Here is a 57671-nt window from a genome sequence, read left to right on the forward strand (position 1 = left end):
AGCGGAAGACGACGCCGACTCCGGCGCAGTTGGCGGCGACCCAGCGGTCCTCGTCGTGGTGGGCGCGGATGAAGTCGAGGATCCGCGGGTCGCGGGAGGCGGCGCCGCCGCCGATGCCGCCGGGGATGTAGAGGAGGTCGTAGCGGTCCTGGGGCGAGACCTTCTCGGTCTGCAGCTGGGCGCCCATGTGGGTGGTCACGGTGCCTCCCTCGAAGCTGCCGAGGGTGACCTCCAGGGTCTCCCCCTGCCGGCTGAGGTCGTAGGCGAGGGCCTTGAACAGTTCCCAGGGGGCGAGGAGGTCCTGCTCTCCGGCGTCGGGGAAGGCGAGGAAGAGAACCTTCTTGATGTCGCTCACGGTGTGCTCCTTGTACGGGCTGGTTCGGGTGAGTCACCCCGTACAACATGCTCATGGTTCATGACTATTCCAGTTGGAAGGAAAAAGTTCTGGGGACGGTGGCTGCAGGATCGTGAGGGTGGGGTGGTCGGGCCGGACCGAGGCGGCGAGGACGGCCCGGGCGCGCGCCTCCAGGGTGTGGGCGTCGTCCATGCGGCCGAGGGCGCGGTGGAGGTCGGCGAGGTTGGCCAGGACGGGGGCGAGATCGGGATGGTCCGGGCCGAGTTCCTCCTCCATCGTGTGCAGCGTCTGCCGGTAGAGGGTCTCGGCGGCCTGGTGGCGGCCGAGCCGGTGGGTGACGGCGGCGAGGTTTCCGAGCGCGATCACGTAGTCGACGTGCCTGGTGCCGTAGGCGCGCTCGAAGACGGCCAGCGCGTCCTGGAGGAGGGCTTCGGCTTCCTCGAGGCGGCCGAGTCCGAGCAGGATGGGAGCGAGCGCGGCCCGGTCGGCGGCCGTCTCCGGATGCGAGGGTCCCCGTGCGTGCTCGCGGAGGGCGACCGCCCGGCGGGCCGGTTCCTCGGCGGCCGCGTAGTCGCCGCGGGCGTGGGCCAGGCCGCCGAGGTTGTGGTAGAGATCCGCCAAGTCGCCCTGGTCGACGGGCACCGCGGCTTCGACGAGCGTCAGGGCGATGCCGTACGAGGTCGCCGCCTGGTCGAAGTTGCCGCTGTACTTGCAGACCATGCCGAACTCGTTGTGGAGCACGGCCAGATCCGCGGGGTCCGGCTCGGCGGCCTGCGATGCGGCCAGGGCGTCCCGCAGGATCTGCTCCGCCCGGCCGTAGCGGCCCTGGAACCGGTACAGGGCCGCGAGTTCGCGTGTGGCGTGCAGGAAGAGCTGGATGCCGTCCGGCTCACCCAGATGCCTTTCCGCGAGCTCGGCGGCGGCGGTGTAGCGGCCCGCGGCCGCTTCGGTGTCGCCCTCCGCCTGCTCGACCATGCCGACCAGGAGAAGCGTGTTGGCCCGCGCCAGTGTCCCGCGGTCCGCCGCCAGTCCTCGCGCTCGGTCCGCCTGGTGCCGCGCGGCCCGGTGGTCGCCGTCGTCCAGCGCGCGCAGGCAGGCCGTGAGCGCCTGCCGCAGCGGTGCCGGATCGTCCTGAAGGGCCATGTGTCCGCCTCCTGTCGGCAGGCCGCCGCCGAGGGCGCGGGCCTGTGCCGCGGCGGCCTGTGACGGCGGGTCGATGACACCGGCCCGGCCGACGGCCGACCCGGTGGTACGGGTGGTACGGGTGGACGCACAGGCGTACTGCGCGGGCCGGGCCGGCACGTCATGCGCCGGCCCGGCCCGCTTCCAGGGAAAGGGGTGTGCGTGGCGCCCTCCCCCGGCTCAGCAGGTCAGCGGGCGACCACCGCCTGGCTGTGGTTGGGGTTCAGGACCCGGCGCACCACGGCCTGGTTGTGGTTGGGGTTCAGGACCCGGCGCACCACGGCCTGGTTGTGCTGCATGCCCATGCCCCGGCGGGCCACGGCCTGGCCGGGGTTGGGGTTCAGGATCCGGCGCACCACGATCTGGTTGTGCTGCGGGCCCTGACCTCGGCGCACCACGTTGTTCTGAGACACGAGCTTCCTCCTGTTGCGGGTGGGGGCTGTTCCCGTGAAGTCTCAGAGGCCGGCGTCCGCCCCGGATCGGTATCCGTTACTCAAGGTGAGCCGGGGTGCGATGCCGGCGGGTCGTCTCGGGGCGCCCGGACCGGACTTCGCCGTCGTCGCGCCGCGAGCGGGCGGACGCCGGCACGGGCCTGGTCACCGGACTTCTCCATCCCGGCGGACTTCCGGCGCGCCCCTACGATGGACCGGATGGTCCATTCGCAGGAGGTGCGGAACGTGCGCGGTGAGCTGACGGCCAAGGGGAAGGCGACGCGCGGGCGGATCGTCGAGGGGGCCGCGGCGGTACTGCGGGAGAAGGGCGTCGCCTCGGCCACCCTGGACGACATCATGGTGCGGACCCGCAGCAGCAAGAGCCAGCTCTTCCACTACTTCCCGGCGGGCAAGGACGAACTCCTCGTCGCGGTGGCCCGGTTCGAGGCGGAGCAGGTCCTGCAGGACCAGCAGCCCTATCTGGGCCGCCTGGACTCGTGGGAGGCCTGGAACCAGTGGCGGGACGTGGTCGTCAAGCGCTACGAGGACCAGGGGGACCAGTGTCCGCTCGGGTCCCTGTTCCTCCAGATCGGACGTTCGACCCCCGGGACACGGGCGATCGCGGTCGAGCTGATGCGGCGCTGGCAGGAGAGCCTCGCGGCGGGCATCAGAGCGCTCCAGGCGGCCGGCGGCCTGCCCGCCGACCTCGATGTCGACCGGCGGGCCGCGGCGCTGCTGGCCGCGATCCAGGGAGGTGTGTCGATCCTGCTGTCCACGGGATGCTCCACCCACCTGCGCGCCGCTCTCGACCAGGGGATCGATGATCTGAGGCGTGCGGCACGAGCCACGGGGTGACCCGCGTCCCGTGGACTCTTCCGCGCGGGTGCCGGGTCGATAGGGGCGAGGGGTGTCAGGCGGCGACGACCGCGACGGTGGTGCGGCCGCCGTCGACGTCGAGCACGATGCCGTGGACGAAGGCGGACTCGTCGGCCGCCAGGTACACGGCGGCGTTCGCGATCTCCTCGGGCCTGCCCATCCGATGCGCCGGGGTGCCCTTCATCATGACCTCGGCGGGGTGTTCCTCCTGCGGGTCCGGCGTCAGCACCACGCCCGGGGAGATGGCGTTCACGCGGACGCCCTGCGGACCGAACTCCGCCGCCCAGGCCCGGGTCAGTGTCTCCATGGCCCCCTTGGTGGAGCTGTAGAGGGCGCCGACCGGGATCCCGAGGCGCGCGATCCAGGAACCCAGGTTGATGATCGTCCCGCCGCCGGCCTCGACCATGGCGGGGGCGACGGCCGCCGTCAGGAAGAACGGGGCCTTGACGTTCACCGAGTAGACCTGGTCGAAGGTCTTCTCGTCGGTCGCCGCCGTGGAGTCGGCGGGGTAGATGCCGGCGTTGTTGACCAGGATGTCGATCCGGCCGCCGAGGACACGGGTCGCGTTCTCGGCGAGGGTCTGCGAGGCCGCGGCCGTGCCGTCCAGGTCGGCCCGCACGAAGTCGGCCCGTCCGCCGCGCACCCTGATCCCGTCGACGACCTCCTCGCCCCGTTCGGCGCTCCGGCCCGAGACGGCGACGTGCGCCCCCTGGGCGGCGAAGGCCTCCGCGATGGCCCGCCCGATGTTGCTGGTCGCTCCGGTCACCAGGGCGGTCCTGCCCTCAAGCCGCATCGACATGATCCACTCCGTTGCGTTCGTCGTTCACCGTGGACCCGACGGCCGGACGGCGGTGCCGTCGACCGAACGGGGCCCTGCCCCTGAGGGCATGTGCGCCAACGTACGACCGAGAAAATGGACCAGCAAGTCCAGAAAGAAGGGGTGCCGGTCACCGGTCCTGGGCGGCCGCCTCGGCGAAGACCTCCGCGGCGATCCGGTACCCCTCGAAGGCCCGCGCGGCTCCCGCGTACGCGGCGATCTGGATGAACACCTCGGCGATCTCCTCGGGCGTGGCACCGTTGTTCAGCGCGATGCGGAGCTGTCCGCGCAGGGGTTCCAGGGTGCCGAGGACGGCGGCGATCGTGACGGAGACCAGGGCGCGGGTGCGGGTGTCGAGGGCCTCGTCGCGGGGCCAGGCGGCGCCGAAGGTCTGCACGGTGGCGAGCCGTTTGAAGTCCGCCCCGTTGGCGGGCTCGCCCGGGGTGGGTTCGAGGAACCGCTCCAGCGGGATGCCGAGCAGGCGTTCCGCGTGGGCGAGCGCCTCGGCGTAGCCGCCTTCCTCCTGAGGGGTCGGCATGGTTCCTCACCTTCCGGGGCCGGAGCCGGGGGCCGTGGCCGGAGCCGGGGCCGTGCGGGGCCGTCGTCGTCGGTGTCCGGTCGTCCGACGGCTCTTGGGGACGGGTGCGTCAGTAGCCGGTGCCGCGCTTGACCTGGGCCCGCTCGGTCCCGTGGGTCGCGCCCTTGGCGTCCAGCGTGCGGCACGCGTCGGCGATGTCCTGGCCCAGGCGGTCGATCTGCTCGCGGCTCATGGTCTCCTTGACCAGGGCGCGCATGATCTTCACCCGCTCCGCGTTGGGCGGGAGCGTGTACGCCGGCACCATCCAGCCCCGCTCGGCCGAGAGCTGCCAGGCGATGTCGGACTCGTCGTAGGCGTGCTCGCCGGCGAGGCGGAAGGCGACCAGCGGCAGTTGTTCGAGGTCGGCGCCGATCACTTCGAAGCGGCCGCTGTCGCGCAGGTTGTCCGCGAGTGCGCGGGCGTTCTGCTGCATCATCTTCATGACGTAGGTGTAGCCCTGACGGCCCAGGCGTACGAAGTTGTAGTACTGCGCGAGGACCATCGAGGCGCCGGTGGAGAAGTTCAGCGTGAACGTCGCGTCGGTCTTGCCCAGGTAGTTCTCGTAGAACACGAGGTCCTTGGCCAGGTCGGACTCCTCGCGGAAGACCAGCCATCCGATGCCGGGGTAGACCAGGCCGTACTTGTGCCCCGAGACGTTGATGGACCGGACCTGTTCGAGCCGGAAGTCCCATTTCGAGTCCGGGTAGAGGAAGGGCCACACGAAGGCGCCGCTGGCGCCGTCGACGTGGATCGGGATGTCGAGGTCCCGCTTTTCGCGGACCTCCCGCAGGAGTTTGTCGATCCCGACGACGTCGTCCTTGTGGCCGGTGAACGTGGTGCCGAGGACGGCGACGACACCGATCGTGTTCTCGTCGAGGTGGGGTTCCACGTCCTCCGGGCCGATCGTGTACTTGCCCTCGGCGAGCGGCACGATCCGCGGCTCGACGTCGAAGTAGCGGCAGAACTTCTCCCATACGACGTGGACGTCTCCCCCGAAGATCAGGTTGGGCCGGTCGGTGGACAGGCCGGCCGCCTGGCGGCGCTCGCGCCACTTCCACTTCAGCGACAGCGCGCCGAGCATGATCGCCTCGGACGATCCCTGGGTCCGGCACCCGGCCGTCGGGCCCGGCGCGTGGAAGAGGTCGGCGAGCATGCGCACGCACCGCTGCTCGATCTCGGCGGAGATGGGGTACTCCGCGTGGTCGATGAAGTTGCGGTGGAGGTTCTCGGCGATCAGCCGTTGCGCCTCCGGTTCCATCCAGGTGGTGACGAACGTGGCGAGGTTGCGCTGCGGGTCGCCCTCCATGGCGAGATCCACGTCCACGAGCCTCATCGCGTCCGTCGCGGACATGCCTTCCTCGGGGAAGGTCTCCGCGGGGGCGGGCTTGGTCAGGAACCGGTTGCCGAAAAGACCCTCATCGTCACGTTTAGTCATAAAATGATTCAAGCAGCGCCAGGGCCGCTACGGGCTAGGGACACACCCAAAGGGGCTACGGCCCGGGCCCCGGTCCGGCCCGCCGGCACCGGCTCGGTCACGGGCCCCGTTCCAGCCCGCCGGCACCGGCTCGGTCGCGGGCCACTCCTCGGTTCGGCCGTCGCGTCGTCCTCGAACGGTGACTCAGGAGTGTTGCCGTTCGCGGTCAGTCGTCGATCGCCTGGTAGACGGCGGTCCAGAGGTCCTGCCACATCGGCAGGCTCTGGTCCCCCGCGTGGGCCCGCTGCATGACGAAGATCGCCGTCATGTCCTCGGCGGGGTCGTTGTACCAGGCGGTGCCGTACAGACCCGGCCAGCCGTAGCTCCCGGCCGAGGGGCCCAGGTGCGTGCGGTGGGTGCGTACCGACATCCCGAAGCCCCAGCCCATCGTGGCGAAGTACCCGGGCCAGAACCCGGAGACCGCCTTCTGCGCCGGTGTCAGGTGGTCGCTCGTCATCAGGGTGACCGACGGCCGCGAGAGCACCCGCTCGCCGTTGCGGGCGCCGCCCGCGAGCAAGGCCGAGGCGAAGGCGAGGTAGTCCTCGGCGGTCGAGACGAGCCCGCCGCCGCCTCCTTCGAACACCGGCGGCCGGCTCCACCGCCCGTCGGGGCCGTCCTCGACCACCGGCTCACCGTCGGCGTCGTCGTCGCGCTCGTACGCCGTCGCCAGCCGGCCGGTGCTCTCGCCGGCCACGCTGAAGGCGGTGTCCTTCATGCCGAGCGGACCGCAGATCCGCTCGCGTACGGCGTCCCCGAAGGACATGCCTGTCGCCCGGGCGATGAGCACGCCGGTCACGTCGGCTGCCGTGTCGTACATCCAGCGCTCGCCCGGCTGATGGACGAGCGGGAGCGTGCCGAGCCGGCGCAGCCACTCGTCCGCCGGCGGCCTGCCGAGTGCGTCCAGCGCGTCCGCGATCGGGACCGTTCCCGGTTCGGCCGGGACCATGCCGGTGCCGAGGGTGTAGGTCAGCAGATCCCGCAGCGTGATCGGGCGTTCCGCCGCGACGGTGTCGTCCAGTGGTCCGCCGGGATCGGCGAGCACGGTCATGTCCGCCAGCTCCGGCAGGAGATCGTCGACCGGGTCGTCGAGGCGCAGGGTGCAGTCCTCGACGAGGGTCATGGCGCACGCGGCGACGACCGGTTTCGTCATCGAGGCCATGCGGCAGATCGTGTCGCCCGCCATCGGCGTCCTCGAGCCCGCGCCCTGGAACGCGAGCGTGCCCGTCGCCTCGACGTGCACCTGGCCGTGCCGGGCGAGGACGGCCACCATCCCGGGGACGAAGCCGGCGTCGACGTGACGCTCGGCCAGTTCCCGCACCCGGACCAGCCGTTTCGACGAGAAGCCTCCTGCGGTCATACGTCTCCTCCTCGGCCTCGGCCCGTCGGCAACGTACACGTCGCGCCCCGGCCTCCGCTCCGGGAGATGAGGGGCCGCGCCGCTTCGTCCACGGACTACTTGCTGACGGCGAAGCGCATCAGGGCGTGCTCGTCCCCCTGCTTGATCTTCCCCGTCGTATTGATCACTTCGAGCTTCCAGCCGGTGTCGACCCGCAGCGCCTTCGCCACGGCGCAGCCGTTGTCCTGGGTGAGCAGGCTGGGCCAGATGTCGGCGACCTGCTGCGAGCTCCCGCCGGTCGCGTCGTACACCTTGAAACTGATGTTGCGCGCCTTCTCGAAGGCGCTGCCCTTCTTGTACGCGGCGGCGACGAACACGATCGACGTGATGTGCGGCGGGATCCCGGCGAACTCGACGGTCACCGTCTCGTCGTCGCCGCTCCCGTGCCCGGTCTGGTTGTCGCCGCTGTGGACCAACGAGCCGTTGCCCATGGGGTCGAGGGAGTCGAGGCCGGCGAGGCGCACCGGGTCGCGGCCCTGCATGGCGATGGCGATCAGGTCCAGGTCGGTGCCCGACTTGCGGCGCAGTTTGCCCAGCATCCCGCCACTGCTGCCGGCCGTGGGGTCCCAGGACACGCCGATGGACAGATGGGTCACTCCGGCCAGGTCCGCGGGGCCGTCTTCCTTGGTGAGCGTGATCATGTCTGGGCCGTTCCTCTCGATCAGGGCTACAACAGCAGAGTTTGCCCGGGCCCTGGTTGGTTCCACAGACGCGGGGTCTTCTTCGCCGGCGTGAGCGGTGCGCGTTCCTCACCGGCGTGGTGTCCTCCCGGCCGGTGCGGCCCTCCGGGCGGCTCAGCCGGTGGGTGGCCGTATTCGATCGGTGCACGGTCCGAAGTCACCACCCCTTTCCGGAGGCATATGCGGCAGGGTGTGCTGCTCTCAGCCTTGCGCGGGCCATGTCATGCCCCCTATAACCGTCCGTGCAGGCATCGGTGGGGATGGCCGGAAATGGCAGGTGCCGTCGGCCAGGGGGATCCTCAGCTCCGCCGGGATCAGCAGCAGCGTCCGCAGACCCACGGAGACCGAGGACATGACCGACAACGCCTTTCGCGACGCCATGACCCGCCTCGCCGTCGACCCGGCCTTCAGGGCCGAACTCGACGGTGACACCGAGGAGGTGGCCCGAAGACTGGGCCTGACACCCGCCCAGGTCGGCGAACTCCGCGCCCTGCGCGTCGAGTCCGGCACCGCCGGGGGACCGGCCGCGCTCGACCCGCGCCTGTCCAAGTCGTCCCTGTTCTTCGGGAGCGCGGCACACGCGCTGGCACACCATGACGTTCCCGATGTCCCCACCGACCACGTGTCAGGCGATCCCGTCACCGTCGATCACACGCCTGACCAGCCGCCTTTCCCCGCTGACGGCCACGAGGGCGCCGGGGGCTTCGACACCGACGGCCACGTGGGCGCCGGCAGCCTCGACACCGACGGCCACGTGGGCGCCGGCAGCCTCGACACCGACGGCCATGTTGGCGCCGGCGGCCTCGACGTCTCCGCCACGGGTTCCCAGAGCCTGCTCGGCGGAGGGCTGGGCCAGGGCGCAGCGGCCGATGTCGGCGGCGGATTCGGTGAGTTCGGGGACGGCGGCCTCGGTGGCGGCGGCGACTTCGGCAGCTTCGGTGACGGCGGCCTCGGTGGCGGCTTCGGTGACGGCGGTGCCGGATCCGGTGGTGGCTTCGGCGACGGCGCGTTCGGGGACGGCGGCCTTGGTGGCGGCGGCGACTTCGGCGGATTCGGGGGCGGCGGGGCCGATGGCGGATTCGGCGGCGGGTTCGGTGACGGCGGCTTGGGCGGCGGTGGTGCCGACGGCGGGTTCGGTGGCCTCGGTGACGGCGGCTTCGGCGGCGGGGACAGCGGCGGCGGGGACAGCGGCGGCGGGTTCGGCGACGGTGGCCTCGGTGGCGGTGGCGGGTTCGGCGACGGTGGGTTCGGTGACGGTGGTGCCGGGTCCGGTGGCGGACTCGGCGGGTTCGGTGGGCTCGGGGGTCACGGCGGTGGTTTCGGTGGCGAAGGCGGCGGCGACGCCGGGCACTTCGGGCACGGCGGCATCTACGACCGCGGCGAGGACGGCGGTGGCGGCGGGGACAGCGGTGGCGAGGGCGGCGGCGGAGACAGCGGCGGCAGTGGCGGCGGCGACCAGGAGAACACCGGACGCCGTCCCGGCGGCGGAGAAGGCGGCGGAAGCGGCGGCGGAGAGGGTGGCGGGGGCGGCGGTGAAGGCGGCGGCGGAAGCGGCGGCGGAGAGGGTGGCGGGGGCGGCGGTGAAGGCGGCGGCGGCTCCGGTGGCGGTGAGGGCGGCGGCCACGGCGGCTCCGGGGGCGGCGACGGCGGGGGTTCCGGCGGCGACGGCGGGGGCGGCGAAGAGGGTGGCGGGCACGGTCACGGCGGCGGCTCGGGCGGTGGCGGTGAAGGCGGCAGCGGTGGCGGTGGCGGTGACCAGGAGAACACCGGGCGGCGGCCCGGCGGCGGCGGTGAACCCGGCGGAGGCGACGGCGGGGGCGGCGAAGGCGGCGGCGGTGGCCGCGCGGGCGTTCTCGGCGGTGCCGAGCGCGTGCGCGGCGGCGTGAGCGCCCCCGGCCTCGACGGCCTCTCCACCCACCTCTCCCCCGCCGCGCCCGACACCGACGGCGGCTTCTCCGGCGGAACGTCCCTCAGCGGCTCCGGCGCGGGCTGAACCGGCGCATGCTCTGCCACGCCTGCCGCGTCCACGTGCGGCGCGACTTCCCGTACTGCCTGCACTGCGGCACCCTGCGCCGCGGCGCGGCACCGACGTCGTACGCCGCGCCGCACCTGCGCGGCCTCGACGACCCCGCCCTGCTCGTCCCGCTCACCGGCCCGGTCACCACACTGGGCCGGGGCGCGGACAGCGACGTCGTCCTGGCCGACGCCAGCGTGTCGCGCCGCCACGCCCGGATCGTCCGTACGGAGTCGGGTTTCCGGATCGAGGACCTGGACTCGTTCAACGGCACGGCCGTCGCGGGCGTCGACCTGCACGGCGGCGCGGCCCACCTCGCCGACGGCACCGAGCTGTCCGTCGGCGACGTACGGCTGGTGTTCGAGCAGCCCCGCGAGGCCCACATCGGCCAGCGCACCCAGGTCGTGGGCACCCAGCTCACCCAACTCCCCACCGCCGCACAGGAGGAGGCGGCGCCGGAGGCGAACGGGCCGCTCACCGCGCGCCCGCGCCGCCGCTCCGGGTGGGCGCTCAAGCAGGTGCCCGCCGACCGCGGCGAGGCCCGCTGGGTGCTCAACAACACCCGTACCGGCAGGTACTTGGAGCTGGACGAGCGCCAGGTCTTCCTCTGGAACGCCGTCGACGGCGAGAACACCGTACGGGACCTGCTGTTCGCCTACGCCGACCGCTACGGCGAACTCGCCCTGCCGCGCATCGAGTCGGCGCTCGCCGCGTTCGCGGACGCGGGACTGCTGCGCGGCCTGCCCGGCCGCCCCGAGGACGCGCAGCGCAGGGGCTGGCGGCGGGTGGGGCACGCCGTGTACCGGGCGCTGCTGAAGCTGGAGATCTCCGTCCCCGGCCTCGACAAGGCCGTCACCCGCCTCTACCAGGCCTTCGGGTGGCGGCTGTTCACCCGCACCGGCGTGACGCTGGTGTGGCTGTCGGTGGCCGGCGGGCCGGTCGCGTTCTTCGTCGCGCAGGGCCGGCAGCATCTGCTGGACTTCGGCGGGGCGGGCGTCTGGGGCCCGGTGCTCCTGGCCGCCGGGTACATCTCCGCGCTGGTCGTCCACGAGCTGACGCACGCGCTGGCCGTGAAGTCGTACGGCCGCAAGGTCCGGCGCGGCGGGTTCCTGCTCATGATGGGCATGCCGTTCGCGTTCGTGGACACCAGCGACATGTGGTTCGGCACCCGCTGGTCACGTGTGGTCGTCGCGCTGTCGGGGCCGCTGTCGACGGCGGCGCTGGCCGGCTGGTGCGCGGCCGGTGCGGCCTTCCTGCCCGCCGGGGCGGCCTCGGCGATCCTGTTCCAACTCGCCTTCGGGCTCTACCTGAACACGCTGTACAACTTCAACCCGCTGATGCCGCTGGACGGTTACCAGGCCCTGACCGACGCGCTGCGCGTGCCGCGGCTGCGTGAGGAGGCGAGCGCGTACTTCCGCACGGGCCTGTGGCGGGACCTGCGCGCGGGCAGCCGGCCCGGCCCGCGGCAGGCGGGCATGGCCGCGTACGGCCTGGCGGTCGTCGTGGGTACGTACGGCTTCCTCGTCCTGGCCCTGCTGGCCTGGCGCTCCCGGATCGGCGACCTGCTGGAGGGGTGGCTGTCCCCGGCGTGGACCGGGGTCGTCGAGGCCGTCGTGGTCGCGCTGGTGGCCTTCCCGGTGTGGTCCGCGCCGGTGCGCTGGCTGGCCCGGCGGGTGCGGCGCCGACGGGACGCGCGGGGCGCGGCACCGGCTCCGGCGATGGGGACGGCCGTGGAGGGGACGGCATGAGCGAGGACGCCGTCGGATCCGGCCGGTGGGCCGTGTCCGGTTACGAAGAGGTGCGCGCGCTCGGCGAGGGGGCCGGCGGGCGGGTCGTCCTGGCCCGGCACACCGCGACCGGGGTGCCGGTGGCGGTCAAGTACCTCGGTGAACACCTGCGCTGCGACCGGGAGTTCCTCGCCCGCTTCCGCGCGGAGGCCCGGCTCCTCGGCGAGCTGCGGCACCCGTGCGTGGTGCGGCTGTACGAGTACGTCGAGGCGCGCGGCGGGGCCGCGATCGTGATGGAGGCGGTGGACGGCGTCAGTCTGCGCCACCTGCTGCGCCGGCACGGGGCGACCGGCCCCGAGGCCGCCCTGGTGCTGCTCAAGGGCTCCCTGCTGGGCCTGGGCGCGGCGCACGCGGCCGGGGTGGTCCACCGCGACTACAAGCCGGAGAACGTGCTGGTCCGCGCCGACGGTACGAGCGCTCTCGCCGACTTCGGGATCGCCGTACGCGCCGGACGCGAGACCGAGGCCGCCGGCACGCCCGCCTACATGGCGCCCGAGCGGTGGCAGGGCGAACCGGCTGGGCCGGCCGGTGACGTGTACGCCGCGGCGGCGGTGTTCCACGAGTGCCTGACCGGGCGCCGCCCCTTCACCGGCGACGACGTGGCCGCGCTGCGTCTGCAGCATCTGCGGGCCCCCGTCCCGCTGGAGGACGTACCCGATCCCGTACGGGGGCTGCTGCGCCGTGGGTTGGCCAAGGACCCGGAGCAACGGCCGGGCATCGAGGCGTTCCTGGCCGATCTGGAGCGTTCGGCCGTCGAGGGGTACGGGGCCGGCTGGGAGGAGCGCGGACGCCGCAGGCTCGCCGAACTCACCGCGCTGCTCGCCCTGTTGTTCCCGTTCACCGCGACGGCGACGCTCGAAGCCCCGGCCCGGGCCCTGACCCTGCTGGGGCGGGTGAGGCGCAGCGGATGGAAGGCCGCGGTGGGGGCGGCCGCGCTGGCGGTCGTGGCGGGCGGGGTGACGTCCGTGGCGGCCCGTCCGCACGACACGTCGACCACGGTGGCCAGTTCGGTGCCCTCGGCCCTCGGCTCGCCGACTCCGACGGCCTCTTCGCCGTCCGCGCCCGCGACCGGCGCCTCCCCCACGGCCGACACCACCCCCACCACCACCCCCTCGGGCAGCCCGGCGCTCTCCCCCGCCCCCACGGTGAGCGCCGCCCCGCCGGTGGACTCCCCCGCGCCGACGACCGCGAGCCCGGCCACGCCCACCCCCGGCACGGTCACGATCTCCATCGGCTCCTGGCAGCGGGGGCAGGCCCCCGGCTCGCTGGTCGCCGCCGTCACCGTCGACACGACCGGCACCTCGCCCGTGACCGTCACGGCCGACTACTACGTGGACACGCCCGCCGACCCCTACGGCCACCAGACCCGGGTGCTGTCCGGGAGCACGCACTACCCCGTGACCTTCGTGGCCGACTTCGCCAACCACCCGTGCCGCGGCACCTGGACGGTCACGCTCACCAGCACTCCGGCGGCCGCGAACGGACCGCAGACGGCCACCCTGGACGCGCCGCCGTGCTGAGCGCCGTACCGGGCGAGGACGCCGTACCCGGCGAGAAACGGACCGACATGACGACAGCCACCACCGTCGCCGGGCGCACCCTGTCGGGCTGGTCGCGCGACGCCCGCCACGGCACCTGGCACGCGCTGCTCCCGGCCCGGTCCGGTGAGCCGGTGCTCGGCGCGCTGCGCGTCGACCGTGCCCTGCTCGCGCCGCGGGGCACGCGCGAACGGCTCGCGGCGGCCGTACTCGCCGTCGCGAGGCTCCGGTTGCCCGGGGTGCTCGGCACCGTCGACCTCGTCGCGGAGGCCGGGGAGGTGTGGCTGATCACCGCCCGACCACCGGCCCCCACCCTCGCGGACCTCCTGGCCCGCGGGGGTACGGGCCCCGACGCGGGCAGCGCGGCCAGCGTCCTGAACGAGACCGCGCAGACCCTGCTCGCCCTGCACGCGGCCGGCCTCGCCCACGGGGCCCTGGCCGCGGACACCGTGGTCCTGGCCCCGGACGGCGTCGCCCTGCTCGCCGAGGCCGCGCTGGGCACGGTGCTGGGTGACGGCACGGGGGCCGGTGACAGCACGGGGGCGGGTGACGGCATCGGCACGGTGCCGGGTGGCGGCATCGGCAGGGTGCCGGGTGAGGGCACCGGCAGTGTGCCGGGGGGCGGGCCGGGCTCCGCTCGGCGTGCGGCGGACGTCGCGGCCTGGGCCGGCCTGGCCCGCACCCTCGGCGAGGCGTGGGTGCCTGCCGGCACCCCGGCGGCCGCTGTGTTCGCGCGCTGTCGCGCCACCGCCGGTTCCGAGGGGCTGGCGGCGGCCCGGGCGGCCCTGGTCGCCGGGCGCGCGGCGCTTCCGGAGGGTTTCCTGCGGCGTACGGAGCTGCGCGCGGCGGTGGCCGCGGCGGCGACGGTGACGGCGGTGGACGGGGCGGGGGTGGATGACCGGCGTGTGCGTCCTCGGGAGGGGGGTGGTGGAGCCCTCGGATCCGGTGTCGCTGGTTCCGGTGTCACTGGTTCCGGGGCTGCCGGTTCCGACGTCGCCGGCCTTGAAGCCGAGAGGTCCGGGGGTACGGAGTCCAGGGGCACGGAGTCTGTGGGCACGGAGTCTGTGGGTGCGGGCGCTGCGGGCGCGAGTGCCCGGGACGCAGGCCCCGGGGGTGCAGAGCCCAGGGACGCGGGTGCCCGGGACGCAGGCCCCGGGGGTGCAGAGCCCAGGGACGCGGGTGCCCGGGACGCAGAGTCCGGGGGTGCAGAGCCCAGGGACGCGGGTGCCCGGGACGCAGAGTCCGGGGACGCAGAGTCCGGGGACGCAGAGTCCGGGGACGCAGATGCCCAGGCTGCAGGCTCCGGAGGTGCGGAGCCCGGGAACGCGGGTGCCCGAGACGCAGGTGCCCGGGGTACAGGCCCCGGGGGCGCAGGCTCCGGGGGCGCAGAACCCGGACGTACGAAGTCCGGGGGCTCGGGTTCTGAAGGCACAGGCACAGGCGCAAGTGCCGGTGCCGGGGCCGCGGCCGGGGTTCCGGACGGGGACGGGGCCAGGCGCGGCGTGCCGGACGAGCAGCTCACCCTGCCCGGCCGCACCGGCTCCCGCTCCGCCCCGCGCCGGCCCGGCTCCGCCGCCCCGGACGATCAGGCCACCCTCCTCGGCAGACGCAACCGCACCCCCGCCGGGCCCTCGGCGACACCTGCCGACCCCCTGGCAGCGGCACCCGCCGGGGCGACGGCGCCGGCCCCGACCGGTGAAGGCGAGGACGACGGCGAGATCCTCCTGCGCTTCGGTCCCGGCGTCCCGCTGGAGGCGCAGGACGTCCTGCGCGCCCAGTGGCGTACCGCGCCCGTACCGTCCGACAGCCGTCCCCGCCGCCGCAGACGGCGGGCCTGGATCGCCACGGCGGCCTTCCTGTCCGCCGCGGCCGTCCTGCTGTGGCTGCTGCTGCGCCCCTCCCCCGCCCCGACGGTCACCTCCGTCGAAGTCCGTTCGCCCGCCGGGCGGTTGCACTGCGGGCAGACCGCCGATCTGGTCGGCGTCGTGACCACCGACGGCCGCGGCGGCCCGGTGACGTACCACTGGCTGCGCAGCGACGGCCACGACTCCGGCGAGCTGGTCCGCACGGCCCGCCGGGGTGAGCGCCGGGTCACCGTGCACCTGCGCTGGACGGTCCGCGGCCCCGGCAGCTTCCGGGGAACGGCCCGCCTGCGGGTCACCCACCAGCACAAGTCGCCCGAGGCGGAAGGGGTGTTCAGCTACACCTGCTCCTGACGGACCCGGCCACCGGGCGGCGGCCAAACCGGCTGCCTGCCGGGCGGATCACCCCTCGGGCCCGCTGATCAGCAGGCCGGTGGCACAGAGGCGCGTCAGTTCCTCGTCGCGGTCGACGGCACCGGTGTCAGCAGGCCTCGTGCCTGGACGGCGGGGAGGGACAGGGTGCGATAGCCCACGCTCTCGAACAGGACGGTGATCCTGTTCCCCTCCTCGCTCATCACCTCGCCCTCGCCCCACGTCCTGTGTCCCACCCGTGTCCCGGGCGGGAAGGCGCCGTCGGACGCCACGGGCCCGAGCGGCTCAGGGCCCGTACCGGACAGGATGTCCTCCGTCCGCAGGGGGGCCTCCTTCAGCTCCTTCGTGCGGGCGCAGGTGTCGCAGCCCGCGCAGTCGCCTTCCGCGAGGCTCTCCCCGAAGTATCCGAGCATGTGCCTGCGGCGGCAGCCGTTCGTCTCGGCGTACGCCCGCATCATCTCCACCCGGGAACGCTCCAGATCGACACGGGCGGAGGCGATCCGCACCGCCTCGCGGACGCAGGCGTCCCGGCGTGCCCCGGGCACGGCCGCGATGGCGCCGCGGTTGCGCGTCGTCACGGCTCCGGCCTCCTCCAGCAGGTGCAGCATCGACGTCAGCGGGGTCGGAGACAGCCCGGTCCGTTCGCGCAGAGCGGTCGCCGTGACCGGTCCCGGGTGCTCGCGCACCGCGTCGATCAGCCCGCCCAGGACCTCCGGGTCGGGGGGTGCGCCCGTCCGGAACCGCTGCACGCCGAGGTCCTCGGGCCGGTAGGCGAGGATCGCCGTCGACGGCTTTCCGTCGCGGCCCGCCCGGCCGATCTCCTGGTAGTACGTGTCGAGGGAACCCGGCACCGACGCGTGCAGCACGAAGCGGATGTTCGGCTTGTCGATGCCCATGCCGAACGCGGAGGTGGCGACGACCACGTCGAGTTCGCCGTCCCGGAAGCGGTCGTGCGTGCGGGAGCGTTCGGCCGCCGCCAGCCCCGCGTGATAGGCGGCGCTGTCGAATCCGAGCGCCGACAGTTCCCGCGCGTACTCCTCCGCCTCCCGCCGTGTTCCCGCGTAGACGATGCCCGGTTTGGCCTCGGCCGCGGCCCGCTCCACCACCCACCGGCGCTTGCCCGCGTTCTCCCGGTGCCGTACGACCTCCAGGGTGATGTTGCGGCGGTCGAACCCCGCGACCACCTGGTGCGCCTCGCGCATGCCGAGGCGCTCCACGATGTCGGCCCGCACGGGGGCCGCCGCGCTGGCGGTGAGGGCGAGGAGGGGAGGCCGGCCGATGCGTTCGCGGACGTGGCACAGGGACAGGTAGTCGGGCCGGAAGTCGTATCCCCAGGAGGACACGCAGTGTGCCTCGTCGACCACCATCAACGCGGGGCCGGCCGCGGCGATCTGCTCCACCACCTCGTCCTTCGCGAGCTGCTCGGGCGAGACGAACAGGAAGTCCAGGCGGCCCTCGCGTACGCGCTCCCAGACCGCCTCGTTGTCCCGGGGGCGCTGGGCGGAGTTGACGGCCGAGGCATCGGATCCCTCGATGCGGGCGAGATGGGCGACCTGGTCCCGCTGGAGCGCGATCAGGGGCGAGACCACGACGGTCGGCCCGTCCAGCAGCACGCCCGGCACCTGGTACACGGCCGACTTCCCGGCGCCGGTCGGCATCACCACGATGGTGTCGCGTCCCTCCATCACGGCTTTCATGGCGTCGAGTTGGGAGGGGCGCAGTCGCTCCCAGCCGAACACCTCGCGGGCGCAGCGGCGCAGACGTCTCCTGAGTGACCTGGTCCTGAAGTATCCGACCTTGGCACGCATGGCACTCCTGACGCCGTTCTCCGGTGAGTTCGGCGCTCGTGTACCCCCGAAAGGGACGGGAAACGGTCCGCTCGCAAGGAGTTGCGGTTCCTCGGAAGGTGCGGTTCCCCGGCCGTCGGCGGGAGGCCGGGCCCGACCGGCGGGTGGGGGTCAGGGTTTGTTCGGCGGGACGTGGCCGCGGGGTGTCAGGGCGGTGGGCCGGCCCAGGCGTACCGGGACCCCGGGTGAGTACAGGACGCTGACCGGCGGACGGTCGGGAGCCGGGAGTCCGGCCGCCTCAAGGAGGTTCTCCTCGCAGGTGATCAGCTCCGCGCGGTGCAGCGGCCAGCGCGGATGGTCGTTGGCGAGGTAGCCGGTGCCGCCGGAGAAGGCGTTGTGCATGCCCCAGCGGGCCGTGAGGAAGTGCTCCAGCCCGGTCGGGTCCGGGACGGGCCGGCCGACCCTGACGACGATGCGGCTCCGCACCCGTGGGGTTCCGGGCCGGTGCCGGGCGCTCGTGTACGTGACGGTGTCGCCGTCCGTTCGTACGTCCATGCGGGACCACAGATACGGGAGGCGGAAGCCGAGGCGGCCCAGGAGCACCGGCACGAGCCGCGAGGCGTCCATGGACCGGAAGACGACCCCGCGGCGGCCGTACGCGTCGACCGAGTAGAGGCGCACGTTGGTCTCCGGGAAGGAGCCGAAGTACGGCACGCCGGGGAGCCGGAGCCAGCCCACCTTTTCCATCCGGAAGGCGACGAGACCGACGTAGGTGAGCCCGTCGTAGGTGTCCGCGGTGAGCCCGTGCGGCAGCAGCGGGGTCACAGCCGCGGGGTCGACGGCCCAGTGGATAAAGGTGAGGTCGAGCCACCGCTGGGTGAGGAGCGGGCTGCGCACCGCTGCCGGCGCGTCGGGCGTGATGGGCGTGGGGTGCACTCCACAAGGGTGCCGGATCGGGGGCGGGAGGCGGTGGGATCTCCCTGTCCCGCTCCGTGCCGGCCGGTGGCCACGGGAGCGTGTGGCTTCTCAGCCGTGGAGGGGGATCCTGTGGCGGCGGGCCGGTGAGGGCGGCCAGCGCAGGTGTACGCCGGTCGTGCGGGCGATGAGGCGCAGGTGGGGGCCGGTGTTGCCGACGTACCAGAGAGGGCGTTCCGCCCGGGTCCAGGCGTACGCGGGTACGCCCGCGTCCAGGAGGGTCATCAGGCGGGGTTCTTCGAGGGTCGCGGCGGCGAGGGCGTACAGCGCGGTCAGTCTGGGGGCGATCACGCCGTAGTCGAGCATCCGGGCCAGGGGGTGTTCGTCGAGAATGGTGTCCTCGGTGGGCAGCGTGACGGGGTACACCGGTGGGAAGGACCGGCCGAGGTCGAGGAACCACTTCACGGTCGCGTGGCGGGGGTCCACGAGCCGTGGCCCGAGCGGGGCCAGCCGTCCCAGCATGAGCCGCGGCCGTACGAGCATCGCGTGGGTGAACAGGACGCGGAGCAGGGCGACGTTCATCATGAACCGCTCCACCTGCGATTCCGGCGCGGCCAGGTGCTCGTGGCGCAGGTAGCCGGCGACGATGCTGGCGTTGTGGGCGCGGTACCAGGCGGCGGGCGACGGCTCGCGGATGCAGTCCACCCAGTACGCGACGCTTGTGCCGCTCGCCTCCCCCGGGGCGCCGGCGCACAGCAGGCCCGCCTCCACCTTGTCCCTGAGGAGCCCCTCGTTCACGGAACGCCACCAGGCGCTGCCCGGGTGCGTGCCGGACTCCGGGGCGAGCACTCCGCGTGCGGCGGACCAGCGCAGGAAGCTCAGCTCGGCGTGACCGTAGCGGCGCAGGGGCTCGGAGGAGTGCGTGTAGAACTCCTGCGCCAGCGCGAGGCGGGCGTCCACGTCGTCCCGGACCAGCGCGATCCGCCGCTCGGCTCGGGAGGCTGCGTCTGCATCGGACATGGGGATCCCATCGGCCTGCTGTCGCGTGAGGAGCCGAGAAACCCGGACCTTGCGCGCCGCTCCCCTCTCTTCAGGATCCGTGGTGGCGGCGGGTTCTGCTAGTCATCGAGGATCCGGCGGCTCCTGAGGTGCCCTGCCTGCTAGGTCCAGTCCTCCTCATCCTCGTCGTCGTCAACGGGTTCGGGCTCCCGGCTGTAGGCGAGGTCCAGGACGTACCGTTCGGTGACGGGGCAGTCGTTCCAGGCTTCGGTCAGCCAGTCGTCGGGGGCGTCCTCGGTGAGCTGGGCGAGGGTGGTGTCGTAGTAGTCGCCTGCCGCCTGCCGGTCGGTCCACCAGGCGTGGCCCTCGTAGACGCCGGGGCGGGGAAGGACGACGTCGTCGGGGGCGGGTCCGCGGTCGAGCTGTCCCACGACGAGGATGCCGGTTTCGGACTCGATGCTGATGCCGACGTGGCCTTCGGCGTCGGCGGGCGGCTCGGGTGGGGTGTCCCAGATACGGATGGTGATCCGGACGGGCATGTCGGGTTGCAGGCTGAGGAGGTACAGGTGGTAGCCGTTGCCCGCCACCACCTGTACCTCGGCGGCGGCCAGGGCGGCGCTGTCGCCGAGGAAGGCGTCCGCGTCGTAGACCTCCAGGACGCGGCGGCCGGGGGTTGCGGTGACGTGATGCTCGGCGAGAAGCGCCATGGCTGGGCGGGGCCTTTCCGCTGGTTCGTGGTCTTCAGGTGGAGGGGGCGTCGGCCTGGACAACCGCCATCGCGGGACGGAACGAAGACGCCGGCAGGCGCACCGGCGGCCGTCCACGGCGCATACGGTTCGACGACTGCACCTTCATCGCCGTCTCCATGCTCGCCCCTCAGGATCCTGGATGAACTCCGTTGGCTTGGGCGGGACTTCACCAGACCCCAAGCCTGCTCCACGGGGGCGGCGACAGGGCCCCTCGGCGTGCTTCCTCGGTTGAGCCGGAACGAATACGGTCGTGCCCCCGTAGCGGCTTGCGGCATGATCCATGGGTGATCATTGTGCGGCCCGTCCTGGAGATCCCGAGTCATGAGTCCTTCGACCTGTGGCCGGTCTCTGACGTCACGCCCTACACCTTCCTGGCGCTCGACGGGACGCTGACGCCGGCTGACGTGGGTACCGCGGTGATGGCGCTGGCCGCCTGTAATGACCTCGATCCCGGGGACGACCGTCCACCGCGTCCCGACGACCCGCTCGGCGGTTTCCTCCACGGGCTGCTGACCATGGACCCGCTGTTCGCGGCGGGCGGGCTGCAGGTGACCGACACCGTCACCGGCACCCGTCTGGTGCCGGGCTGCTGCAGCGGGCTGGAGGACCGGGGCGACTGGCTGGACGTCCTCGACGGTGACGGTTGCGCCGCGTGGCTCGGTCACGATCCCTCACCGTCCGCCGAACGCCACGGCTCCATGGTCCGCCTGACCGTCGACTCGGGTGCGGAGACCAGTCAGTGGATCGACGTGCCCGTGGCCGAGCTGCGTCACCTGCTGGCGGCAGCGGAGGAGGATCTTGCCGACTTCCTGGCCCTGGCCACCCGCTGGGCCGCCGAGCACCTGCCGGACCACGCGGAGCACGTCGGCGATGCGGTCGCCCGTGCTGTGGCGCTGCCGCCACGCAACTGAGCGGCGCGCACCGGGCGTTCGCCGATCCCGGATCGCTCCCTGGCCCACGCCCCTTCAGACACTCCCTGTCGAGCGTGCCGCAACGAAAAAGACCCCGTCCCGGACAACCGGGACGGGGTCTTCGCAGAGCGCCGGGCAGGCCTTGCACCTGCATTTCCCCGCAGGAAGCGGGGCGTCTTTCCTTGGACCACCAACGCAACACCGACCAGCTCGACTTCCGCCGTTCAGCTCAAGATCAATCGTAGCAGGACGGCACGCCGGGCTCCAGACCTGCGGGCCTGATGGGCATCGGGCCGGTACCCGGCCTGGCCAGGCCTGTCGGTGTGCACGCTGATGTGCTCAGGCGCGTACGGATGAACGTGCCCGGGAAGGACCGCGTGTCGTGGCTGCGGTGGTCGGTGCCCTTGAGAGCGAGGTGGCGCAGGGCGGCGAACTCGGCCTCGGTCCCGTTCAAGAAGGATCCCTGGGTGAGATGCTCGGCACCCCGCCGTCCTCGCCGCCCAGCGCAAGGAGCGTGCTCGCATCCGCAGCGAGAAGGGCCTGCGCTGGGGCGGACGACCGACGAAAGTCGCGTGACCCCGATCAGGGCACCGACAACACTGGCGCCATGACCGATGATCGTGAAGCTCTGCAGACCAGCTGGGATCAGACCCGTGACCATCTCGGCGCCGCCCGAGCCCACCTCACACGCCTGCCAGACATCGATCTCTCAGCGACGCTGGAGTTCCTGGAGCACAACGAGCTGGGACTCGCCTTCGACTGCCTGGTCGATCTCGCTGACGACCTCGACCTGCCGCTCAGTTTCTGGCAGTGCTTGGACCGAGCGGCTCGTGAGATGCGGCTTTACAGCGATGCGCTGCACAGGCCCCACCTCACGGCTGCCGACTTGTGCCGCCGTCACCTCGCCGCTGCCTCCGAGCAGGAATGATCCGCCAACCCGGCGAACCTTCCCGGTCAGAGCACAATCTCGAATCCGGAGGACTCGTCCCACGGAACCGCCCCCCCACAGGTCCGCCAAGGCGGCCCAAATGCGGTGCACCAAGGCCCAATCGGGGTTGTCTCCGCTGAGGGTGACGGTGGCGAGCAGGTCGCTTCCCCAGATGCCCCACTCGTCATCGGGTGACGCGTCGATCACCCTCTCCGCGATCTCGGCCACGCCGACGTGTACTTCCAGTGTCAGCAGGTCCGCGACGGCGCCAAGGCCGTCACTGCTGCCCGTGCCGAGTCTGAACGCGGCCACCCAGTCCTCGAACGGCCCCAACCACTCGCCCCACAGACCGCCGCCGCTCTCCAGCAGGTGGTCCAGCAGGCGATCGAGCGCCTCGTCGCCTCTCTCTTCTCCGGAACGGCAGAAGAAGCTGAGTCGGTAGGCCACGATTCCCTCGTCGTCCGTGCTTGATCGGAAGCTGTTTCCAGTCGGCCATCATGCACGCCGCACCCACGAGCGCGGTCGGCGAAGTCCGATGGCGCAGCCCAAGAGGTTCATCGATTGTGACGCCCTTGGGCGTGATGGGCATCGGGCCGGCACTCCACCCGTAATGCTGGTGTGCACGCTGATGTGCTCAGGCGCGTACGGATGAACGTACCCGGGAAGGACCGCGTGTCGTGGCGGGGCGGCGAGGGTGGGGCTGACGCTTGGGCCGGGCGGTCGTCGGCCGGGCGACCGGGATCAGGAGCTGAAGCGCATGCTTGTTCTGGGCCGCTCGCAGGTCGAGTCCCTGCTCTCCTTGGACTCGCTGATCGACGCCCTGGCCCCGGCGATGGCGGACCTCAGCTCAGGCCGCGCCTCGGTGCCCGACCGCGTCGCCGCCCTGGTGCCCGAACGTGACGGCTTCCTGGCGGCCATGCCGGGTTTCCTGCCGTCGGCCAGGGTGCTCATGACCAAGCTGGTGTCGCTCTTCCCGCACAACGACGGGGTGTCGGTGCCTACGCATCAAGCGCTGATCGCAGCGTTCGATCCGGACACCGGCGAGCCCGTGGCCCTGCTGGACGGTACGGCCATCACCGCGGCGCGGACCGGAGCCTGTTCCGCGCTGTCGGCACGGCTGCTGGCCCGCGAGGACGCGACGGTGCTGGCGGTGCTGGGCACCGGGGTGCAGGCCCGGTCCCACGCCCACGCGATCTGCCGGGTCCGCCCGATCCGACACATCCGCGTGGCCGGCCGGGACCCGGCGAAAGCCGCCGCCCTGGCCGGGGAGCTCTCAGCCGTCCTGGAGGCCGAGGTCCGGGCCGTGTCCGGCTACGCCGAGGCGCTCGAGGGCGCGGACATCACCGCCGCGACGACCCACGCCGTCGAACCCGTGATCCGCCGCCCCTGGCTGACACCCGGGGTGCACATCACGTCCGTGGGGTACAACCCGGCCGGCCGCGAGATCGACGACGCCACCGTCGCCGACGCGCTGGTGTGCGTCGAATCGCGCCGCGCCGTGCTCTCCCCGCTCCCCGCGGGCAGCAACGACCTGCTCGCGCCGATCCGCGACGGCCTCATCACCCCCGATCACGTGCACGCCGAACTGGGCGAACTCATCACCGGCAGCAAGCCGGGGCGCACCTCGCCGGACCAGATCACCCTCTACAAGTCGGTCGGTGTGGCGGTGCAGGACGCCGCGGCCACGGCCCTGGTCGTCGCGGCCGCCCGCGAGCGGGGAATCGGCGAGGAGATCACGCTGGGCTGATGCCGCCGGCAGCGTTCGCCCGTACGCGGCTGAGCGCACCTGTGAATCCGCCGCCTCGCCTCCTCCAGGCCACCGGCTCTGCTCCGACACCGGCTGCGCCACCGGTTCAGGGCATCGAAAAGGACCCCGTCCCGGGCAACCGGGACGGGGTCTTCGCAGAGCGCCGGGCAGGCCTTGCACCTGCATTTCCCCGCAGGAAGCGGGGCGTCTTTCCTTGGACCACCAACGCAACACCGACCAGCGCGACTTCCGCCGTTCAGCTCAAGATCAATCGTAGCAGGACGGCACGCCGAGCTCCAGACCTGCGGAAACGATCGTCACAGCGCGGCCAACCCCTGACGGGGGTCAGCTCAGCCAGTCGTGCCAGCGGGCGTGGATCGGTGCGCACTTCCCCGATGCCCTCGCCTTCTCCGCCCGGCGTCTCACGTACGCCTCGCCCGCAGGCGTGAGCTCACCCGATGCGCTGACGTACGTGCTCGGCCCCATCAGGACCACAGGATTGGCGCACGGCGGCGTCACCGGGCGAGTGGCCCACCAGACGAACGCCGCGACCAGCGCCACCGCGACCCCCGCCACGGCACGCCGCCGCGGGGGCCGCTTGCGCGGTGGCCACTCCGTCCAATGGATGATCACGCGCCGAGAGTAGTCCCCGGCGACAAGCGCAGCCGCCGCAACCGACTATCCCCGTGCGAGCCCTTGCCCCGCGTGCAGGGAAGTCCCCTGCGGGCTGTCCGCCTCGGGGGCTTCCACCGCCCGAACGGGATCAGGCAACTCAACTGCTGCGGCACCTGGGAAGGGTTGCCTCGTGCAGACCGCGTCGGGGCAGGCGATGTCCGTCCAGGCCTTGGCATACCGGTGGTGGTGGGCGCCGTCGTTGGGCAGGGGACGCCCTCCCGCCGGCCATCGCCCCTGGTCGGCAACCGGCAGCCGGCCCTCGGCAGACGCGACGCCTCGACGGCAACCGCGGTGCTGGACGCCTCGGTGTACCGCGTTGCAGCAGTACGCCTTCCTCATCAACATCAACCGTCGGCCGATCGGCGGCGACGGCGTCTGTCAGCCCCGGTGTGTCCACCACGCGCACCCGGCTGCTCGCGGCCGGGAACGCCGGCGACGGTGCCGGCGAACTGAACAGCGCGGTCACCCACGAGGTCTTGCCGCCGGAGTAACCTCCGAAGACCCCAATGGTGATCGCCGTGTCGGAGTGCCGGTTCAGTCGCCGGCGAAGCGAGTTCAGTTCCTGGCGAAGCAACTCGAGCCGTTCGGCGTGAGAGCGTTCGGGACTGTCCGTGGCGGGCGGGCGCGCGAACTGCGCCGGGGAACTGGGGAGTCGCTGGTCGTACAGGATCATCGTGCCCCTCCCTCACGAGTCGGACGGATGCACCGGGCGGCCGAAACCGGCCGACGGACGTCAGAAGAACCGGAGCCGGACCGGGGACTCCTCGCCGGGCTCCCGGACAAAGAGCTCTCCGCCACGGCTGGCGATCTCCTCCAGGTATGCGTAGACCTGGATGGCGCGGTTGATCGTGTCCGTCTTCGTGTCACCTGACAGGCCGGCGGCGGCTTCCAGGGCCGCGGAGGACCGGGCACTGAGGTTGACCGTGACGCGTTCGGCGGTGGTGGTTTCTCGTCGGCTGGATGCGGTGCTCGCAGTCATCTTCCACGCTTCCTCAATCGTCGCACCGCCGACCCCCGTCGGGCGGTGACGGACCACACTGCGCGCACACGTCGGGCGATCGACACGCCGAAGCAGGCATACCCCGGCCTTTGCCGCGGCTGCCTACTTCCCCCAAGTCGTGCAATCGGCACCCACGAGCGACCCCCAACGATCGCCCATGAGCCCGCACCCCCGTAGCTCCCCACCTGTGCCAGTGTGGTGATGTCGGTCCAGTACACTCCTTATCCCCCGTGACGTCAAGTTAAAAACCATCTGATCGGCGCTTGTTACGCGGATTATTCGCATGTGGCATTCCGTTCAGACTCTCAACTCCTGGCATCCGGGCACAGAGATACGGGATAGAAGAGCGGCCCCTCCAGGAGCTTGGAGCGGCCGCACCGCCCGCGCGCGGATGCGCGTGCAGGCGGACCGCCATGTGGGAGACCATCACCCCGAGGGCCGGCCGGCATGGGGGAATCGCCTCCAACTGGGCGTCACCGGAGGGAAGTCGTCCGAGGCGCCCCCTCCGGCGCCCCCGCACCCCCGGATGTCCGGTAACTCCGTTGCGCAGCACGGGAACCGCCATGGGGACACCCTCACGCCGGGGCCATCACGGGCGGACCGCACCCCGGACGGTACGACGGCGGCCCACATCGGCATCACGCGCAACAGGAGCCACCCAGCCCTCCAACTGGCATATAAACAGCATGCATTGGGCGCCTTATCGGCATGCATCATCTGGTCATCCGCCTTACGGCGGTGCTACTTTGTTGCGTAGAGTCGACTCAAGATCACTAAGGGTGGTTGCAGTCGCTCCGCCGGGACCGCGCACGAACGGCGGCCGCGGCCCTTCCAACATCGACGTCGCGATGGATGGCAAGCGCATGACCCACACCAACGGCTCAACCACCCGCACCACCGACCTGACCAACGAACAGCCCGACGAGGGCCGCGGGGTCCTGATCGACAAAGAGACGGCCTCCGTCCTCATCGACGTCCGTCACCTCAAGGCCGAAGTGCGACTGGTGACCTCCGCCGAGTCGCCCACCGCCCGCAGCATCCCTCTGCTGGCCGTCGGGGTGATCGCGGTCCTCGCGATGACGGCGGTCAGCTCGGTCCTGGCCTCGGCCGGCGCCTCCGCCCCCATCATCGCCACTACAGCCGGCGGCCTGTTCGTCTTCTCCTTCGCCGCCGGGCTCTATGCGGTCTTCCGCACCCCCCGACGACGGCGCCTGCTGCGCCGACGCCGCCCGCGCGCCTGACCGCCCCGCGCACCGACGCGCAACCGGCACCCGCGTCAGCGGACAAGCCGAACGACGCCTGACGCCGCCCCTGACACATCACCCGGGTGGCCGCCCGCAATACCGTGCATTCTCGGCACCAGTTCCACGACAGCGGGCGGCAAGGCTTCCCGGACCGGACAGTGTCCGGGGCCAGGCGTTCACGAGTCTCCCGGTCCGCAGTGCGCGACCCTCCCCCGCCACCACCCGCAGTATCAGCCCAGGGATCAACTCCATTTCTCAGAATGCGAGTTCACGAAGCAGAATCGCCTCACCAGGAAGCTTCGGTGGACTTGGTCCGCAGGTTGCCGCGCAGACGGCGGCAGCCTGATTCGCACTCCGCGCCCGCGTGTGGCCCAACTCCCGTGCCCAGGACCCAGGTCGGAGGGACAGGGCAGCCTCCGTGCGGGAGCCTGCGGAGTTCCGGGCCGCGCGACCAGCTCTCGTCGGCGACGCAGGGATGCGTGGGCGTGAACCGGACAGGAGCGTGTGGCCGGGGTCCCGGCCGGTAGGCGGGCGTCTCTAGGGTGTTGGCCGAGGAAGTCCACTGGCCGGTCCGGAGGTGTCATGCCCCAGCGCATGAGGTTGAGCGCGATAACCCTTGACTGCCCTGATCCGTTGGCACTGGCGGCGTTCTACCGGCAGGCCACCGGCCTCGAACCGCACCCGAAGTCGGACGTGGACTTCGCGGGTCTCAACCGTGAGGACGGACTCTTCATCGGTTTCCAGCGAGTGGACCGCTACCGGGCTCCGAGCTGGCCCGGTCAGAGCGTGCCGCAGCAGCTTCACCTCTGCTTCGAGGTCGAGGGGGACCTGGAGGAGGCCGAGGCCCGGCTGCTGGAACTGGGCGCGGGCAGGCCCAATCACCAGCCACACGCACCCAGGGCGCTCATTCTCACCGATCCCGCCGGACACCCCTTCTGCATCACCAAAGGCTGAGCGAGGGCGAAGGGGCCGCGAACCGGCCCGAATCATCGGCTCCGGGGACGAAAAAGACCCCGTCCCGGGCAACCGGGACGGGGTCTTCACAGAGCGCCGGGCAGGCCTTGCACCTGCATTTCCCCGCAGGAAGCGGGGCGTCTTTCCTTGGACCACCAACGCAACACCGACCAGCGCGACTTCCGCCGTTCAGCTCAAGATCAATCGTAGCAGGACGGCACACCGGGCTCCAGACCTGCGGAAACGTGCGGCGGCGCAGGGCGAAGGAGTGAGGGTGAACGCTGTCGCGGAGGTAGCGTTCAGCGTTCACCCTCGGGGGGGCTCAGGTGGTGGGCGGGTGTGGTGTCAGTTCGTGTCACGGGCCGGGGTGGTGGTGTCGCGGATGGCCTTGGCCACGGCCTTGTAGTCCTTCTTCAGGATCGCGTCGTGGTTGCTGGGGACCTTCGCGCTGATCTCGATGTTCGGGTTGCGGGCGGTCACCGCGTCCAGGGCGGCGCGGATCCGTTCCTGTTCGTCGCCCTTGCTTCCCAGGGACGCGCCGGAGGCGACGACGTAGCGCACCGGGACGGTGATGCCGTCCAGGACGGGGGCCAGTTCGCGTTCGCGGGCGAGCTTGCCGAGTTCGATGTTGGTGGCGGCCATCTGGTCGGCGTTCATCCGCGGGGCCAGGCCCGTGGGGCGCAGCAGCGGCAGGAACCAGCCCATCCTGCGGAACAGTTTCCGGATCCGCGCCTCCATGGCCTCGTCCAGCCAGTCGTAGGGCTGGGCGCCTTCGACCAGGACGGCGCCCAGGGCGCGTGCGGGGTTGCGGTGGGCCCAGTGGGCCCCGACGAACGCGCCGTAGGACCAGCCGGCCACCACCGCGCGGTCCACGCCCCGGGCGGCCAGGACGGCGTCGACGTCACGGACGGCGGCCTCGAAGGAGTAGTCCGCCGAGCGCCTGGATTTGCCTCGGGCGCGTTCGTCGTAGGTGATGTGGCGCCATCCGGGGCCCAGTTCGGCGATGACCCGCCGCCAGTAGCCCTGGGTGGCGAACTGGCCGTTGAGGTAGAGGACGGGGATGCCGGGGCCGCCGGTGTCGGTGACGGCGAGGGCGGTGTCGTCGACGGGGACCATGCCGGTCCATGTCGTGCCGTTCGAGGGGGTGTTGTTCCCGTTCCCGTTCTTGGTCTTGTTCTTGGTCATGAGGGTTCTCCTGTGTCGGTGGGTCGTCTGTCGGGTCGTAGGGGGTCAGAGGCTGCGGGCCGTGATGTCGCCTCGGGCGGTCGTGGCGTGGATGTCGAGTGCGGTGGTGCCGTCGTTCTTGAGGGTGTTGGCGATGCGGCCGGTGCCGGTGTCCGCGGCCAGGGCGGCCGAGACGCCGGGGGCGGCGGTGACGGTGATGTCGCCGAGTTGGGTGTCCAGCGTGAGCGTGCCGCGTACGGCTTCGGCGATACGGATGTCGCCGCGGGCGGTGCTGATCCGTGCGGGGCCATCCAGCCGGCCGACCTCGACGTCGCCGTCGCTCGCGGTCAGGTGCAGGCTCGCGGCCTGATCGATCCGGATGTGACGCCAGGCGCCGTCGAAGGCGATGTCGCCGAGGCGTCCCTCGCAGCGCAGTTCGGCACTGGCGGTCCTGGCCTCGACGCGGGAGCCGGCGGGGAGCCGGACGGTGACGTCCAGGGATCCGGCGGCGCCGAGGAGGCCGTTGCCGGTCTTGGGGGCGGTGATCCGCAGGACGCCGTCGGCGCAGGTGACGGTGGTCCGCTCGGCGGCCTTGGTGTCGCGGCTCTTGGCGGGGTCGGCGGGCAGGACCTCGACGGTGGTGTCGGTGCGGTCAGCGGCGATGAACCGGACGCGTCCGGCGGGGAGGTCCAGGACGGCGGAGACCGGGGCGGGGGTGGTGAACGTCTGCATCGTGCGCTCCTTTGCTCAATGTCGTTTCTGACATTGGAAACGCTACGTTGCTTTCCAACTTCGGGCAACATAGTCGTTGCATAAAAATGGCGTCTTCGCAGGTAGTTGTGGTGAAAATGTTGCAACCGGTCAGAGGGTAACGCAACATCCCTCGACTCGATCATTGCAATGGGTGAGAGGTGAACGCTATAGTGAGCGGGTCCAGGGACCGTTGCGAGGGATCACCGAGGAGACCGCGATGCCGGGAGGCAGACTCACCCAGCAGGAACGCCAGCAGATCGCGCTGGGGCTGGCCGACAGCCTCCCCTACGCCGAGATCGCCCGGAGCCTGGGCCGTCCCACCTCGACGGTCACGCGGGAGGTGATGCGCAACGGCGGTCCCACCGCCTACCGCGCCCATCTCGCCCACCGCGCCACCGAGCGCCGCGCCCACCGGCGCAGGACCTCCCCCGCCCGCGGGACGGAGGCGCCTCCCCTGGCGCACGGACGCGACGCCGAGGCGGTGGCCGAGTACGAGGAGACGTTCACCACCGTCCTCATGGGCTCGGGCATGCCCAAGATCCCGGCCCGGGTGCTGACGTGTCTGTTCACCTCCGACGCGGGCAGCATGACCGCCTCCGAGCTCGCCCAGCGCCTCCAGGTCAGCCCGGCGTCCATCTCCAAGGCCATCACGTTCCTGGAGAGCCAGAGCCTGGTGCGCCGGGAGCGCGACGAGGGGCGCCGCGACCGTTACGTCGTCGACAACGAGCTCTTCTACCAGGCGACGATCGCCAGCGCCCGGGCCAACGACGAGGTCGTCAGGACCGCGCGCCAGGGCGTGGCCGTCCTCGGCCGTGACACCCCCGCCGCCGTCCGCCTGGAGAACGTCGCCCGCTTCCTCGACTTCATCAGCGAGAGCATCACCCGCGCCGCCGAACAGGCCCGCGAGGTCCTCCACGCCGGTCCCAGGACGGCCCCGCAGGACACCGCGACGGAGGACGCCGACCACGGCTAGCGCGGGCCGGCCGGCAGGGCGCTCAGTGCTGTACGGCGAGTCCGGGGCGGTGGCGCAGCATCGCCTCCAGGACCGCCTCGGGCGGCACCGGCAGGGTGTTCGTGGTCATGTTGGCCGGGCCGAAGCCGAGCCGTGCGTTCATGGACGCGGTGCCGCGGACGAGCCGGGGCGCCCGGGCCAGATAGGCGTCCGGGTCGTGCAGCACCAGTTCGATGAACCGCTGCGAGGTGTTGCGCACCCGCTGCTCGCGTATCCGTACGGCGGCTATCTCCTCCCAGCCGAACCGGCCCAGGCTGACGTGGTCCACTCCCGTGTCGTCCAGCACCAACTCCGGCCGGCCGCGGAGCAGTCGGCGGCCGATGAGCACCGAGCACAGCCCGAAGAACGGCACGGCCAGCGCCCCGGCCACCGTCATCTTCACGTCGCTGTGGGCGGCCAGGAAGCCGACGCCCGCGGCGACGAAGACCAGCGAGCCGGCCAGCATGGCCCACACGCGGCCCTTGGCGAGCGGGTAGACCGTCGGGGGCAGGGGAACGCCGTCATTGATCACGGGCTCAGACGATAGGACCGGAGCCCTGGCCGACGGAAGCCCTTTATCGCAGGCCCTCCGTACGCAGGCCCTCCGTGCGCAGACCCTCCGGTGCGCAGACCCTCCGGTGCGCGGGCCATCCGGTGCACAGACCCTCCAACGCACAGGCTCCGGTGCGCGGGCCGTCCGGTGCGCGCACCTGCCCGTGTGCGGGCCCCGTTCAGGTGCGGGCGCGGCCGACGCGGATGTCGCCGTGACCGGTGCGGGCGCGGATCCTCACGGTGTCCTCGGTCCGCTCTGGGGGCCCGGAGGCGGTGAGGGTGTTGCGTACCCGGCCGGAGCCCGCGCTGATGTCGAGCCAGGCGGCCGTGCCCTCGCGGACGCCGACCTCGACGGCGCCGTGCGCGGTCTCCAACCGGACGGCGCCACGGACCACTTCGTCCACGCGCACGGTGCCGTGGGCGGTGGTGGCGGTCACCGAGCCGGCGGCGCGCCCGATCTCGATGTCGCCGTCGGCGTTGCTCACCCGCAGTTCGCCGGTCGCGGTGTCGACGCTCGTGCCGCCGTGGGAGTTCCTCAGCACGGCGGGGCCCTCGATCAGGCCGACGCGCAGGCTGCCGGTGCTGGTGGTGATCTCGGCCTTGCCCTCGACCCGTTCGACGGTGACCGAGCCGCGCGCGGCGGTCAGGTGCAGCGGGCCGGTCGTGGACAGGCGGGTGTCGCCGGATGAGGTCTTCACCCGGACCTCGCCGAACCGGCCCTCGCCGAGGACCTGGGTCAAGGCCCCGCTCACGTCGAGGTGGGAGCCCGTGGGCAGTTCGACCGTCACGTCGACGGTGCCGGGGCGGCCGAACCGGCCGGAGCGGGGCGTGCGGATCGTCAGGGCGCCGCCGGTGTGTCCGACCTCGGTCCGCTCGGCCGTCCGCGCGTCGAGGCTCTTGTCAGGGTCGCGGGGGCGTACCTCGACGACGGTGTCGGTGCGTTCGGAGGCGGTGAACCGGATGGAGCCGGCATCCACGCGCGCCGTGACCTCGATCGCGTCGGGGGTGTCGAAAGTAGGCATGGCCGCCCCGTCCTCCGGGTCTTCAGGTCCCGAGTCCCAAGGCCCAGGTCTGGGATCTCAGGTCTCAGGCCTTCGGGTCTCAGGTCTTCGGGTCTCAGGTTTTCAGTGGTCCCGCTGGTGGGGCGGGTGGTGTGTGAGGTGGTGCGGGCGGATGCCCGGGAGGGGCGGGGTCAGCGGACCCAGCCGGTGAAGCTCTGTCCGGCCCGGGCCCGCTCGGGGGCGCGGGTGCGGGGGCCGCCGTCGACCGCGCCCGCCACCGCGCGTACCAGCCAGGCGTTGACCGACAGTCCCTCGCGGCTCGCCGCCTCCTCGGCGCGTGCCTTGAGGTGGGCGGGCAGCCGCAGGTTGACGCGGGCGGTGCCGCCCTCGTCGCCGTCGGCCGGGGCCGGGGCCCTGAAGGGCTCGGTGAACTCGGCCGGTTCCGTGGCGGGCCCGTCGTCGGCGGGGGGCAGCGTCACCACGAAGGCGGGGTCCAGGCCGCGCAGCCGTACGTCGACCGAGCCGGGCGCGAGCTCACGGGTGATCTCGTCCATCGCGGCGGACAGGACGTTGAGCATGACCAGCCGGGTCGCCGACTCCAGCGGGGCGGTCAGCCGCTCGGCCAGCTCGCCCGCTTCCTTGCCGCCGGCCTCGGCGGCCACCGCGAGTTCCCGGCGGAGAGTGTCGACGTACGGCGTGAGATCCATGGCGCCATAATCGCATCACTGTGGCACCACGCACAAGCAGCAGGCCCGGCAAGCAGGGGTGCGCTCCCCCTGCGGGCCTTTCATCTGCGGGAACGTGAGGGGCCGTCCGGGACATCGTGGCACCATGCGCGAGCCGCTGATGGTCGTGCCCCAAGTGCTCTGCGGGCGGCGGGAGTTCGGGGGCCGCCTGGCCGGTCCCGGGTGTCAGTCGACGGGGTCGACGCCGGCCCGCAGCAGGCCGTAGGTGTACGCGTCCTCCAGGGCCTGCCAGGACGCGGCGATGACGTTCTCGGCGACGCCCACCGTGGACCACTCGTGCGCCCCGTCGGTCGTGGAGATCAGGACCCGGGTGGTGGACTCCGTGCCGTGCCGAGATTCCAGGATGCGGCCCTTGTAGTCGACCACGCCGAGGCGGGCGAGCTGCGGGTAGATCTGCTCCAGGCCCACGCGCAGGGCGCGATCCAGGGCGTTGACGGGGCCGTTGCCCTCGGCGGCGGCGACGATGCGCTCGCCCTTGGCCCACAGTTTCACCGTGACCTCGCTGGCGTGGCTGCCGTCGGGGCGGTCCTCCAGGATGGCCCGCCAGGACTCGACCCGGAAGTAGCGCAGCGGCCTGCCCGCGACCTCGGCGCGCAGCAGGAGTTCGAAGGAGGCGTCGGCGGCCTCGTACGTGTAGCCCTGGAGTTCGCGTTCCTTGACCCGCTCGACGACGCGGCCGACCAGTTCGCGGTCGCCGCCGAGGTCGATGCCGAGTTCCTTGCCCTTGAGCTCGATGGAGGCGCGGCCGGCCATGTCGGAGACGAGCATCCGCAGCCGGTTGCCGACGAGTTCGGGGTCGATGTGCTGGTACAGGTCCGGGTCGATCTTGATGGCGGAGGCGTGCAGGCCGGCCTTGTGCGCGAAGGCGGAGACACCGACGTAGGGCTGGTGGGTGGAGGGGGTGAGGTTGACGACCTCGGCGATGGCGTGGGAGATGCGGGTGGTCTCGCGGAGCTTGCCCTCGGGCAGGACCCTCATGGCGTACTTGAGTTCCAGCGCGGCGACCACGGGGAAGAGGTTGGCGTTGCCGACCCGCTCGCCGTAGCCGTTGGCGGTGCACTGCACGTGGGTGGCGCCCGCGTCGACGGCGGCCAGGGTGTTGGCGACCGCGCAGCCGGTGTCGTCCTGGGCGTGGATGCCGAGGCGGGCGCCGGTGTCCGCGAGGACCGTCTGCACGATCGCCTGGACCTGGGCGGGGAGCATGCCGCCGTTGGTGTCGCACAGCACGGCCACGTCGGCGCCTGCCTCGTGCGCGGCCCGCACGACCGCCTTCGCGTAGGCGGGGTTGGCGCGGTAGCCGTCGAAGAAGTGCTCGCAGTCCACGAACACCCGGCGGCCCTGCGCCACGAGGTGGGAGACGGTGTCGCGGACCATCTCCAGGTTCTCCTCCAGCGTGGTGCGCAGCGCCAGTTCCACATGCCGGTCGTGCGCCTTGGCGACCAGCGTGATCACCGGGGCACCGGAGTCCAGGAGTGCCTTGACCTGGAGGTCCTCGCTCGCCGTGGCGCCGGCCCTGCGGGTGGCGCCGAAGGCGACGAGCCGGGCGTGCTCGAGGTCGAGTTCGCTCCGGGCGCGGGCGAAGAACTCGGTGTCGCGGGGGTTGGCGCCGGGCCAGCCGCCCTCGATGAAGCCCACCCCGAAGTCGTCCAGGTGCCGCGCGATGGCCAGCTTGTCCGCCACGGTGAGGTTGATGCCCTCGCGCTGCGCGCCGTCGCGCAGCGTCGTGTCGAAGACGTGGAAGAGATCGCCGAGTTCGCCGGTGACGTTCCCGGTGTGTTCGCTCACGCTGATACTCACGCCGATCGTCTCCTGTTCGGGATCTCGGTCCACCGGGATGGCCGGCTGCACCGTCCATCTATGGCCCCTCGCGCTCGCTTCCCGGTCGAGGATGGGCACAGGGCGCCGGGGCCGAAGGGCGGCGGGCCGGGGGTCATTGGGGTGGGTTGCCGTGTTTGCGGGAGGGCTGGGGCACGTATTTGGTGCGCAGGACGGCGAGGGCGTCGATGAGCCGGACGCGGGTCTCGGCGGGGTCGATGACGTCGTCCACCAGGCCGCGTTCGGCGGCGTGGTAGGGGTGCATGAGCTGTTCCCGGTACTCCTTGATGTGCTGTTCGCGGGCGAGGTCGGGGTCGGCGGCGGCCGCGATCTCGCGCCGGAAGACGACGCCCGCGGCGCCCTCCGCGCCCATCACCGCGATCTCGTTGCCGGGCCACGCCAGTGACAGGTCCGAGCCGATGGAGCGGGAGTCCATGACGATGTAGGCGCCGCCGTAGGCCTTGCGCAGGATGAGCTGGATCCGGGGGACGGTGGCGTTGCAGTAGGCGTAGAGGAGTTTCGCGCCGTGCCGGATGATGCCGCCGTGTTCCTGGCCGACGCCGGGCAGGAAGCCGGGCACGTCGACCAGGGTCACGAGCGGGATGTTGAAGGAGTCGCACATCTGCACGAAGCGGGCCGCCTTCTCGCTGCCCTTGATGTCGAGGACTCCCGCGAGGGCGGCGGGCTGGTTGGCGACGATGCCGACGACGTGGCCGTCGAGCCGGGCCAGGGCGCACACGACGTTGGGTGCCCATGCCTCGTGCACCTCGAAGAAGTCGCCGCTGTCGACGAACTCCTCGATGACCTCGCGCATGTCGTAGGCGCGTTTCCCGTCGCCGGGCACCAGGTCGAGCAGGGCCGGGGTGAGCCGGTCGGGCCGGTCGGCGGTGGGCTCGGACGGCGGCTGTTCGCGGTTGTCGGCGGGCAGGAAGGACAGCAGGTAGCGGACGTCGGCGAGGCAGCTCTCCTCGTCGTCGTAGGCGAAGTGGGCGACTCCGGACAGGGTGGTGTGGGCGTCGGCGCCGCCGAGTTCGTCGTGGCCGATCCTCTCCCCGGTGACGGCCTGCACGACGTCGGGGCCGGTGATGAACATCTGCGAGGTGCCGCGCACCATGAACACGAAGTCGCTCAGGGCCGGGGAGTAGGCCGCGCCGCCCGCGCAGGGGCCCATCATCACGCTGATCTGCGGGATGACCCCGGAGTTGCGGACGTTGCGCTGGAAGATGCCGCCGTAGCCGGCGAGTGCACTCACGCCTTCCTGGATGCGTGCTCCGGCGCCGTCGCACAGGCCCACGATCGGGGCGCCCGCCGTGGCGGCCATGTCCATGATCTTGTGGATCTTCTCGGCGTGGGCCTCGCCGAGGGAGCCTCCGAAGATCCGGAAGTCGTGGGCGTAGGCGAAGACGGTACGGCCGAAGACGCGGCCCCAGGCGGTGACGACGCCGTCGGTCCAGGGGCGTCTGTCCTCCAGGCCGAAGCCGCTGGCCCGGTGCCGGCGCAGTCCTTCGATCTCGGTGAACCGGCCTTCGTCGAAGAGGAGTTGGAGGCGTTCGCGGGCGGTGAGCTTGCCCTTGGCGTGCTGCGCCTCGGTGGCCTCGTCGCTGGGTCCTCGGCGCATCCGGGCGCGTACGGCGGCGAGTTCGGCGACCGTGCCGCGCCGCTGCCCGACCGGTGTGTCGTCCAGGGCGGTCATCGTTCCCCTTTCCGGCCGTCGTGATCAGCCGTCCGTGCGGTGGGCCGACCGTCAGGTTCCGTCAGGGCGCTTGAAGGCGGTTGGAGCGCCGGACGACGATCGCCGGGGGGCGCGCCGGGGGCTCCGGCGGCGCTCGAGTTCTCCTCGAGTGCGGCGTGCGACGCTCGCGGTCGTGAGCTCCGATGCGGACGGTCAAGAGCCTTCTTGGAGCGCCGAAGGGCCCGCCGGCGTCCCCACAATCCCCCGAGGGCGCCGGTGGGTCTCCCGTCCGTCCGCCGACGGAGGGAGGCCGGCGGTGGCGGGTCGGCGGGTGCGGTCCGAGCCGCGGGTGGTGCCGGAGCGTGGGTTCTGGTGGTGGCGCCGTCGAGATTCGGTCGCTTCGGCGTCCGGGGTCCTGCCGTCCGAGCTGTGGCTTTACGAGCACAGGTCACCCCGTGGCGCATATTGGCGCCACTAATGGGTCGTCATGGCACCACGGGTGTGCCACAGTGGGGCCACGCAATCGGAGCGACGCCGGGCACGGCGTACGACACGAAGGAGCCCCCCACCATGTCGATCACCCTCAACGACCAGGACAAGCTCACCCTGCGCACCGCCGCCTACGGGGCCGTGACGCTGATGGCCGCGGCCGCCGGCGCCGACTCCCCGCACAAGGTGGCCACCCAGGGCAGCATCGCCCTGACCACCGGCACCGGGCTGGTCGGCCATGTGCTGGCGGAGAAGTCCTCGGTCGGGGACATGAGCGGCAAGTCCGCGGCCGAGATCGCCGACCGTGTCCTGCCCGCTCTGACCGCCGCCATGCAACTGCTGAAGAAGCTGGCCCCCGAGGAGGCCGACAACTTCCGCGGCACCGTCCTCGTCGCCGTCGAGGCGTCCGCCCGTACCTCCAAGGGCGAGCCCGGCCCCACCCTCACCGCGACCGCCAAGAAGATCACCGCGGCCCTCGACGCCGCCTGACCCACCGGCACCGGTACGCCTTCGGCACCGCTCCCGCTGCACACCCTGGCTCCGCCGGAGAACCCTCCGGCGGAGCCGCCGTCTTCGCGCCCCCTCTTTGCCGTGTCCCGCCGGCGGGACACGGCAAGCCGCCCGTGAACTTCCCTGTCCCGGTGCCGAGTTGTCTTGAACCACTCCCCCGCGTGCGTGAGCGTGGGAGTCATCCAATGCCGTGACAGGCGCAGCGGAACGAGGGGGCACACGTGGGACACACCGGCACGGACACGGACGTGGTGATCGCGGGCGCCGGGCCCACGGGCCTGATGCTCGCCTGCGAACTGCGGCTGGCGGGCGCCGAGGTGATCGTGGTCGAGCGGCTCGCGCAGCGCTCGGGCGAGTCGCGGGCCGGCGGGGTCCACTCGCGCACCCTGGAGGTGCTGGACCAGCGCGGCGTCCTGGAACGCTTCCTGGCGGAGGGCGAACTGCAGCCGGTGGGCCACTTCTCCGGCCTCTACCTCGACTTCGACGAGTCGGAGTCGCGCCACCCCTACCCGCTGATGATCCTGCAGTCCGCCATCGAGCGGCTGCTGGAGGAATGGGCCCTCGAACTCGGCGTGCGGGTGCGCCGCGCGTGCGAGGTGAACGGCATCCGCCAGGACGAGACCGGTGTGACGGTGGAGACCGGCGGGGCGGCGCCCGCGGTGCTGCGCGCCCGCTACCTGGTGGGCTGCGACGGCGGGCGCAGCACGGTGCGCAAGCTGGCGGGCATCGACTTCCCCGGCACCGAGGCGACGATGACGGCGCTGATCGGTGACGTCGAACTGCCCGATCTGCCCGAGGACTACGTCTGGGTGCGGCGCACCCCGGCCGGTGACTACTCGGCGATCGCGTTCGAGCCGGGCTGGCACCGGGTGATCACCTCGGAGTTCGACCGGGTCGCGGACCGCGAGGAGAGCGTGACGTTCGAGGGGCTGCGTGCCTCCCTGATACGGGTCGCGGGCACCGATTTCGGCATGCGCAACCCCCGGTGGATCTCCCGGTTCAACGACGCGGCCCGGCAGGCCGACCGGTACCGCGACGGGCGGGTGCTGCTCGCGGGCGACGCGGCGCACATCCACTTCCCGGCCGGCGGGCAGGGCCTGAACATGGGCGTGCAGGACGCGGTCAACCTCGGCTGGAAACTCGCCTCGGTGGTGCGCGGCCTGGCGCCGGAGAGCCTGCTGGACACCTATCACGCCGAGCGGCACCCGGTCGGGGAGCGGGTGCTGCACAACACCCGGGCGCAGTCGGCGCTGGTGCGCCCCGGGCCGCAGACGGACGCGCTGCGCGAGATATTCGGTTCCCTGATGGTGTTCGACGAGGTCAACCAGTACCTGCGCCACCTGCTGACGGCCCTGGACATCCGCTACCCCCTCGACGGCGACCACCCGCTGACCGGGCGCCGGGTCCCCGACGCCGACCTGAAGGCGTCCGGGGGCGCCACCGGGGTCCACGAGCTGCTGCACGCCGCCCGACCGGTCCTGCTGGACCTGTCCGGCGACGCGGCGACGGCGGCCGTCGCCGCGGGCTGGGCCGGCCGCGTGGACGTCGTCGAGGCGCGCGCCGAGGACGAGCAGTGGATCGTCCCGGCCCTCGGCGAGATCCCCGCCCCGGCCGCGGTCCTCGTCCGCCCGGACGGCCACGTCGCCTGGGCGGCCGCCGCCGGCACGGTGCCCGACGCCGCCGCGCTGCGGACCGCCCTCGAAACCTGGTTCGGCCCGGCCCTCGCGGGCTGAACGGCCTTCGCCCGAAACGAACGGCCGACCGCTCCCGCTCCGGCGGGAGCCGGCCGTGACGACCCCACGAAGGGAACACACCGACCGTGAACAGCACGTGGTTGCGACGCTTCACCACGACGGCCGCAGACGGACCGATCCTCGTGTGCTTCCCGCACGCGGGGGGCTCCGCGACGGCGTTCAAGGACCTGGCGCGCGTCCTGCACCCGGACGTCGACGTGGTGTCCGTGCAGTATCCGGGCCGCCAGGACCGCTACCGCGAGGAGCCGTTCACGGCGCTGGAGCCGCTCGCCGAGGCGGTGACCCAGGAGCTGGCCCGTGAACTGGCCGCGGACGGGCGGCCGTACGCCCTGTTCGGGCACAGCATGGGCTCGCTGGTGGCGTTCGAGACGGCCCGCCGGCTCGCCGCGCGCCAACTGCCCGCCCCGCAGCGGGTGTTCTTCTCCGGCCGGGGCGGCCCGGACCTGCGCGACAGTGCCTACGACCTCTACGACGACGCCGACATGCTGGCCGAGGTGCGCCGGCTGGGCGGCACCGACCAGTCCATGCTGGAGGACCCCGACATCCTGGAGCTGGTGCTGCCGGCGCTGCGGGCCGACTACCGCATCCTGGGCACCTACCGCGGGCCCGTCGGCGGCGGGCCGCTCACGGCCCCGGTGACCGCGCTGATCGGGGACAGCGACCCGATCGCGACGGTCCAGGACGTCCACTCCTGGCGCGAGCACACCACCGGCGACTTCCGGGTGGAGGTGTTCCCCGGCGGGCACTTCTACCTCTTCGACCAGCTCGACCGGGTCGCCGCCGCCGTCACGGAGGGACTTCTCACGCGGGCCGCCGCGTCCTGACCGCAGGGGGACATCCAGCAGGCGGAGCCCGGGGCGGCCCGGGCTCCGCCTCGTGGCCGTGCCGCGCTCAGCGGGTGAGCCCGAGCTGGCTGGTGGCCGCGTCGACCGTCTGGGCCAGCAGGACCGCGATGGTCATGGGGCCGACGCCGCCGGGGACCGGAGTGATCAGGCGGGCGCGGGTGCGGGCGGTGTCGAAGTCGACGTCGCCGACGTTGCCGGGGTTGTATCCGGCGTCGATCACGACGGCCCCCGGCTTGACGTCCTCGCCGCGGATCAGGCGCGGGCGTCCCACGGCCGCCACGACGACGTCCGCCTCGCGCACGGCCGCGGCCAGGTCGGCCGTCCGGGAGTGGCAGTAGGTGACGGTGGCGTCCCGGGCGAGCAGGAGCATGCCGACGGGCTTGCCGAGGATCGCGCTGCGGCCCACGACGACGGCGTGCCGGCCCGCGAGGTCGACGTCGTACTCGTCCAGGAGCCGCATGATGCCGCCCGGGGTGCACGACGCGAAACCGGGCAGTGCGAAGCTCATCGCCGCGAAGGAGCTCGTCGTGACCCCGTCGACGTCCTTCTGCGGCGCGATGGCCTCGAACGCCGCCCGCTCGTCGATGTGCGGGCCCACGGGGTGCTGCAGCAGGATGCCGTGCACGCCGGGGTCCTGCGAGAGCGACCGGAGCTTCTCCACCAGCTCGGCGGTCGTCGTGCCGGCCGGCAGGGCGACGAGCCGGGACTCGATGCCCGCCTTCGCGCAGCGGGCCCGCTTCATGCGGACGTACGTCACCGACGCCGGGTCCTCACCCACCAGCACCGTTGCCAGGCAAGGCGTCACGCCGGTCCGGCGGGCAAGCTCCGCCGCCCTGGTCGATGTCTCCTCGACGAGGCGCCGGGCAGGGCCGGTGCCGTCCATGAGCTGGGCTGTCCGGGTCGGGGACATGGTCGCCTCCAGGCGTCGCTGACCACTCGCCCAGGCGCACGGCATCGACCGATCGGTCGGGCCGCTCCCCGGTGGTGCTCCACCTCAGCGCCAGTCACGGCCCGCACGCCACTTTAGTGGACGCCCGTGCGCCGCTCATGAACGCAGGATCAAAGGTGCCCGCTCAGGTGCAGGCCGCTCAGGTGGTGGTGTTCGCTCAGGCGTAGGTGTGAAAGCCCCGGCCGGACTTCCTGCCCAGCAGGCCGCCCTCGACCATGCGCAGCAGCAGCGGCGGCGGCGCGTACAGGGGCTCCTTGAACTCCTCGTACATGGCCTGGGCGATGGAGACGGTGGTGTCCAGGCCGATGAGGTCGGCCAGGCGCAGCGGGCCCATCGGGTGCGCGCAGCCCTGTTCCATGCCCTGGTCGACGACCTCGGCGGTGGCGAGGCCCGACTCGACCATCCGGATCGCGGACAGCAGGTAGGGGAAGAGCAGGGCGTTGACGAGGAAGCCAGCCCGGTCCGGGGAGGCGATCGGTTTCTTGCCCAGGGTGTCGCGGACGAAGGCCAGGGCCCGCTCGGCGACCGCCTCGTCGGTCAGGACGGAGGAGACGAGCTCGACGAGGGGCAGTGCGGGCACCGGGTTGAAGAAGTGGATGCCCAGGACCTGGCCGGGGCGGCGGGTCGCGGCGGCGAGCCGGACGACGGGGATGGAGGAGGTGTTGGTGGCCAGGATCGCGTCCGGGTCCTCGACGGTCTTGTCGAGGGCGGCGAACAGCTCCCGTTTGAGCTGCTCGTCCTCCTTGACCGCCTCGATGACCAGTTGGCGGTCCGCGAGGTCGGCGAGGTCGCGGGTGAACGACACCCGGGCCAGCGCCGCGTCGCGTTCGGGCGCGGTCAGTTTGCCCTTGGCGACGCCCCGGTCGAGGGATGCGGCCAGCCGTTGCGGCGCGCCCGCCAGCGAGGCCTCGGAGAACACCGCGACCTTCACGTCCAGTCCGGTCTTGGCGCACAGTTCGGCGATGCCGGTGCCCATGATGCCGCTGCCGGCGACGCCGACCCGCTCGATGCCGGCGCCGGCCGTGTGTGTGGAGAAGGTCATGCGGGGGTCCCCCAGTTCAGAAGTGTCGCTCCGATCGACATGCCGCCGCCGAAGCCGGCGAGCAGGACCAGGTCGCCCGCCTGGAGGGCGCCGGTGCGGTGGGCCTCGTCCAGGGCGACCGGTACGGAGGCGCTGCCGACGTTGCCGTAGCGGGTCAGTGTGCGGTGGGTGTGCGCGGCGCCCAGTCCGGTGCGCTCGACGACCTCGCCGAGCATCACGCCGTTGGCCTGGTGCGGTACGAAGTGGTCGACGGCCGCGATGTCGACGCCGGCCCGGGCGGTGAGGGCCAGGAGCGCGGGCGGGACGTGCTCGGCGACGAAGTCCCGTACGCCGCGGCCGTCCATCTTGAAGTAGTGGCCGCCCTCGGCGACGGTCGCCGCCGAGGCGGGGCGGCGGCTGCCGCCGGCCTCGACGCGGATCAGGTGGTGGGCGTCGCCGCGGCTGGCCAGGTCGGTGGCGATGATCCCGTGCGGGTCGGGGACCGTTCCGACGACCGCGGCGCCGGCGCCGTCGGCGAACAGGATCGCGGTCCTGCGGTCGGTGAAGTCCAGGATCCGCGAGTAGACGTCGGCGCCGATGACCAGGATGCGGGCGTCCGGGTTCACGGTCACCAGGCTGTGGGCCAGCGCCAGGGCGTAGACGAAGCCGCTGCACACGACGTTGACGTCGAAGCAGGCCGCGCCGTAGGCGCCCAGGCCGTGCTGGACCAGGTAGGAGGTGGGCGGCTGCGGGAAGTCGCCGGTGGAGGTGGAGACGATGATGTGGTCGATCTGCCCGGGGCTCAGACCGGCCTGGTCCAGGGCGCGTTCGGCGGCCCTGACGGCCAGGTCGGAGGTCGCCTCGTGCTCGGCGGCGTAGCGGCGGGATCTGATCTGCGTCTTGCGTTCGATCCACTCGGCGGTGACGCCGACGCGTTCGGCGACCTCCTCGTTGCCGACCTCGTGCTTGGGCAGGTAGGAGCCGGTGGAGAGTATGCCGATGCCCATGTCACGACACCCCGGTGTGGTCGGGTGCGCCCGGGCGCAGCGGGTTGAGGCGCTGGACGCCGATCTGCTCGCGCAGGGCGGGGTCGGTGACGCCGAGTCCTTGTTCGGGGGCGAGGCACAGGACGCCGACCTTGCCGGTGTGCCTGTTCTGCTGGACCAGCCGTGCGGCCTCGCCCACGTCCGCCAGCGGGTAGACCTCGGAGAGGATCGGTGCGAGGTGTCCGAGCCGGAAGAGCCGGTTGCACTCGGCCTGTTCCTGGAGGTTCGCGGCGTGACTGCCGATGATCCGCTTGAGGTTCATCCACAGGTAGCGGTTGTCGAAGTGGTGGTCGTAGCCGGTGCTGGAGCCGCAGGTGACGACGGTGCCGCCCTTGCGCACGACGAACACGGAGATCCCGAAGGTGGCCCGGCCGACGTAGTCGAAGACGACGTGCGGGTCCTCGCCGACCTGCCGGCGGATCTCGCGTCCGAGCCGTTTGCCCAGCTCGATGGTGCGCTCGGGGGTGAGCGCGTCGTCGCCGCCCAGGCCGATGTCGTTGCGGTTGATGATCACGTCGCAGCCCAGGCGGCGCAGTGCCTCGGCCTTGTGTTCGGAGCCGACCACGCCGATGGGGATGCCGCCCGCGTTCTTGACCATCTGCACCGCGAACGCGCCGAGGCCGCCGGTGGCGCCCCAGATGAGGACAATGTCGCCCTGCTTGATCCGGGCGCCGTTGTCGCCGACCAGCATCCGGTAGGAGGTCGCCGCGGTCAGCAGGACGCCGGCCGACTCCTCCCAGGTCAAATGGGCGGGCTTGGGCAGGAGTTGGCTGGCGCGGACCACGGCGTAGTGGGCGAGGCCGCCGAAGTTGGTCTCGTAGCCCCAGATCTTCTGTCCCTGTCCGAGCATGGCGTCGGCGTGCGTGGCCGGTTCCTGCTCGTCGACCTGGACACAGCTCACGACGACGTGGTCGCCCGGCTTCCAGTGCCGCACCCCGGCCCCGGCGCGTACGACGACGCCGGAGGCGTCCGAGCCGACCTGGTGATGAGGCAGGTCGTGCCGGGCGGCCCAACCTCCTTGGCGGGCGCCGCGCTTGAGGAACTCGAAGGTGGGGACCGGCTCGAACGTCGCCGACCACACGGTGTTGTAGTTGATGGAGCTCGCCATGACGGCGACGACCACCTCGTCCGGCGCGATGTCCGGCATGGGGACCTGCCCGACGTGCAGCGACTTGCGTACGTCGTTGTCCGCGACGCCGTCGAACATGCCGAGGTCCGCGGTCAGGAGGTGCGCCGCCTCGTAGGTCGAGGGGAGTTCGTGCCGCCCGATCTCGTCGGGGCCGGCCCCGGAGAGCAGGGCCTGTGTCAAAGAGTCCATGGATTCCTTCGCCTTCGCCTTCGCCTTCGCCTTCACCGTGCCGAACCGCGTCGGGGACCTCCGGCGTCAGAGGACCGCGCCCTCCTTCGTCCGCCTGCGCAGGCTCGGCCTGCTGGATCGGCCGAGGTCCTTCCACATGTCCGACAGGCCGGTGATGGTGCGTGCCGCGAACAGGCGGCGGATGGACACCTCCTGCTTGAGCTCGGCCCGGATCAGGCCGACCAGCCGGATCGCGCGCAGCGAGTTGCCGCCGAGGTCGAAGAAGTCCTCGTCGATGCCGACCCGGTCCAGCTCCAGCACCTCGGCGAACGCCTTGGCGAGGATCCGTTCGGTGTCGTTGCGCGGTGCGCGGTAGGTGTCCGGTTCGGCGACGGGCTCGGGCAGGGCCGCCCGGTCGAGGCGTCCGGACGCCGTCACCGGCAGATGGTCCAGCACGGTGAACAGGGCCGGGACCACGGACTCGGGGAGCCGTTTCGCGGCGAAGGCGCGCAGCTCGTCGCCGGACACGGCGTGGCCGTCGACCGGGACGACGTAGGCCACCATGCGCTGCTGCCCGGCCGCGTCCGGTTTGACGGCGACGGCCGAGTGGGCGAGGTGGGGGTGCTCGGCCAGTACCTCCTCGACCTCGGCCGGCACGACGCCGGCACCGCGTATGTCGGCCTGGGCACCCGCGTCGGCGACGTGCTCGATCCGGCCGTCGGCGCACCACCGCACCCGGTCGCCGGTGCGGTGCATCAGGGTGCCGGGCGGGCCGAAGGGGCAGGGCACGAAGCGCTCCGCGGTCGGTCCGGGGCGTCCGAGGTATCCGCGCGCCGTGCCGGAGCCGGCCACGTACAGCTCGCCGGTGACACCGGCGGGGACGGGTGCCAGGCCCGGGCCTAGGACGTGGAGGCGGGTGTGGTCGGCGGGGCGGCCGAGGGTGCCCGGCCGGTGCTCCGGCCGGTCCGCGCTCAGGCGGTCGGTGGCGGCGAACCCAGCGGCTTCCGTGGGGCCGTGGCCGGTGACGATCGTCGTGTCGGGGCAGGCCTGGCGGACACGGCGCAGCGCGGCCGCGGGGACGCGGTCGCCGCCGGTGAACACCTCGCGCAGTGCGGCCAGGGAGGCGGGCCGCTGGGCGGCGATCGCCGTGAACCGGCCGGCGGGCAGCCACACCGCGGTGACGCCGTGCTCGGCGTGGGCCCGGGTCAGTGCGTCCGCGTCGAGTTCGCCGGGGGGAGCCACGACCACGCGGCCGCCGCCCAGCAGGGGCGCCCACAGTTCGAGGGCGAGGGCGTCGGAGGTGGCCGGGGTGTGCCACAGCACGGTGCCCCGTGCGGCGCCGTGCCAGGCGCGGTCCAGGACCAGCCGCACCAGGGCGCGGTGGGTGATGCCGACCGCGGTGGCGGCGCCGGTCGTCGAGGTGGGGCTCACGGCCACGAGGTTGTCGGGGTGCGGGAGCCCGGTGGTGGCCGGGGCGGCATCCGCGGCGGTGGCCGGTGCGGCACCGTCGGCGGCGGCCGGGGCGGTGGCTGTGGCGGCCGGGGCGGCGGCTGTGGCCGGTGCCGCCGTGGCCGGCGCCGTGGCCGGCGCCGTGGCCGGCGCGGTGGCCGACGCGGTGGCCGACGCGGTGGCCGACGCGGTGGCGGCCGGTTCGGCGGCGGCTGTGGTGGTGAGGTCGGCCAGTACGAGGGCCGGGAGCTCCAGGCCGGTGGAGAGGGCCTGGGCGGTCGCGGCGTCGGTGAGCAGGGCGTGTGCGGCGGCGTCACCGGCCACGAGCTTGGCCCGTGCCGCGGGCAGCGCCGGGTCCAGGGGCAGGTAGGCTCCGCCGGCCTTCACCACGCCCAGCAGGGCGACGGCCAGGTCCGCCGACCGCTCCAGCGCGACGGCCACGACCGTGTCGGGCCCGACGCCGCGTGTGCGCAGCGCGTCGGCCAGACGGCCGGAGCGCTCGTCCAGTTCACGGTAGGAGAGGGTCAGGTCGCCGGACTGGAGGGCGACGGCGTCGGGGGCCGATGCCGCCTGACGGGCGAAGAGTTGAGGGACCGTCAGGGCGGGAAGCGGTGCGCCGGTGTCGTCAGACCCGGTCAGCACCCGCTCGCGCCCGGCACCGGTGAGGACGTCGAGGGAGCCGACCCGCTGGTCCCCGTCGGCCGCCACCGCGCGGATGTGCTCGATCAGCTCCTCGCCGATGAACCGCAGTTCCGCCCGGTGGTAGAGGCGTGCGGGGGCGTCGAGGCGGATGTAGAGGTCGCTGTCGGCGCTGCCGTCGCTGTAGACGCCGATGGACAGTTCGTCGAAGGAGCCGGTGGTTCCGCCGAGGTAGCGGGCCGGGTGGTCGCCGAAGCGGAGCTGGTCGACGAACTCGACGACGTTCATGACGGCGCCGAAGCTGCCGCGGTCGCTCAGGGCGGTCCGGCTCGCGCGCTGGATGTCCGAGTAGTGGCAGGCGGTGTGGCCGGAGATCTCGTACGTCTCGTCGCCGATCGCGTCGGCGAGGTCGGTGAAGGTGGTGTCCAGCGGGACCTTCACGCGGACGGGGACGACGTTCACGGCGAGGCCGGGGGTGCGGCTCGCGACGCCGACGCGGTTGCCGACGGCGAGGGAGAGCAGGAACTCGGGGCGGTCGCAGCGGTGGCGGAAGAAGACGGCCGCGGCGGTGGTCAGCAGGGTGGAGGTGAACACGCCCATCGCCTTCGCCGCCCGGGTCCAGGCGTCGGCCTCGGCGCGCGGGACCGTCAGGGTGCGGCTGACCATGCCGATGGGCTCGGTCAACTCGCCCCAGCGGTCGGCGTCGCTCATCGGCTCGGACAGCGCGGCGCGGTCGGCGTCGGACAGGGCGACGCGCGGGATCCGGGCGGGGGCGGGCGCGTCGGTGAGGTAGTCGCGCCAGAACGCGGTGTCCTCGGCGAACTCCTGGGAGGCGAGGTAGCCAGCGGCCTCGGTGGCGAACGGTTCGGCGTCCCACGGGTGCGGCAGGGCGGGGACCTGCTCGCCGCGGGTCAGTGCCGTGTAGACCTCGGCCAGGCGCCGGGAGAGCAGGCCGCCGGTGCCGAACCCGTCCGAGACGAGGTGGTGGTAGGCGATCACCACGAGGGAGCGGTCCGGTGCGAGGGTGATGACGCCCATCCGGAACAGCAGGTCGTGTCCGAGGTCGAACGGCTTGCGGATCAGGTCGGCCAGCGCCTCGCGGGCCGCCCGCTCGGGGTCCGCCTCGGCGGACAGGTCGAGGTGGAAGGGCCGCCAGTCCCCCAGTGCGCGCGGCGCGAGACGCAGTCCCTCGCCGTCGTCGGCGAAGGTGACGCGCAGGACCTCGGCCTCCTCCAGCACGTGCAGGAACGCGGATTCCATGACGGCCGCGTCGAGTTCACCGGCCACGTCCCACATGGTCAGTGCGTGGTTCAGTGTGTCGGCAGACATTTCCTCCGCCAGCCACAGTCCTTTATGCGCGGACGAAGCAGCGAATGCACGCACACGGATCAACCCCTCAGCAAACAGGTCCGGGAATCGGAGGAATTCGCAGATCACCCCACCTTCACGGAAGGTGAATCGGCAGGTCAAGACAACTTGGTACGGGGGCGGGACAAGCCTGTCGGGGGCTTGCGGTGTCCCGCCGGCGGGACATTCCTGCGGAGTTTCCGGCAGCGGGACTTTCCCCGGGTGACGCGTTTTCGCGCGGGCGCGGCGGCGCCCGCGACGCGGTCGATCGCCCGGCGGACGCCGGCCGGCCGGGCGGTCAGCGTGTGCCGGGTGCGGCCAGCGAGGAGACGATGTGCCGGGCGATCAGCCGCGGTGAGGGATGGCGCAGCACCACGTTCGGGCGCAGCTTCAGGCCGGTGGAGGCGGTCAGGCGTTTGCTCAGGTCCGCCGACAGCATCGAGTCGAAGCCGATCTTCGTGAACTCGCCGTCGGGGTCGATGGATTCGGTGGAGGGGTGGCCGAGGACGACGGCGACCCGTTCGAGGACGTGGTCCAGGACGAGGGCCTGGGCGTCGTCGGGGACGAGCGCCACGAGCCGCTGCGGCAGCGGAACTTGCTGGTCGTCGGCCGCCTGAGGCGGTTCTGTCGGGGAAGCCTGTGCGGCCACGGCGGCGGTGGGTGCGGAGCTGAGCCAGTACCGCTGCCGCTGGAAGGCGTAGGTCGGCAGGTCGATCTGCCGGCGGGTGGTGAACAGGGCGGACCAGTCGACGTCTCCGCCCCGGACGTGGAGCGCGGCCAGCGAGGACAGGACGGCCTCCGTCTCGCCCCGGCCGCGCCGCGAGGAGGACAGCACGAGTGCGTCGTCCAGGTCCTCGGTCATCTCCTGCACGGGGACGGTCAGCACGGGGTGCGGGCTCATCTCGACGAAGACCCGGAAGCCGTCCGCGGCCATCTGGCGCACGGAGGATTCGAAGCGGACCTTCTCGCGCAGGTTGTTGTACCAGTATTCGGCGTCCAGCCGCGCGGTGTCGATGATTTCGCCGTACAGGGTCGAATAGAAAGGCAGTTCCGACGATTTCGGGCTCACGTCGGACAGGGCGCGGATCACCTCGTCCCGTACCCGGGTCACCTGGTGCGAATGCGAGGCGTAATCGACCTTGATGCGCTGGGCCTGGCGGCCGTCGGCCTTCATCTTCTCGATGAATTCGTCCAGCGCGTCGGGTTCTCCGGACACCACGACCGCGCGGGGTCCGTTGACCACGGCGATACCGATGCGGTCGCTCCACGGCGTCAGGTGCTGCTGCACCACCGTCTCGGACTCGGCGACGAAGGCCATGCCACCGTGTCCGATCAGTTCCACCAGGGCCTTGCTGCGCAGCGCCACGATCTTGGTGGCGTCCCGCAGGGACAGCGCGCCGCACACGTGGGCGGCGGCGATCTCGCCCTGGCTGTGTCCCACCACCGCGGACGGCTGGACGCCCCAGGACCGCCACAGGGCGGCCATGGACACCATCACCGAGAACAGCGCGGGCTGCACCACGTCCACCCGGTCCAGTCCCGGCGCGTCCGGCACGCCGCGGATGACGTCGAGCAGGGACCAGTCGGTCCACTCGGCCAGGGCGTCGGCGCAGGCGTCCATGCTCCGCGCGAAGACGGGGAAAGCGGCGTACAGTTCGCGGCCCATGCCGGCCCACTGGGAGCCCTGGCCGGGGAACATGAAGGCGACGGAGCCGAGGCGGCCGGCCGTGCCGTCGACCACCGCGGCGGACTCCGTGCCCTGGCTCAACGCGCCCAGTGCGTCCAGGAGTTCGTCCTTGGTGCGGCCCAGCACGACCGCGCGGTGCTCGAAGCGTGAGCGGTTCGCGAGCAGCGACCAGCCGGCTCCGGCGAGGTCCGGTCCGGTGCCGGCGGCGGCGAAGTCGCGCAGTCGGGCCGCCTGCTGGCGCAGGGCTCCTGCGGTCTTGCCGGACACGGTCCACGGGATCAGGCCGCCGACGACGCCCGCGTCGTCGCGCTCGTCGTGCGGGTCGTGCGGGTCGGGCTGTTCCTGGGGCGGGGCCTCCTCCAGGACGATGTGGGCGTTGGTGCCGCTGACGCCGAAGGAGGACACCCCGGCCCGGCGCGGGCCGTCCGTCTTCGTCCACGCGCGTGCCTCGGTCAGGACGCGGACCGCGCCGGCGGACCAGTCCACGTGGCGCGAGGGTTCGGTCACGTGCAGGGTCTTGGGCAGGTGGCCGTGGCGCAGGGCCATCACGGTCTTGATGACGCCGCCGACTCCGGCGGCGGCCTGGGCGTGTCCGAGGTTCGACTTCAGGGAGCCCAGCCACAGCGGCCGGTCCTGGTCGCGGCCCTGGCCGTAGGTGGCCAGCAGTGCGCCGGCCTCGATGGGGTCGCCGAGCACGGTGCCGGTGCCGTGGGCCTCGACGAGGTCGACCTCGGCGGGGGTGACGCCCGCGTTGGCCAGGGCTTTGCGCATCACCTTCTCCTGGGCGCGGCCGTTGGGGGCGGTGAGGCCGTTGCTGGCGCCGTCCTGGTTGACCGCGCTGCCGCGTACGAGGGCCAGCACCGGGTGGTTGTTGCGGCGGGCGTCGGACAGCCGCTCCAGGAGCAGTACGCCCACGCCCTCGGCCCAGCCGGTGCCGTCGGCGCCGTCCGCGAAGGCCTTGCAGCGGCCGTCGGGCGAGAGGGCGGCCTGGCGGGAGAACTCGACGAACATGGCGGGTGTGGCCATCACCAGTGCCCCGCCGGCCAGCGCCAGGGAGCACTCGCCCGAGCGCAGGGACTGCACCGCCATGTGGAGGGCGACCAGCGAGGACGAGCAGGCCGTGTCGACCGACACGGCGGGTCCGGTCAGGCCCAGTTCGTAGGCGACGCGGCCGGAGGCGACGCTCAGGGCGCTGCCGTAGAGCAGGTAGCCCTCCAGGTCCTTCTGGCCGCCCTCCAGGAAGCGCCAGCCGTACTCGGAGGAGCTGACCCCGGAGAAGACGCCGACCTCGGAGCCGCGGACGTCGGCGGGGACGATGCCGGCGCGTTCGAAGGCCTCCCAGGAGGTCTCCAGCAGCAGGCGGTGGTGCGGGTCGACGGCGAGGGCCTCGCGCGGGCTGGTGCCGAAGAAGTCGGCGTCCCAGCCGGCGACGTCGTCCAGGAAGCCGCCCTGGTCGGTGTAGGCGTGGCCGGTGGCGTCGCGGTCCGGGTCGTACACGTCGCGCCATCCGCGGTCCGTGGGGAAGTCGCCGATGACGTCGCGGCCCTCGCGGACCACGTCCCACAGGTCCTCGGGGCTCCGCACGCCTCCCGGGTAGCGGCAGGCCATGGCGACCACGGCGATGGGCTCGCCGCGGCCGGCCTTGAGGGCGTCGTTCTCCTGGCGGAGGCGGTCGCGTTCCTCCAGGAGCGTGCGCAGCGCCCGCTGGACCCGGTCCGCGCCGTCCGCCGCGCGTTCCGCGGAATCGGTCATGACACTCTCCTACTTTTCTTCCAGGGCCAGGTCGACCAGTGCTTCGAGGTCCAGGTCCGACAGTGGCTCCGCGCCGGCCGCCTCGTCGGCCGCCGGGGTGGTGGCGTCCGTGGTGGCGCAGGCCAGGACCTGTTCGAGGACGCCCGCGCTGCGCAGGCTGTCGATGGAGACGGTCCGCAGCAGTTCGCGGATCGCGGCGTCGTCGTCGGCCGGGCCCGGCCCGGTGTCGGTTTCGGGCCGCATCAAGTCGCTGATGTGGTCGCTCAGTTCGCGTGGTGTCGGGTAACTGAAGACGATGGTGGACGGCAGTCGAAGACCGGTGGAGGCGTTGAGGCGGTTGCAGAGTTCGACGGCGATCAGTGAGTCGGATCCCAGGCGGGTGAAGGCCTCGTCGACGTCGACGCTCGCGCCGGAGGGGTGTCCGAAGACGACGGCGACCTGTTCGCGGACCCATTCCAGGACGGCCGCGCGGGCCTGGTCGGCCGGCAGTCCGGCGAGCCGGGCGGTCCACCGGTCGGGGCCGCTGTCGTGGGCGGTGCTCGCCCTGGTGCGGCGCGGGCGGCCGCCTTCGACGAGGTCGCGCAGCAGTGGTGGCACCTGGTCGGTGTCCTTGGCGCGCAGGGCGGACAGGTCCAGGTGGGCGGGGACGAGGGCCGCCGTGCCGGCGGCGCGGGCGGTGTCGAACAGGGCCAGGGCCTGGGGGGTGGGCATGGCGGTGATGCCGGTGCGGCGCAGCCGGGAGAGGTCGGCGGCGTCGAGTTCGCCGGTCATGCCGCTGCTCTGTTCCCACCAGCCCCAGGCCAGGGAGGTGCCGGGCAGGCCGGCGGCCTTGCGCCGGGTGGCGAGGGCGTCCAGGAAGGCGTTGGCGGCGGCGTAGTTGGCCTGTCCGGCGTTGCCGAGGGTGCCGGCGAGGGCGGAGAAGTGGATGAACGCCGACAGGTGGTGGTTGCGGGTGAGTTCGTGGAGGTTGATGGCGCCGCCGGCCTTGGCGGCGAGGACGTGGTCGACGCTGTGCGCGGTCAGTGTTTCGACGGTGCCGTCCGCGAGGACGCCCGCCGCGTGCACGACGGCGGTCAGCGGGTGGCCGCCGGGCAGGGTGTCGAGCAGGTCCGCCACCGCGGCGCGGTCCGCGATGTCGACGGCGGCGACCTGGACGTGGGCTCCGGCGTCCTGGAGTTCGGCGACCAGGTCGGTGACGCCGGCGGCGGCGGGGCCGCTGCGGCTGGCCAGCAGCAGGCTGCGGACGCCGTGGCGGGTGACGAGGTGGCGGGCCAGGAGCGAGCCCACTCCCCCGGTGCCGCCGGTGATCAGGACGGTGCCGCCGCCGAGGCCGTCGCCGACGTCCAGGACGAGTTTGCCGGTGTGGCGGCCCTGGCTCATCTCGCGGAACACGGCGCGGGCGTCGCGGATGTCGCGCAGGCTGAGCGGGGGCAGGTGCAGCCGGCCGTCGGCGAACAGGTCCATGACGGCCCGGAACATCTCCTGGAGGGCGTCGGGTCCCGCCTCGTAGAGGTCGAAGGGCCGGTAGTGGACTCCAGGGTGGTCGGCCGCGACCTGGTGCGGGTCGCGGATGTCGGTCTTGCCCATCTCGACGAAGTGCCCGCCGTCGGGGAGCAGGGTCAGTGAGGCGTCGACGAAGGTGTGGGCGAGGGAGTTGAGGACGATGTCGACGCCGTGGCCGCCGGAGGTGCGGCGGAACTTCTCGGCGAAGTCCAGGTCGCGGGAGGAGGCCAGGTGTGCCTCGTCGATTCCGAGGGCCTTGAGGGCGGGCCACTTGGCGGGGCTGGCGGTGGCGTAGATCTCGGCGCCGGCGTGGCGGGCCAGTTGGACGGCGGCCATGCCGACGCCGCCGGCCGCGGCGTGGATGAGGACGCGCATGCCCTTTTGGAGGTTCGCGACCTGGAAGAGGCCGTGGTAGGCGGTGAGGAAGGCGCAGGGCACGGACGCGGCCTGGGCGTGGCTCCAGCCGTCGGGGACGGGGTGGAGCATGCGGTGGTCGGCGACGGCGGTGCGGCCGAAGGCGCCGCTGAAGATGCCGGTGACCCGGTCGCCGGGGGTGAACGCGGTGACGTCGTCGGCCACTTCGAGGACGGTGCCGGAGCCCTCGCTGCCCAGTCCGGCGTCGATGGCGGTGCGGTCCACCAGGCCGAGCGCGATGGTGACGTCGCGGAAGTTGAGGCCGGCGGCCTGCACGGCGATACGGACCTGACCCGACGTCAGGGGTGCTTCCACCTCGGGGCAGGGGACCCAGGTCAGGTTCTGCAGGGTGCCCTTGACGGGGATGCCCAGGCGGTGGGCTCCGGCCGGCGGCGCCTCGATGCGGTGCTCGGCCGGCTGGGCGACTGCCAGCCGGGGGATCAGCGGCGTGCCCTCGCGCAGGGCCAGTTGGTCCTCGGCCAGGGCGAGCGCGTCCGGCAGGCGGGTCCAGGAGGTGTCCGTGTCGTCGAGGTCGATCAGTTTGAACCGGCCGGGGTGTTCGGTCAGGGCGGAGCGGACCAGGCCCCACACGGACGCGCCGGGCAGGCTCTCGGTCTCGCCGCGGCCGGTGTCGACGGCCAGGCGGGTGAGGACCACCAGGGTGGAGGCGGCGAGGGCGTCCTCGGTGAGGAAGCGCTGGATGTGTTCCAGTACCCGCTTGCCGGCGTCGGCGACGGTGTCGAGCAGGCCGGTGCCGTCGGCGGTGTCGTCCAGGGTCAGGGCGACGTGGCGAGGGGTCTGGCCCGTGAGGACCTCGTCCAGCGACGTGTGGTGCACGGCGTCGTGCTCGGCGGTGAGGCGGGCGGCCAGGGCGCCGGGTGGGCCGAGGACGGCGATGTGCCCCGGGGAGGTGCTGCGCCCCCTCTCCCGGCCCGTCTCCTTGATTGGGCGCCAGCGCACCTCGTAGAGCGGCTGTGGCCGGCCGTGTGCGGAGTGGACCTGTTCGGCGACGGCGGGGCGGAAGGCGAGGGTGGCGACGGTGGCGACCGGGCGGCCGTGTTCGTCGGCCATCGTCAGTGACACGGCGTCCTCGCCGGCCGGGGTGAGGCGGACCCTGACGGTGGGCGGGCAGGGCCCGGTCAGGTCCACGCCGGACCAGGCGAAGGGCATGCGGCCCTGCTCGCCGGTCACCTCGATGACGCCTCCGGCGATGGAGGCGTGCAGGACGGTGTCGATCAGGGCCGGGTGCAGGGCGAAGGCGCCCGCGGCGGTGGGGTCGGTGGTGTCGGGCAGGGTGGCGAGGGCGAAGAGGTCCTCGCCGTGCCGCCAGACCTCCCGCAGTCCTCGAAAGAGCGGGCCGTAGTCGAATCCGGCGTCCGCGAAGGTGTCGTAGAGGCCGCTGATGTCGAGCTGCTCGGCTCCGGCCGGCGGCCGGGTGGTGGGTGCCGGGGCGGGGGCCGGTGGGGTGCCCGGTGCCAGGCTGCCGCTCGCGTGGCGGGTCCAGGCGCCCGGGTCGGGGGTGTCGTCGCCGCTGTGCGCGTACACGTCCAGGGTGCGGCGTCCCTCGTCGTCGGCGGCGCCGAGGACGATGCGGATCCGTACGTCGCCGCTCTCGGGCAGGATCAGGGGGTGGGCCAGGGTGAGTTCCTCGACCCTGGCGCAGCCGGCGTGGGCGCCGGCCGACAGGGCCAGGTCCAGGTAGGCGGTCGCGGGGACGACGGCGGCGCCGAAGACGGTGTGGTCGGCGAGCCAGCCGTGGGTGCGCAGGGACCACAGGTCGGTGAAGACCAGTTCGTCGGTGCCGGGGTGGTCGACCACGGCGCCGAGCAGGGGGTGTTCGGGGGCGGTGAGGCCGGCGGAGGTGACGTCGGCGGTCCGGGTGCCGGCGCGGAAGTCCATCCAGTAGCGCTGTCGTTGGAAGGCGTAGGTCGGCAGGTCCACGCCGCCGCGGCGGGGGCCGAAGAGGGCTTTGAGGTCGGTGTCGGCGCCGCCGACGTGCAGGTGGGCCAGTGCGCCGAGCAGTGCCTGGGCGGCGGTGCGGTCGCGGCGGGAGGCCGACACGACCAGGGTGTCGTGGATGCCCTCGCCGGCGAGGGCCTCCTTGGTGATGCTCGTGAGCGTCGCCCCGGGGCCCACCTCGACGAAGACGCCCGCGCCGGCGGCGCGGGCGGTCTCGACCGCGTCCCAGAAGCGGACGGGGTCGCGGACGTGGTCGACCCAGTAGCGGGCGGAGGTCAGTTCCTGGAGCGTGGCCTCGCGGCCCAGCCGGGTGGAGACGAGGGGGATCGTCATCTCCCCGCCGGGCAGCTCGCCCAGCGCTGCCGCGAACTCCTCCAGGACCGGGTCCATGAGCGGGGAGTGGAAGGCGTGGGCGACTGGGAGGAGCTTGGCGGAGACGCCGTCGGCGGCGAGCCGGTCGCGCAGGGCGTGGACCTGTTCGCGCAGGCCGGAGAGGACGACGGAGTCGGGGCCGTTGACGGCGGCGACGCCGACGCGGTCGTAGGCGTCCAGCAGGGTGCGCGCGTGGCTGTGGGAGGTGCGCACGGCGAGCATGGCGCCGGGTTCGGTGACGGCCTGCATGGTGCGGCCGCGGGCGGCGACGAGCCGGGTCGCGGTGTCCAGGTCGAGGACGCCGGAGACGTGGGCGGCGGCGATCTCGCCGACGGAGTGGCCGATGAGCCGGGCGGGTGCGGGGGCGTAGCGGGTGAGGAGGCGGTAGAGGCTGACCTGGAGGGTGAACAGGGCCGCCTGGGCGATGTCGGTGCGGTCGCGGCCCTCGGGCTCGTCGGCGAGCAGGAGGGGCTTGAGCGGGTGGGGCAGGTGGGCGTCGAAGCGGGCGCAGATCTCGTCGAGGCTCCGCGCGAAGACGGGCTGGGTGTCGTACAACTGCCGTGCCGCTCCGGCCCAGGGAGAGCCCTGGCCGGGGAACAGGTAGACGAGGGAGGCGGGTTCGGCGGGGGCTGTGCCGCGTACGAGGGCGGCGGAGTCCTCGCCCCGGCTCAGCGCGTCGAGCGCGCCCAGCAGTTCGTCCCGGTCGTGGCCGAGGACCACCGCCCGGTGCTCGAAGGCGGTGCGGCCGGCCACCAGCGCGTGGCCGGTGTCCAGGAGGTCCAGGTCCGGGTGGGCGGCGGCGAAGTCGTGCAGGCCCCGGGCCTGTGCGCGCAGTGCCTGTTCCGAGCGTGCGGACAGCGTCCAGGGCACCGGTCCGCCCTGGCAGTAGGGCTGGTGGTCCTCGTCGTCCTCGTCCTCCTCGGGGGGTGCCTGTTCGAGGATGACGTGCGCGTTGGTGCCGCTGACGCCGAACGCGGAGACGCCCGCGCGCCGGGGCCGGCCGTCCGGGGTGGTCCAGTCCCGGGGTTCGGTGAGCAGTTCCACGGCTCCGGCGGACCAGTCGATGTGGGTCGAGGGGCGGTCGACGTGCAGGGTCGGGGGCAGCAGGCCGTGCCGCATCGCCATGATCATCTTGATGATGCCGCCGACGCCGGCGGCGGCCTGGGTGTGGCCGATGTTCGACTTCAGCGATCCCAGCCACAGGGGCTGCCGGCCGTCGCGGTCCTGGCCGTAGGTGGCGAGCAGGGCGCCCGCCTCGATGGGGTCGCCGAGGGTGGTGCCGGTGCCGTGGGCCTCGACCGCGTCGACGTCGCCGCCGCCCAGGCGGGCGTTGGCCAGCGCGGCGCGGATCACGCGCTGCTGGGCGGGGCCGCTGGGCGCGGTCAGGCCGTTGGAGGCGCCGTCCTGGTTGATGGCCGAGCCGCGGATGACCGCCCAGATCGTGCGGCCGTTGCGGCGCGCGTCGGAGAGCCGTTCCAGGACGAGCATGCCGACGCCCTCGGAGAAGCCGGTGCCGTCGGCGGCGTCCGCGAACGCCTTGCAGCGGCCGTCCACCGCGAGGCCCCGCTGTCTGGACATCTCGCGGAACACCTGCGGCGTTCCCATGACGGTGACGCCGCCGGCCAGGGCCAGGGTGCATTCGCCCTGCCGCAGGGACTGCACCGCCTGATGCACCGCGACCAGCGAGGAGGAGCAGGCGGTGTCGGTGGAGATGGCCGGGCCCTGCAGGCCCAGCGCGTAGGCGACCCGGCCGGAGGCCACGCTGAGCAGGGAGCCGATCTGGGCGTAGCCGGCGATGGCCTCGGGGGTGGTGAAGTGGTTGCCGTAGCCGAAGTAGGCGAGTCCGGCGAACACGCCGGTGTCGCTGCCGCGCAGCGACTCGGGGTCGATGCCGGCGCGTTCGACGCTCTCCCAGGACGCCTCGAGGAGCAGGCGCTGCTGGGGGTCGGCGGACAGTGCCTCGCGCGGGTTGATGCCGAAGAAGTCGGCGTCGAAGTCGCCGGCGTCGTAGAGGAATCCGCCCTTGCGGGTGTAGCAGGTGCCGGGGTGGTCGGGGTCGGGGTGGTAGAGGGTGTCCAGGTCCCAGTCGCGGTCGTCGGGGAAGTCGTCCACGGCGTCCGCGCCCTGTCGTACCAGCTCCCACAGGTCTTCGGGGGAGGTCACCGCGCCCGGGTAGCGGCAGGCGACGCCGACGACGGCGATGGGTTCGCCAGCGGCGTCGTTCAGTTCCTGCAGGCGCTTGCGTGTCTCGATCAGTTCGATCGAGGTGCGCTTGAGGTAGTCGAGCACCTCGGCGTTGTTGTCGTGTGTCATCGCTTTCCCCTAGCCGAGCTCTTTGTCCAGCAGCGCGAGGAGTTCTCCCGCCGAGGCCGCACCGATCTGGTCGGCGATGGCGGCCGGTGACCCGTCGTCGCCCGCCATCGCCCGGACTCGGCCCTGCAGCGTGCCGAGCAGAGTGGAAATCGTGGTCCGGTCCGGCTCCGCGAGGGTGCGGAACGTGTCCTCCAGGCGGGCGCCCAGGTGCTCGATCTGTGTCACCAGGTGATCGGCCGGGGACTGCTCCGGGGTGGCGGGGGCCGGGGTGATGCGCGTGCCCAGGAACTGGGCGACGGCGGTGGGGGTCGGGTGGTCGAAGACGAGGGTGGCGGGCAGTTTCAGGCCGGTGGCCGCCGCG

43 protein-coding genes, 1 pseudogene and 1 riboswitch (2 of these 45 cut by a window edge) are annotated in these 57671 nt (G+C 72.6%); of the genes and pseudogenes, 13 read left to right on the forward strand and 31 right to left on the reverse strand.

Annotated features, from left to right (window positions below; all coding sequences use genetic code 11):
* From ACZ4TO_RS28745 to ACZ4TO_RS28755, 3 genes are all read right to left on the reverse strand, one after another.
* Positions 1-355, reverse strand: the 5' portion of a protein-coding gene (locus ACZ4TO_RS28745; RefSeq protein ID WP_382785790.1) for a DJ-1/PfpI family protein. 344 nt of this gene lie to the left of the window's left edge; only the first 355 of its 699 coding nucleotides appear in the window; the start codon lies at positions 353-355; its stop codon lies off the left edge, out of view.
* 51 nt (positions 356-406) lie between these two features.
* Positions 407-1498: a tetratricopeptide repeat protein gene (locus ACZ4TO_RS28750; protein WP_468025605.1), complete on the reverse strand. Its 1092-nt coding sequence runs from the start codon at positions 1496-1498 to the stop codon at positions 407-409.
* A gap of 227 nt (positions 1499-1725) precedes the next feature.
* Positions 1726-1950 (reverse strand): hypothetical protein, encoded by a 225-nt coding sequence (locus tag ACZ4TO_RS28755; RefSeq protein ID WP_468025606.1) that lies wholly within the window; start codon positions 1948-1950, stop codon positions 1726-1728.
* Positions 1951-2187: 237 nt separating this feature from the next.
* On the opposite strand from ACZ4TO_RS28755, the gene ACZ4TO_RS28760 reads away from it, so the two are divergent.
* Complete coding sequence (locus tag ACZ4TO_RS28760; RefSeq protein ID WP_468025607.1) at positions 2188-2823, forward strand: TetR/AcrR family transcriptional regulator; 636 nt, start codon at positions 2188-2190, stop codon at positions 2821-2823.
* 55 nt (positions 2824-2878) lie between these two features.
* On the opposite strand, the gene ACZ4TO_RS28765 is transcribed toward ACZ4TO_RS28760, so the two are convergent.
* The 6 genes from ACZ4TO_RS28765 to ACZ4TO_RS28790 all read right to left on the reverse strand — a co-directional run bounded on the left by ACZ4TO_RS28765 (position 2879) and on the right by ACZ4TO_RS28790 (position 9706).
* On the reverse strand, positions 2879-3643 hold the full coding sequence (locus ACZ4TO_RS28765; RefSeq protein WP_468025608.1) for an SDR family NAD(P)-dependent oxidoreductase: 765 nt from the start codon (positions 3641-3643) through the stop codon (positions 2879-2881).
* 148 nt (positions 3644-3791) lie between these two features.
* Complete coding sequence (locus ACZ4TO_RS28770; protein ID WP_468025609.1) at positions 3792-4199, reverse strand: carboxymuconolactone decarboxylase family protein; 408 nt, start codon at positions 4197-4199, stop codon at positions 3792-3794.
* A gap of 109 nt (positions 4200-4308) precedes the next feature.
* A complete protein-coding gene (locus tag ACZ4TO_RS28775; protein ID WP_468025610.1) occupies positions 4309-5673 on the reverse strand; it encodes a glutamate decarboxylase in 1365 nt (454 codons plus the stop codon).
* 205 nt (positions 5674-5878) lie between these two features.
* Positions 5879-7069 (reverse strand): serine hydrolase domain-containing protein, encoded by a 1191-nt coding sequence (locus ACZ4TO_RS28780; protein WP_468025611.1) that lies wholly within the window; start codon positions 7067-7069, stop codon positions 5879-5881.
* 95 nt (positions 7070-7164) lie between these two features.
* Positions 7165-7749: a TerD family protein gene (locus ACZ4TO_RS28785; protein WP_382778181.1), complete on the reverse strand. Its 585-nt coding sequence runs from the start codon at positions 7747-7749 to the stop codon at positions 7165-7167.
* 664 nt (positions 7750-8413) lie between these two features.
* A complete protein-coding gene (locus ACZ4TO_RS28790; RefSeq protein WP_468025612.1) occupies positions 8414-9706 on the reverse strand; it encodes a hypothetical protein in 1293 nt (430 codons plus the stop codon).
* Between the two features lie 83 nt (positions 9707-9789).
* Between ACZ4TO_RS28790 and ACZ4TO_RS28795 the strand changes: the two genes are divergently transcribed.
* From ACZ4TO_RS28795 to ACZ4TO_RS28805, 3 genes are read left to right on the forward strand one after another with little or no spacing between them, the layout of a single operon-like run.
* On the forward strand, positions 9790-11550 hold the full coding sequence (locus ACZ4TO_RS28795) for a PqqD family peptide modification chaperone (RefSeq protein WP_468025613.1): 1761 nt from the start codon (positions 9790-9792) through the stop codon (positions 11548-11550).
* Positions 11547-13109: a serine/threonine-protein kinase gene (locus ACZ4TO_RS28800; RefSeq protein WP_468025614.1), complete on the forward strand. Its 1563-nt coding sequence runs from the start codon at positions 11547-11549 to the stop codon at positions 13107-13109. Before ACZ4TO_RS28795 ends, ACZ4TO_RS28800 begins: the two co-directional genes overlap by 4 nt.
* A gap of 47 nt (positions 13110-13156) precedes the next feature.
* The gene (locus ACZ4TO_RS28805; protein WP_468025615.1) at positions 13157-15343 is read left to right on the forward strand and encodes a hypothetical protein; all 2187 of its coding nucleotides are present in this window, start codon (positions 13157-13159) and stop codon (positions 15341-15343) included.
* Between the two features lie 95 nt (positions 15344-15438).
* Here ACZ4TO_RS28805 and ACZ4TO_RS28810 read toward each other — a convergent pair whose 3' ends face one another.
* The 4 genes from ACZ4TO_RS28810 to ACZ4TO_RS28825 all read right to left on the reverse strand — a co-directional run bounded on the left by ACZ4TO_RS28810 (position 15439) and on the right by ACZ4TO_RS28825 (position 19769).
* Entirely contained in the window at positions 15439-17169 is a 1731-nt protein-coding gene (locus ACZ4TO_RS28810; RefSeq protein WP_468025616.1) for a RecQ family ATP-dependent DNA helicase, read from the reverse strand.
* A 150-nt stretch (positions 17170-17319) separates the two neighbouring features.
* Complete coding sequence (locus ACZ4TO_RS28815; protein ID WP_468025617.1) at positions 17320-18084, reverse strand: YqjF family protein; 765 nt, start codon at positions 18082-18084, stop codon at positions 17320-17322.
* Between the two features lie 90 nt (positions 18085-18174).
* Positions 18175-19083 (reverse strand): hypothetical protein, encoded by a 909-nt coding sequence (locus tag ACZ4TO_RS28820; protein ID WP_451076016.1) that lies wholly within the window; start codon positions 19081-19083, stop codon positions 18175-18177.
* Between the two features lie 140 nt (positions 19084-19223).
* Entirely contained in the window at positions 19224-19769 is a 546-nt protein-coding gene (locus ACZ4TO_RS28825) for a hypothetical protein (protein ID WP_468025618.1), read from the reverse strand.
* 326 nt (positions 19770-20095) lie between these two features.
* On the opposite strand from ACZ4TO_RS28825, the gene ACZ4TO_RS28830 reads away from it, so the two are divergent.
* On the forward strand, positions 20096-20722 hold the full coding sequence (locus ACZ4TO_RS28830; protein WP_468025619.1) for a hypothetical protein: 627 nt from the start codon (positions 20096-20098) through the stop codon (positions 20720-20722).
* Positions 20723-20957: 235 nt separating this feature from the next.
* Here ACZ4TO_RS28830 and ACZ4TO_RS28835 read toward each other — a convergent pair whose 3' ends face one another.
* On the reverse strand, positions 20958-21176 hold the full coding sequence (locus ACZ4TO_RS28835; protein WP_468025620.1) for a hypothetical protein: 219 nt from the start codon (positions 21174-21176) through the stop codon (positions 20958-20960).
* 153 nt (positions 21177-21329) lie between these two features.
* Here ACZ4TO_RS28835 and ACZ4TO_RS28840 point away from each other — a divergent pair, with 153 nt between their 5' ends.
* Positions 21330-21650 (forward strand): MafI family immunity protein, encoded by a 321-nt coding sequence (locus tag ACZ4TO_RS28840; RefSeq protein ID WP_382778854.1) that lies wholly within the window; start codon positions 21330-21332, stop codon positions 21648-21650.
* A 757-nt stretch (positions 21651-22407) separates the two neighbouring features.
* Positions 22408-23397, forward strand: coding sequence for an ornithine cyclodeaminase family protein (locus tag ACZ4TO_RS28845; protein WP_468025621.1), 990 nt, complete (start codon positions 22408-22410; stop codon positions 23395-23397).
* A gap of 345 nt (positions 23398-23742) precedes the next feature.
* Here ACZ4TO_RS28845 and ACZ4TO_RS28850 read toward each other — a convergent pair whose 3' ends face one another.
* Positions 23743-24030, reverse strand: coding sequence for a hypothetical protein (locus ACZ4TO_RS28850; protein WP_468025622.1), 288 nt, complete (start codon positions 24028-24030; stop codon positions 23743-23745).
* Positions 24031-24805: 775 nt separating this feature from the next.
* Positions 24806-25051, reverse strand: coding sequence for a hypothetical protein (locus ACZ4TO_RS28855; protein ID WP_382778197.1), 246 nt, complete (start codon positions 25049-25051; stop codon positions 24806-24808).
* Between the two features lie 884 nt (positions 25052-25935).
* On the opposite strand from ACZ4TO_RS28855, the gene ACZ4TO_RS28860 reads away from it, so the two are divergent.
* The gene (locus tag ACZ4TO_RS28860) at positions 25936-26313 is read left to right on the forward strand and encodes a hypothetical protein (RefSeq protein WP_468025623.1); all 378 of its coding nucleotides are present in this window, start codon (positions 25936-25938) and stop codon (positions 26311-26313) included.
* Positions 26314-26898: 585 nt separating this feature from the next.
* Positions 26899-27270, forward strand: coding sequence for a VOC family protein (locus ACZ4TO_RS28865; protein ID WP_385048341.1), 372 nt, complete (start codon positions 26899-26901; stop codon positions 27268-27270).
* Positions 27271-27615: 345 nt separating this feature from the next.
* Here the strand turns inward: ACZ4TO_RS28865 and ACZ4TO_RS28870 are convergent, their stop codons facing one another.
* Complete coding sequence (locus ACZ4TO_RS28870; RefSeq protein ID WP_451076019.1) at positions 27616-28455, reverse strand: alpha/beta fold hydrolase; 840 nt, start codon at positions 28453-28455, stop codon at positions 27616-27618.
* A 45-nt stretch (positions 28456-28500) separates the two neighbouring features.
* Positions 28501-29166 (reverse strand): DUF4097 family beta strand repeat-containing protein, encoded by a 666-nt coding sequence (locus ACZ4TO_RS28875; protein WP_468025624.1) that lies wholly within the window; start codon positions 29164-29166, stop codon positions 28501-28503.
* A gap of 238 nt (positions 29167-29404) precedes the next feature.
* Here ACZ4TO_RS28875 and ACZ4TO_RS28880 point away from each other — a divergent pair, with 238 nt between their 5' ends.
* Complete coding sequence (locus ACZ4TO_RS28880) at positions 29405-30160, forward strand: helix-turn-helix domain-containing protein (RefSeq protein WP_468025625.1); 756 nt, start codon at positions 29405-29407, stop codon at positions 30158-30160.
* A 22-nt stretch (positions 30161-30182) separates the two neighbouring features.
* Here the strand turns inward: ACZ4TO_RS28880 and ACZ4TO_RS28885 are convergent, their stop codons facing one another.
* The 5 genes from ACZ4TO_RS28885 to ACZ4TO_RS28905 all read right to left on the reverse strand — a co-directional run bounded on the left by ACZ4TO_RS28885 (position 30183) and on the right by ACZ4TO_RS28905 (position 35985).
* Complete coding sequence (locus ACZ4TO_RS28885; protein ID WP_382778203.1) at positions 30183-30710, reverse strand: STM3941 family protein; 528 nt, start codon at positions 30708-30710, stop codon at positions 30183-30185.
* 199 nt (positions 30711-30909) lie between these two features.
* Positions 30910-31752, reverse strand: a complete 843-nt coding sequence (locus ACZ4TO_RS28890; protein ID WP_468025626.1) for a DUF4097 family beta strand repeat-containing protein — start codon at positions 31750-31752, stop codon at positions 30910-30912.
* 170 nt (positions 31753-31922) lie between these two features.
* Positions 31923-32438, reverse strand: coding sequence for a hypothetical protein (locus ACZ4TO_RS28895; protein WP_468025627.1), 516 nt, complete (start codon positions 32436-32438; stop codon positions 31923-31925).
* A gap of 204 nt (positions 32439-32642) precedes the next feature.
* On the reverse strand, positions 32643-34274 hold the full coding sequence (gene cimA / locus ACZ4TO_RS28900) for a citramalate synthase (RefSeq protein WP_385048358.1): 1632 nt from the start codon (positions 34272-34274) through the stop codon (positions 32643-32645).
* Positions 34275-34407: 133 nt separating this feature from the next.
* Entirely contained in the window at positions 34408-35985 is a 1578-nt protein-coding gene (locus tag ACZ4TO_RS28905; protein ID WP_468025628.1) for an acyl-CoA carboxylase subunit beta, read from the reverse strand.
* Positions 35986-36534: 549 nt separating this feature from the next.
* Here ACZ4TO_RS28905 and ACZ4TO_RS28910 point away from each other — a divergent pair.
* From ACZ4TO_RS28910 to ACZ4TO_RS28920, 3 genes are all read left to right on the forward strand, one after another.
* Positions 36535-36942: a hypothetical protein gene (locus tag ACZ4TO_RS28910; protein ID WP_451076027.1), complete on the forward strand. Its 408-nt coding sequence runs from the start codon at positions 36535-36537 to the stop codon at positions 36940-36942.
* A 242-nt stretch (positions 36943-37184) separates the two neighbouring features.
* The gene (locus ACZ4TO_RS28915) at positions 37185-38696 is read left to right on the forward strand and encodes an FAD-dependent monooxygenase (protein ID WP_468025629.1); all 1512 of its coding nucleotides are present in this window, start codon (positions 37185-37187) and stop codon (positions 38694-38696) included.
* Positions 38697-38782: 86 nt separating this feature from the next.
* Positions 38783-39541: a thioesterase II family protein gene (locus ACZ4TO_RS28920; protein ID WP_468025630.1), complete on the forward strand. Its 759-nt coding sequence runs from the start codon at positions 38783-38785 to the stop codon at positions 39539-39541.
* Positions 39542-39608: 67 nt separating this feature from the next.
* Here the strand turns inward: ACZ4TO_RS28920 and ACZ4TO_RS28925 are convergent, their stop codons facing one another.
* From ACZ4TO_RS28925 to ACZ4TO_RS28960, 8 genes and pseudogenes are all read right to left on the reverse strand, one after another.
* Positions 39609-40472 carry a bifunctional 5,10-methylenetetrahydrofolate dehydrogenase/5,10-methenyltetrahydrofolate cyclohydrolase gene (locus ACZ4TO_RS28925; protein WP_451076029.1) on the reverse strand — a complete coding sequence of 288 codons (864 nt, stop codon included), beginning with the start codon at positions 40470-40472 and terminating at the stop codon, positions 39609-39611.
* A gap of 21 nt (positions 40473-40493) precedes the next feature.
* A riboswitch (ZMP/ZTP riboswitch) is annotated at positions 40494-40580 on the reverse strand.
* 88 nt (positions 40581-40668) lie between these two features.
* Positions 40669-41553, reverse strand: coding sequence for a 3-hydroxybutyryl-CoA dehydrogenase (locus ACZ4TO_RS28930; RefSeq protein WP_468025631.1), 885 nt, complete (start codon positions 41551-41553; stop codon positions 40669-40671).
* Positions 41550-42539 (reverse strand): 3-oxoacyl-ACP synthase III family protein, encoded by a 990-nt coding sequence (locus ACZ4TO_RS28935; RefSeq protein ID WP_468025632.1) that lies wholly within the window; start codon positions 42537-42539, stop codon positions 41550-41552. Before ACZ4TO_RS28935 ends, ACZ4TO_RS28930 begins: the two co-directional genes overlap by 4 nt.
* A gap of 1 nt (position 42540) precedes the next feature.
* Positions 42541-43896, reverse strand: a complete 1356-nt coding sequence (ccrA, locus tag ACZ4TO_RS28940; RefSeq protein WP_468025633.1) for a crotonyl-CoA carboxylase/reductase — start codon at positions 43894-43896, stop codon at positions 42541-42543.
* A gap of 66 nt (positions 43897-43962) precedes the next feature.
* Entirely contained in the window at positions 43963-47400 is a 3438-nt protein-coding gene (locus ACZ4TO_RS28945; protein WP_468025880.1) for an AMP-binding protein, read from the reverse strand.
* Positions 47401-47608: 208 nt separating this feature from the next.
* Entirely contained in the window at positions 47609-50749 is a 3141-nt protein-coding gene (locus ACZ4TO_RS28950) for a type I polyketide synthase (RefSeq protein WP_468025634.1), read from the reverse strand.
* A gap of 9 nt (positions 50750-50758) precedes the next feature.
* Entirely contained in the window at positions 50759-57310 is a 6552-nt protein-coding gene (locus ACZ4TO_RS28955) for a type I polyketide synthase (RefSeq protein ID WP_468025635.1), read from the reverse strand.
* Between the two features lie 9 nt (positions 57311-57319).
* Positions 57320-57671: pseudogene (locus ACZ4TO_RS28960) on the reverse strand (type I polyketide synthase); its annotated part runs 5435 nt beyond the window's last position; the annotation flags it as partial.

Source organism: Streptomyces sp. NPDC028298 (assembly GCF_055565895.1).

What these genes read in the sequence shown, in the direction of transcription:
- ACZ4TO_RS28860 (WP_468025623.1), top strand. Translation starts at nt 25,936, where the DNA reads ATGACCCACACCAACGGCTCAACCACCCGCACCACCGACCTGACCAAC.
- ACZ4TO_RS28820 (WP_451076016.1), bottom strand. Translation starts at nt 19,083, where the DNA reads ATGTCCGATGCAGACGCAGCCTCCCGAGCCGAGCGGCGGATCGCGCTG.
- ACZ4TO_RS28955 (WP_468025635.1), bottom strand. Translation starts at nt 57,310, where the DNA reads ATGACACACGACAACAACGCCGAGGTGCTCGACTACCTCAAGCGCACC.
- ACZ4TO_RS28760 (WP_468025607.1), top strand. Translation starts at nt 2,188, where the DNA reads ATGGTCCATTCGCAGGAGGTGCGGAACGTGCGCGGTGAGCTGACGGCC.
- ccrA (WP_468025633.1), bottom strand. Translation starts at nt 43,896, where the DNA reads ATGGACTCTTTGACACAGGCCCTGCTCTCCGGGGCCGGCCCCGACGAG.
- ACZ4TO_RS28935 (WP_468025632.1), bottom strand. Translation starts at nt 42,539, where the DNA reads ATGGGCATCGGCATACTCTCCACCGGCTCCTACCTGCCCAAGCACGAG.
- ACZ4TO_RS28855 (WP_382778197.1), bottom strand. Translation starts at nt 25,051, where the DNA reads ATGACTGCGAGCACCGCATCCAGCCGACGAGAAACCACCACCGCCGAA.
- ACZ4TO_RS28810 (WP_468025616.1), bottom strand. Translation starts at nt 17,169, where the DNA reads ATGCGTGCCAAGGTCGGATACTTCAGGACCAGGTCACTCAGGAGACGT.
- ACZ4TO_RS28840 (WP_382778854.1), top strand. Translation starts at nt 21,330, where the DNA reads ATGACCGATGATCGTGAAGCTCTGCAGACCAGCTGGGATCAGACCCGT.
- ACZ4TO_RS28845 (WP_468025621.1), top strand. Translation starts at nt 22,408, where the DNA reads ATGCTTGTTCTGGGCCGCTCGCAGGTCGAGTCCCTGCTCTCCTTGGAC.
- ACZ4TO_RS28865 (WP_385048341.1), top strand. Translation starts at nt 26,899, where the DNA reads ATGCCCCAGCGCATGAGGTTGAGCGCGATAACCCTTGACTGCCCTGAT.
- ACZ4TO_RS28875 (WP_468025624.1), bottom strand. Translation starts at nt 29,166, where the DNA reads ATGCAGACGTTCACCACCCCCGCCCCGGTCTCCGCCGTCCTGGACCTC.
- ACZ4TO_RS28770 (WP_468025609.1), bottom strand. Translation starts at nt 4,199, where the DNA reads ATGCCGACCCCTCAGGAGGAAGGCGGCTACGCCGAGGCGCTCGCCCAC.
- ACZ4TO_RS28905 (WP_468025628.1), bottom strand. Translation starts at nt 35,985, where the DNA reads ATGACCGCCCTGGACGACACACCGGTCGGGCAGCGGCGCGGCACGGTC.
- ACZ4TO_RS28890 (WP_468025626.1), bottom strand. Translation starts at nt 31,752, where the DNA reads ATGCCTACTTTCGACACCCCCGACGCGATCGAGGTCACGGCGCGCGTG.
- ACZ4TO_RS28785 (WP_382778181.1), bottom strand. Translation starts at nt 7,749, where the DNA reads ATGATCACGCTCACCAAGGAAGACGGCCCCGCGGACCTGGCCGGAGTG.
- ACZ4TO_RS28800 (WP_468025614.1), top strand. Translation starts at nt 11,547, where the DNA reads ATGAGCGAGGACGCCGTCGGATCCGGCCGGTGGGCCGTGTCCGGTTAC.
- ACZ4TO_RS28870 (WP_451076019.1), bottom strand. Translation starts at nt 28,455, where the DNA reads ATGACCAAGAACAAGACCAAGAACGGGAACGGGAACAACACCCCCTCG.
- ACZ4TO_RS28765 (WP_468025608.1), bottom strand. Translation starts at nt 3,643, where the DNA reads ATGTCGATGCGGCTTGAGGGCAGGACCGCCCTGGTGACCGGAGCGACC.
- ACZ4TO_RS28910 (WP_451076027.1), top strand. Translation starts at nt 36,535, where the DNA reads ATGTCGATCACCCTCAACGACCAGGACAAGCTCACCCTGCGCACCGCC.
- ACZ4TO_RS28805 (WP_468025615.1), top strand. Translation starts at nt 13,157, where the DNA reads ATGACGACAGCCACCACCGTCGCCGGGCGCACCCTGTCGGGCTGGTCG.
- ACZ4TO_RS28950 (WP_468025634.1), bottom strand. Translation starts at nt 50,749, where the DNA reads ATGACCGATTCCGCGGAACGCGCGGCGGACGGCGCGGACCGGGTCCAG.
- ACZ4TO_RS28895 (WP_468025627.1), bottom strand. Translation starts at nt 32,438, where the DNA reads ATGGATCTCACGCCGTACGTCGACACTCTCCGCCGGGAACTCGCGGTG.
- ACZ4TO_RS28775 (WP_468025610.1), bottom strand. Translation starts at nt 5,673, where the DNA reads ATGACTAAACGTGACGATGAGGGTCTTTTCGGCAACCGGTTCCTGACC.
- ACZ4TO_RS28925 (WP_451076029.1), bottom strand. Translation starts at nt 40,472, where the DNA reads ATGTCCCCGACCCGGACAGCCCAGCTCATGGACGGCACCGGCCCTGCC.
- ACZ4TO_RS28930 (WP_468025631.1), bottom strand. Translation starts at nt 41,553, where the DNA reads ATGACCTTCTCCACACACACGGCCGGCGCCGGCATCGAGCGGGTCGGC.
- ACZ4TO_RS28780 (WP_468025611.1), bottom strand. Translation starts at nt 7,069, where the DNA reads ATGACCGCAGGAGGCTTCTCGTCGAAACGGCTGGTCCGGGTGCGGGAA.
- ACZ4TO_RS28750 (WP_468025605.1), bottom strand. Translation starts at nt 1,498, where the DNA reads ATGGCCCTTCAGGACGATCCGGCACCGCTGCGGCAGGCGCTCACGGCC.
- ACZ4TO_RS28880 (WP_468025625.1), top strand. Translation starts at nt 29,405, where the DNA reads ATGCCGGGAGGCAGACTCACCCAGCAGGAACGCCAGCAGATCGCGCTG.
- ACZ4TO_RS28795 (WP_468025613.1), top strand. Translation starts at nt 9,790, where the DNA reads ATGCTCTGCCACGCCTGCCGCGTCCACGTGCGGCGCGACTTCCCGTAC.
- ACZ4TO_RS28825 (WP_468025618.1), bottom strand. Translation starts at nt 19,769, where the DNA reads ATGGCGCTTCTCGCCGAGCATCACGTCACCGCAACCCCCGGCCGCCGC.